This window comes from Paenibacillus pasadenensis, from assembly GCF_002864175.1.
In the GTDB taxonomy this organism is placed as follows: domain Bacteria; phylum Bacillota; class Bacilli; order Paenibacillales; family Paenibacillaceae; genus Paenibacillus_O; species Paenibacillus_O pasadenensis.
The window spans coordinates 1-57671 of sequence record NZ_NFEZ01000005.1 but is presented as its reverse complement, the minus strand read 5'-3'; the positions used below and the strand labels follow the sequence as shown (position 1 = coordinate 57671).

General features: G+C 52.6%; 55 protein-coding genes (1 of these 55 running past the window's edge). 46 read left to right on the top strand and 9 right to left on the bottom strand.

From position 1 onward, the window contains the following. The 6 genes from B8V81_RS24585 to B8V81_RS24560 form a co-directional block, all read left to right on the top strand. On the top strand, positions 1 to 280 hold the final stretch of the coding sequence (locus tag B8V81_RS24585; RefSeq protein WP_101809546.1) for a ParM/StbA family protein. The gene continues 863 nt to the left of window position 1, outside the view; only the last 280 of its 1143 coding nucleotides appear in the window; the start codon falls outside the window, past its left edge; the stop codon is at positions 278 to 280. 7 nt (positions 281 to 287) lie between these two features. Then, positions 288 to 710: a hypothetical protein gene (locus B8V81_RS24580; protein ID WP_101809545.1), complete on the top strand. Its 423-nt coding sequence runs from the start codon at positions 288 to 290 to the stop codon at positions 708 to 710. Positions 711 to 720: 10 nt separating this feature from the next. Then, entirely contained in the window at positions 721 to 1461 is a 741-nt protein-coding gene (locus B8V81_RS24575; RefSeq protein ID WP_101809544.1) for a metal-dependent hydrolase, read from the top strand. 311 nt (positions 1462 to 1772) lie between these two features. Beyond that, a complete protein-coding gene (locus tag B8V81_RS24570; RefSeq protein ID WP_101809543.1) occupies positions 1773 to 2186 on the top strand; it encodes a hypothetical protein in 414 nt (137 codons plus the stop codon). 238 nt (positions 2187 to 2424) lie between these two features. Next, positions 2425 to 3513 carry a phosphoadenosine phosphosulfate reductase domain-containing protein gene (locus tag B8V81_RS24565; RefSeq protein WP_101809542.1) on the top strand — a complete coding sequence of 363 codons (1089 nt, stop codon included), beginning with the start codon at positions 2425 to 2427 and terminating at the stop codon, positions 3511 to 3513. Continuing rightward, positions 3510 to 3773 (top strand): hypothetical protein, encoded by a 264-nt coding sequence (locus B8V81_RS24560; protein WP_101809541.1) that lies wholly within the window; start codon positions 3510 to 3512, stop codon positions 3771 to 3773. The genes B8V81_RS24565 and B8V81_RS24560 overlap by 4 nt, the downstream gene beginning before the upstream one ends. Before the next feature lie 29 nt (positions 3774 to 3802). Here B8V81_RS24560 and B8V81_RS24555 read toward each other — a convergent pair whose 3' ends face one another. Further along, positions 3803 to 4180, bottom strand: a complete 378-nt coding sequence (locus B8V81_RS24555) for a YhjD family protein (RefSeq protein WP_101809540.1) — start codon at positions 4178 to 4180, stop codon at positions 3803 to 3805. Positions 4181 to 4498: 318 nt separating this feature from the next. Here B8V81_RS24555 and B8V81_RS24550 point away from each other — a divergent pair, with 318 nt between their 5' ends. The 5 genes from B8V81_RS24550 to B8V81_RS24530 all read left to right on the top strand — a co-directional run bounded on the left by B8V81_RS24550 (position 4499) and on the right by B8V81_RS24530 (position 7178). Beyond that, positions 4499 to 4741: a hypothetical protein gene (locus B8V81_RS24550; protein WP_101809539.1), complete on the top strand. Its 243-nt coding sequence runs from the start codon at positions 4499 to 4501 to the stop codon at positions 4739 to 4741. Between the two features lie 86 nt (positions 4742 to 4827). After that, on the top strand, positions 4828 to 5304 hold the full coding sequence (locus tag B8V81_RS24545; protein ID WP_101809538.1) for a hypothetical protein: 477 nt from the start codon (positions 4828 to 4830) through the stop codon (positions 5302 to 5304). A 20-nt stretch (positions 5305 to 5324) separates the two neighbouring features. Then, the gene (locus B8V81_RS24540; RefSeq protein ID WP_101809537.1) at positions 5325 to 5801 is read left to right on the top strand and encodes a hypothetical protein; all 477 of its coding nucleotides are present in this window, start codon (positions 5325 to 5327) and stop codon (positions 5799 to 5801) included. Further along, a complete protein-coding gene (locus B8V81_RS24535; protein WP_101809536.1) occupies positions 5798 to 6301 on the top strand; it encodes a hypothetical protein in 504 nt (167 codons plus the stop codon). Before B8V81_RS24540 ends, B8V81_RS24535 begins: the two co-directional genes overlap by 4 nt. A 91-nt stretch (positions 6302 to 6392) precedes the next feature. After that, positions 6393 to 7178, top strand: coding sequence for a hypothetical protein (locus B8V81_RS24530; RefSeq protein ID WP_101809535.1), 786 nt, complete (start codon positions 6393 to 6395; stop codon positions 7176 to 7178). 215 nt (positions 7179 to 7393) lie between these two features. Here the strand turns inward: B8V81_RS24530 and B8V81_RS24525 are convergent, their stop codons facing one another. Further along, a complete protein-coding gene (locus B8V81_RS24525; RefSeq protein ID WP_101809534.1) occupies positions 7394 to 8359 on the bottom strand; it encodes an AcrVA2 family anti-CRISPR protein in 966 nt (321 codons plus the stop codon). A gap of 213 nt (positions 8360 to 8572) precedes the next feature. Between B8V81_RS24525 and B8V81_RS24520 the strand changes: the two genes are divergently transcribed. Continuing rightward, positions 8573 to 9475: an ATP-dependent DNA ligase gene (locus B8V81_RS24520; protein ID WP_101809533.1), complete on the top strand. Its 903-nt coding sequence runs from the start codon at positions 8573 to 8575 to the stop codon at positions 9473 to 9475. A gap of 44 nt (positions 9476 to 9519) precedes the next feature. On the opposite strand, the gene B8V81_RS24515 is transcribed toward B8V81_RS24520, so the two are convergent. Further along, a complete protein-coding gene (locus B8V81_RS24515) occupies positions 9520 to 9738 on the bottom strand; it encodes a hypothetical protein (RefSeq protein WP_101809532.1) in 219 nt (72 codons plus the stop codon). Positions 9739 to 9744: 6 nt separating this feature from the next. Beyond that, positions 9745 to 10428 (bottom strand): AbiTii domain-containing protein, encoded by a 684-nt coding sequence (locus B8V81_RS24510; RefSeq protein ID WP_101809531.1) that lies wholly within the window; start codon positions 10426 to 10428, stop codon positions 9745 to 9747. 686 nt (positions 10429 to 11114) lie between these two features. Here B8V81_RS24510 and B8V81_RS24505 point away from each other — a divergent pair. Further along, the gene (locus B8V81_RS24505) at positions 11115 to 11486 is read left to right on the top strand and encodes a hypothetical protein (protein ID WP_101809530.1); all 372 of its coding nucleotides are present in this window, start codon (positions 11115 to 11117) and stop codon (positions 11484 to 11486) included. Between the two features lie 119 nt (positions 11487 to 11605). Then, entirely contained in the window at positions 11606 to 12652 is a 1047-nt protein-coding gene (locus tag B8V81_RS24500) for a hypothetical protein (RefSeq protein ID WP_146000554.1), read from the top strand. 17 nt (positions 12653 to 12669) lie between these two features. Here B8V81_RS24500 and B8V81_RS24495 read toward each other — a convergent pair whose 3' ends face one another. Next, positions 12670 to 13353 carry a SprT-like domain-containing protein gene (locus tag B8V81_RS24495; protein ID WP_180968540.1) on the bottom strand — a complete coding sequence of 228 codons (684 nt, stop codon included), beginning with the start codon at positions 13351 to 13353 and terminating at the stop codon, positions 12670 to 12672. Positions 13354 to 13812: 459 nt separating this feature from the next. Between B8V81_RS24495 and B8V81_RS24490 the strand changes: the two genes are divergently transcribed. From B8V81_RS24490 to B8V81_RS24480, 3 genes are all read left to right on the top strand, one after another. Next, complete coding sequence (locus B8V81_RS24490) at positions 13813 to 15141, top strand: hypothetical protein (RefSeq protein WP_101809527.1); 1329 nt, start codon at positions 13813 to 13815, stop codon at positions 15139 to 15141. 270 nt (positions 15142 to 15411) lie between these two features. After that, on the top strand, positions 15412 to 15945 hold the full coding sequence (locus tag B8V81_RS24485; protein WP_101809526.1) for a hypothetical protein: 534 nt from the start codon (positions 15412 to 15414) through the stop codon (positions 15943 to 15945). Positions 15946 to 15954: 9 nt separating this feature from the next. Next, positions 15955 to 16212 carry a hypothetical protein gene (locus B8V81_RS24480; protein ID WP_101809525.1) on the top strand — a complete coding sequence of 86 codons (258 nt, stop codon included), beginning with the start codon at positions 15955 to 15957 and terminating at the stop codon, positions 16210 to 16212. Positions 16213 to 16921: 709 nt separating this feature from the next. On the opposite strand, the gene B8V81_RS25045 is transcribed toward B8V81_RS24480, so the two are convergent. Continuing rightward, positions 16922 to 17389 carry a hypothetical protein gene (locus B8V81_RS25045; protein ID WP_146000553.1) on the bottom strand — a complete coding sequence of 156 codons (468 nt, stop codon included), beginning with the start codon at positions 17387 to 17389 and terminating at the stop codon, positions 16922 to 16924. Positions 17390 to 17675: 286 nt separating this feature from the next. Here B8V81_RS25045 and B8V81_RS24475 point away from each other — a divergent pair, with 286 nt between their 5' ends. From B8V81_RS24475 to B8V81_RS24465, 4 genes are all read left to right on the top strand, one after another. Further along, positions 17676 to 17861 (top strand): hypothetical protein, encoded by a 186-nt coding sequence (locus B8V81_RS24475; protein WP_101809524.1) that lies wholly within the window; start codon positions 17676 to 17678, stop codon positions 17859 to 17861. A 352-nt stretch (positions 17862 to 18213) separates the two neighbouring features. Beyond that, positions 18214 to 18357 (top strand): hypothetical protein, encoded by a 144-nt coding sequence (locus tag B8V81_RS25475; protein WP_180968539.1) that lies wholly within the window; start codon positions 18214 to 18216, stop codon positions 18355 to 18357. 916 nt (positions 18358 to 19273) lie between these two features. Further along, positions 19274 to 19714 carry a DUF3846 domain-containing protein gene (locus tag B8V81_RS24470; protein ID WP_101809523.1) on the top strand — a complete coding sequence of 147 codons (441 nt, stop codon included), beginning with the start codon at positions 19274 to 19276 and terminating at the stop codon, positions 19712 to 19714. A gap of 185 nt (positions 19715 to 19899) precedes the next feature. Further along, positions 19900 to 20682 (top strand): hypothetical protein, encoded by a 783-nt coding sequence (locus B8V81_RS24465; RefSeq protein WP_101809522.1) that lies wholly within the window; start codon positions 19900 to 19902, stop codon positions 20680 to 20682. 48 nt (positions 20683 to 20730) lie between these two features. Here B8V81_RS24465 and B8V81_RS24460 read toward each other — a convergent pair whose 3' ends face one another. Continuing rightward, complete coding sequence (locus B8V81_RS24460) at positions 20731 to 21177, bottom strand: hypothetical protein (RefSeq protein WP_146000552.1); 447 nt, start codon at positions 21175 to 21177, stop codon at positions 20731 to 20733. Between the two features lie 686 nt (positions 21178 to 21863). Between B8V81_RS24460 and B8V81_RS24455 the strand changes: the two genes are divergently transcribed. The 8 genes from B8V81_RS24455 to B8V81_RS24420 all read left to right on the top strand — a co-directional run bounded on the left by B8V81_RS24455 (position 21864) and on the right by B8V81_RS24420 (position 32739). After that, positions 21864 to 22739 carry an ArdC family protein gene (locus tag B8V81_RS24455; protein ID WP_101809520.1) on the top strand — a complete coding sequence of 292 codons (876 nt, stop codon included), beginning with the start codon at positions 21864 to 21866 and terminating at the stop codon, positions 22737 to 22739. A gap of 236 nt (positions 22740 to 22975) precedes the next feature. Further along, positions 22976 to 23302 (top strand): hypothetical protein, encoded by a 327-nt coding sequence (locus tag B8V81_RS24450; RefSeq protein ID WP_101809519.1) that lies wholly within the window; start codon positions 22976 to 22978, stop codon positions 23300 to 23302. 891 nt (positions 23303 to 24193) lie between these two features. Further along, a complete protein-coding gene (locus B8V81_RS24445) occupies positions 24194 to 24556 on the top strand; it encodes a ribbon-helix-helix domain-containing protein (RefSeq protein WP_101809518.1) in 363 nt (120 codons plus the stop codon). A 5-nt stretch (positions 24557 to 24561) separates the two neighbouring features. After that, complete coding sequence (gene mobP3, locus B8V81_RS24440; RefSeq protein ID WP_101809517.1) at positions 24562 to 26556, top strand: MobP3 family relaxase; 1995 nt, start codon at positions 24562 to 24564, stop codon at positions 26554 to 26556. 26 nt (positions 26557 to 26582) lie between these two features. Continuing rightward, positions 26583 to 29036 carry a VirD4-like conjugal transfer protein, CD1115 family gene (locus B8V81_RS24435; RefSeq protein WP_101809516.1) on the top strand — a complete coding sequence of 818 codons (2454 nt, stop codon included), beginning with the start codon at positions 26583 to 26585 and terminating at the stop codon, positions 29034 to 29036. Between the two features lie 2 nt (positions 29037 to 29038). Beyond that, complete coding sequence (locus B8V81_RS24430) at positions 29039 to 30121, top strand: toprim domain-containing protein (protein ID WP_101809515.1); 1083 nt, start codon at positions 29039 to 29041, stop codon at positions 30119 to 30121. A gap of 18 nt (positions 30122 to 30139) precedes the next feature. Further along, positions 30140 to 31528 (top strand): hypothetical protein, encoded by a 1389-nt coding sequence (locus B8V81_RS24425; RefSeq protein WP_101809514.1) that lies wholly within the window; start codon positions 30140 to 30142, stop codon positions 31526 to 31528. Further along, positions 31525 to 32739, top strand: a complete 1215-nt coding sequence (locus B8V81_RS24420) for a diguanylate cyclase (protein ID WP_101809513.1) — start codon at positions 31525 to 31527, stop codon at positions 32737 to 32739. The genes B8V81_RS24425 and B8V81_RS24420 overlap by 4 nt, the downstream gene beginning before the upstream one ends. Before the next feature lie 81 nt (positions 32740 to 32820). On the opposite strand, the gene B8V81_RS24415 is transcribed toward B8V81_RS24420, so the two are convergent. After that, positions 32821 to 33102, bottom strand: a complete 282-nt coding sequence (locus B8V81_RS24415) for a hypothetical protein (RefSeq protein ID WP_101809512.1) — start codon at positions 33100 to 33102, stop codon at positions 32821 to 32823. A gap of 183 nt (positions 33103 to 33285) precedes the next feature. Between B8V81_RS24415 and B8V81_RS24410 the strand changes: the two genes are divergently transcribed. From B8V81_RS24410 to B8V81_RS24370, 10 genes are all read left to right on the top strand, one after another. Continuing rightward, complete coding sequence (locus B8V81_RS24410) at positions 33286 to 34065, top strand: SAF domain-containing protein (protein WP_101809511.1); 780 nt, start codon at positions 33286 to 33288, stop codon at positions 34063 to 34065. Positions 34066 to 34068: 3 nt separating this feature from the next. Next, a complete protein-coding gene (locus B8V81_RS24405; RefSeq protein WP_101809510.1) occupies positions 34069 to 35199 on the top strand; it encodes a P-loop NTPase family protein in 1131 nt (376 codons plus the stop codon). Continuing rightward, positions 35196 to 36638 (top strand): P-loop NTPase family protein, encoded by a 1443-nt coding sequence (locus B8V81_RS24400; protein ID WP_101809509.1) that lies wholly within the window; start codon positions 35196 to 35198, stop codon positions 36636 to 36638. Before B8V81_RS24405 ends, B8V81_RS24400 begins: the two co-directional genes overlap by 4 nt. A gap of 8 nt (positions 36639 to 36646) precedes the next feature. Then, the gene (locus B8V81_RS24395; protein WP_101809508.1) at positions 36647 to 37597 is read left to right on the top strand and encodes a hypothetical protein; all 951 of its coding nucleotides are present in this window, start codon (positions 36647 to 36649) and stop codon (positions 37595 to 37597) included. 11 nt (positions 37598 to 37608) lie between these two features. Continuing rightward, a complete protein-coding gene (locus B8V81_RS24390) occupies positions 37609 to 38484 on the top strand; it encodes a hypothetical protein (RefSeq protein WP_101809507.1) in 876 nt (291 codons plus the stop codon). A 60-nt stretch (positions 38485 to 38544) separates the two neighbouring features. Then, positions 38545 to 38712, top strand: coding sequence for a hypothetical protein (locus tag B8V81_RS25470; protein ID WP_180968538.1), 168 nt, complete (start codon positions 38545 to 38547; stop codon positions 38710 to 38712). A 70-nt stretch (positions 38713 to 38782) separates the two neighbouring features. Then, the gene (locus B8V81_RS24385; protein ID WP_101809506.1) at positions 38783 to 39196 is read left to right on the top strand and encodes a hypothetical protein; all 414 of its coding nucleotides are present in this window, start codon (positions 38783 to 38785) and stop codon (positions 39194 to 39196) included. Continuing rightward, a complete protein-coding gene (locus B8V81_RS24380) occupies positions 39193 to 39717 on the top strand; it encodes a hypothetical protein (RefSeq protein WP_101809505.1) in 525 nt (174 codons plus the stop codon). The genes B8V81_RS24385 and B8V81_RS24380 overlap by 4 nt, the downstream gene beginning before the upstream one ends. A gap of 110 nt (positions 39718 to 39827) precedes the next feature. Continuing rightward, complete coding sequence (locus tag B8V81_RS24375) at positions 39828 to 40799, top strand: copper amine oxidase N-terminal domain-containing protein (protein ID WP_180968537.1); 972 nt, start codon at positions 39828 to 39830, stop codon at positions 40797 to 40799. Between the two features lie 611 nt (positions 40800 to 41410). Further along, on the top strand, positions 41411 to 47140 hold the full coding sequence (locus tag B8V81_RS24370; RefSeq protein ID WP_146000551.1) for a PKD domain-containing protein: 5730 nt from the start codon (positions 41411 to 41413) through the stop codon (positions 47138 to 47140). 2946 nt (positions 47141 to 50086) lie between these two features. Here B8V81_RS24370 and B8V81_RS24360 read toward each other — a convergent pair. Further along, complete coding sequence (locus tag B8V81_RS24360; protein ID WP_101809501.1) at positions 50087 to 50686, bottom strand: hypothetical protein; 600 nt, start codon at positions 50684 to 50686, stop codon at positions 50087 to 50089. Positions 50687 to 50978: 292 nt separating this feature from the next. On the opposite strand from B8V81_RS24360, the gene B8V81_RS24355 reads away from it, so the two are divergent. The 7 genes from B8V81_RS24355 to B8V81_RS25455 all read left to right on the top strand — a co-directional run bounded on the left by B8V81_RS24355 (position 50979) and on the right by B8V81_RS25455 (position 54823). Then, entirely contained in the window at positions 50979 to 51923 is a 945-nt protein-coding gene (locus B8V81_RS24355; protein WP_101809500.1) for a coiled-coil domain-containing protein, read from the top strand. Between the two features lie 11 nt (positions 51924 to 51934). Next, positions 51935 to 52273, top strand: coding sequence for a hypothetical protein (locus B8V81_RS25040; RefSeq protein ID WP_146000550.1), 339 nt, complete (start codon positions 51935 to 51937; stop codon positions 52271 to 52273). A 148-nt stretch (positions 52274 to 52421) separates the two neighbouring features. Then, positions 52422 to 53312, top strand: coding sequence for a tyrosine-type recombinase/integrase (locus B8V81_RS24350; RefSeq protein WP_101809499.1), 891 nt, complete (start codon positions 52422 to 52424; stop codon positions 53310 to 53312). A 24-nt stretch (positions 53313 to 53336) separates the two neighbouring features. Then, a complete protein-coding gene (locus tag B8V81_RS24345) occupies positions 53337 to 53741 on the top strand; it encodes a hypothetical protein (protein WP_101809498.1) in 405 nt (134 codons plus the stop codon). A 346-nt stretch (positions 53742 to 54087) separates the two neighbouring features. After that, the gene (locus tag B8V81_RS25465; protein ID WP_180968536.1) at positions 54088 to 54258 is read left to right on the top strand and encodes a hypothetical protein; all 171 of its coding nucleotides are present in this window, start codon (positions 54088 to 54090) and stop codon (positions 54256 to 54258) included. Positions 54259 to 54451: 193 nt separating this feature from the next. Continuing rightward, complete coding sequence (locus tag B8V81_RS25460; RefSeq protein WP_180968535.1) at positions 54452 to 54619, top strand: hypothetical protein; 168 nt, start codon at positions 54452 to 54454, stop codon at positions 54617 to 54619. 45 nt (positions 54620 to 54664) lie between these two features. After that, positions 54665 to 54823, top strand: coding sequence for a hypothetical protein (locus B8V81_RS25455; protein WP_180968534.1), 159 nt, complete (start codon positions 54665 to 54667; stop codon positions 54821 to 54823). Positions 54824 to 57671 lie beyond the last annotated feature (2848 nt).

The following is a 57671-nucleotide window of genomic DNA, read 5'->3' as shown; positions in this document are numbered from 1 at the left end:
CCCGCTGCAGAAGGAGATTGAGGATCAGCTGTTCTCCTTTGCACGAAAGATCATTGACGTGATTGATCGGATGTGGAGCAAGAATTACGAAATCCGCGAGTTCTTCGTTGTGGGTGGCGGCGGCAAGATGCTGAAGCCGTTTCTGGCCCGCATCATGGCGGATCGCGACATCGCACTCACGTTCATCGAGATGAAGAACAGTCGCGACGATCAAAACGATCCTCAGCTGCAGAACGCATACGGCTACTGGAAAATGGCCAAACAAAGATTCGGGGCGTGATTAAATCATGGAGGAGCGTGAGCCTCTCGAGGCAGCACCTAAGCTATACGGCCCGAACGCGGTCGTAACGTTTCGGCTGACGAAAGAGCGAGACGACGTCCGGAGCATCCTGAACGAGAAGAAGGCAGCGGGTGAGGACATCTCCCAGTACCTCGCCCGCGTCATCCGGATCGTGGAAGGACTGGCAACGGACTCGGCAGCTCCTTCTTCCTCTCCAGCCCAGCCGGTTACGGGACTGATGCCGCAGCTGACGGACGATCAGATGAACATCCTGGTGTCTCGGATTACTCAGCAGCTCATGCAGAGCGGGTTTCAGGCACATGCACAGGCTCCAACGCCTGCGATCGTGGAGCCGGACGCTGAAGAGCAGCAGCAGCAACAGAAGAAAGCCGAGCTGAAAAACTTGGCTTCGGACATGATGGAATGGTAGGGATCTTTCGATGATGGGTCGCTCGCACCTTATTATTAGCACCGGCCTAACGCTGTCGGCCGTTCATCTGGCCGGCGAACCTATTACCTGGCCGATGCTCGCCGTGGTGGCCGTCAGCTCGCTGCTTCCGGATCTGGACGAGCCGAATTCATTGCTTGTCTCCCGGTCGCTCACGAGCCCGCTGATGCGAATGATCGAGGTCGCGCTGGTTTTCATCGGCGCGGCTCTTTTTTTACTCGAGACGAGTTATTCGCCGTGGAATTACATTTTGGGCGCATCGTTGGCCTTGGCTTCATTTTTGCCGGTTCGCACGCTTCGTCTCCTGGTGATGTTCGCGGCCGGCGTCGCCCTCTTGGCATTCGGTGAAAGCTTGAAGCCTTGGGGAGCTGTTGCTGGCGCTGTGCTGATGGCTTGCGCGGTTCTGCCGCATCGAGGGATGACGCATTCGCTTTACGGTCTGGCCGCTTGGTCCGCTATCCTTTATGCTGCAGCTGGCACGTCCAGTCCATGGCTATGGCTCGCTGGATCCATGTCGTACTTGCTGCATCTGGTTGCAGATAGCTTGACCAATCGCGGCATTCGTCCGCTGCCTCCATTGCCCTTTCGCTTGTCCCTCAAGCTCATGTCGACGGGATCTCGATGGGGAGGCTTCATCGAAGGCGCGTTTGTTCTTTTGACGGCAGCCATCGTCTACCTTGTTTTTCTGCGCGATGCCATGTTTCTTCAAGCAATTGAACAGCTATACAACTAGGGACAGAAAAGGCTTCGGCCGCGAAACCCCGCCACCCACTAAACCTCCAAGCGACCCGGAAGAACACCGGTTCCATTGGAGGTTTTTTCGTCTGCAGAAAAACCCTGCAGACGAAACCGTGGGTACCCGGCGGCGCGGAAAACCATGAGACGTCGTGCTTCTACCGCAAGCAAGGCGATAGATGACAAGGGTGAGCAAAGCGGCTGGGCTGGGATAAAGAGAAAGGGTACGATCTCGACCATAATAGTATCGTGTCATATAGATACGTGTTATAATAAGATTACAAAGACGAGCTGAGGGAGCGAATGAAAATGGAAAAAAGAGCCTATGTACTGAAGTTGGAAACCGGCACGACGTTGAAACTGGATGACCAAGGACTGAGCGTCGAGGCTGTGGGTGCCGAATCGAAGCGACTGCCTGATAACAAAGCCTTGGAAATGCTGTTCGGTCTGGCTAGTCGTATGCAATTGGAATTGGTCGTTCAAGCCCGCAAGCAAGCGCAGGAGAGCCTGCTGCAGCTCCTTCGTCATCATGACTGGGAAGGGTTGACCGTACTCTTGGAAGAGTATGGCGATGAGATCCAGCAAAGAACGGATCTGGAGCTGGAACGGGCAGCGAGAACGAACGAGCCAGAGGAGGAGCTTTCCGAGGAAGAGAGGCTGGAGCAGATGGAGGGGATGGACCAGGACGACGAAGAGGAGGACGACGTTGATATGGACAACTAGCCATGCTATTGGTGCAAAGCGATCATGCACTCCTGAGGCTGAGCAGGAACTGATTCGCATCGGCCGGCTTGAAGGACTGGAGCCGCTTAACCTGCCACAGTTAATGGCAACGGCGCTCGTTCGCGCCGTTCTGCCCGAGCTTTGTATTGGCTCCGGATCCTCGCTCAGCTACGAGCGATACGCGGAGCAGTTTGGTCAGCTACAGCTCAGCATGTAGGTAGACAGAAAGAGGGAAATCATGCGAAATCACATCATCTTTTTCAGTGGAGGCAAGGCAAGCCTTGCAGCTGCAGACTGGGTGAAGAATCAATATCCAGATGACAACTTCGTCCTATACTTCACGGATGTTCGCTGGGAAAACGAGGACTTGTACCGGTTTGTCTACGAGGCTGCCGACAAGCTGCGGCTCCCTCTTCTGACTCATAGCGCTGGGATCAATCCGATTCAACTCATGTTTGAAAAGAAGCTCCTGTATAACAACATGATTGGAGACTGCAGCAAAATCCTGAAACAACGGGTCTCGGCTGACTTCTTAAAGCGAGGGAAGAAACCAGAACATGAGGAATGGCGAAACCGTGACCGGCTACGCCAGGAGGACTTCGTCACCGGCGCAACGCTGTACTTCGGGATTGGCTTCGACGAAATGCACCGCCAGGGCGCGATCGTGAAGAACTGGGTGCCGTTCCCGGTCGAGATGCCGCTGATTGAGAACAACATCTGGAAGGACGACGTGCTCACGAAATACGGCATCCGGCAGCCTGTCCTCTACGATTACGGCTTCTCGCACAACAACTGCAACGGCCGGTGCGTCAAGGCTGGCCAAGGGCATTATAAGCTGCTGAAGGACCGTATGCCGGACGTGTTTCAAAAGATCATGGAGCAGGAGCATCATCTGAAAATCTGCGTGTCGGCCTATCGCTACATCATGGACGACAAGGTTCCGGAGGGCGAGCGGATCCCGGACGATGTCCGCCAGCTCATGCTGCAGGAGCTGGATGACGCCTACCGCGACTACTTCTATGATCGAGCACCGCACCCCAAGACCTACATCCACCCGGCAGGATCGGCAGCGGCGGCTTATATGAAAATCAAGCAGTATGCTTTTATGAAAAAGACGGGCGACAAGCCTGAAGTCGTGGCGTTTAATACGGAAGATGGGCAGCACGAGAAGCACATCAGATATCCTAGCGTGCCGTACCCGTTGCGGGACTTGCATTACGAGGTCGAAAACGACATGCAGATGGACCTGTTCGATATCGGCGGCTGCGGTTGCTTTTTGGAACCTTACGACTCAGATGATGCTGAAAGGATGGAAACCCAACTATGAAACTGGACATCATGATTACGGTTACGCCGATGCTTCGTTACACGCGCTATAGCGCCGTTTGCTGGTATAGAGGGGAGGAGCATGTTTTTACAAGCACTGAGTCCATGCGCAAGCTGCTCTTCGGTCTCAAATCGACGCTGCAGCGCATTTGGATGCTTGATTTGTACGGCCATCGCATCCTCGGTGATTTTGAGGAAAGCGATCTGACGACAGACGATCGGCTTGCCTGGGAAACGCCGCTGGCGGATCTCCGAGTCTGAAGGGAGGATCTCAGTCAGCTGATGCTTCGTTACGAGGTGGCTTTCATCAGCTGCTTGACTTCATCCATGTAGTGCGCCAGCAGATGACCAAGAGCAGCCCGCGCTTCCGGGCGGGTCAGATTCAACTCCTGGCGGAATCCTCCCGCAACAAAGTCATAGCTGATCGCAGCACCCTTCTGCGGCGTCTTATTCCCGATGAGCTTAATCTTGCGGTTCAGCAGCTCTTTGCGGACTATGGGTTGCCGGTCCATAATACGATTGATGACGGTTTGAGCCGTGATGAGATAGGCTCGGGTTAATGGATCTCTGCGCTGCTCCATTTCATCCATGTTCCGTTCCACAATTCCTATTAGATGCGGTATCAAGACCGCTTCTTTCACCAGCAGCAGTTCATCGGCTTCAATCAAGATGACTCCTCCTTAATGAGAACATATATTCTCATTATAGCCACCGCGCTCAGAAAGACAACATGGATTATGTAGCCATATTTTAGTTGCGTGTCTAGTAGATACGTTGTATAATGAGTGTAAGAACTTCTCAAGGAGGATCATTTCATGAATAATTTACTTTTCCGTCCGAGTTGGGCCATCCGGGAGTGCAGGTGCCAGATCTGCGGGTACGAAGCCGAGTCAGGCTTCTTCGGCAAAGACCTTACGGTCTGCATGGACTGCGAGGACAAAGTATCCGCAGAAGAAGCGAGAGCTGAAGAAGGGAGTGTCCAGTGAATGACTAAAATGAAGCTCCCACAAATAAAAGTGATCTCGCTGCCCCTCAAGCTGTCGAATGATATCGATGATTTCCTGTCGGGCGTAAATTCGCAAGAAGAGCTTCAAGACAAGGTCAATCGGTGGATCCAGCAGCATGCGCATAAGGTGAGCGTCACCGACATCCGTTTCTACGGCGCAGGGGAGTACGCGACGATTCATTACGACTTGGAGTTCAGCATCCAATCATCTGGCTCGGCCTAACAAGTGCAGCTTCAGAGGCAGCGGCCGCTGTTTGGAACGTCCTCAGCGCGCCGCGTTTCTGGCCCTCATCCAGGAGGAGAAGAAAATTGATTATTATCGATCTGAATCAGTTGTACCAGCCGTATTTCGCGGCTTTTGTCACGCATCATGGGTATCAGACGGGCGATGAGGTCCATAGCTGGGTCTACACCGGCTGGATCGGGGGAAAGTGGAAGGAATGGCGCCGACTTCACCACAAAACAGAGACGGAGCCCCTGTCTGCCGCCGAAACAGAGTGCTTTCATAATTGGCTGCTGGAAACGTCATCGCCGGCAATGCCGTTGCGCCGTCCCCATTCCAACGAGGATGAAATCGAGGAAGCCAAGATGCTCGCTCGATTGCAGCGCATGATAAGGACGGCGAATAAGGCAGCGGACCAAAAGCATTACATCCATACGGATGTGGAGTTGGGCGTGATTCGAAGGGTCATGGAAGCCAAGCGACTATCATCCGTACCGGCTGGGGTCGAACGAGTGGTCGGTCATTATTACACCAAAATGACGGGCAGGACCCCTTACTATTAGTTCGAAGGAGCGTGCCTGAATTGGCCAAATACTATGTCACCCACACGTGCGGTCATGGACACGAACATGTCCTGTTCGGCAAGAACACCGATCGCGAGAGAATATTGAAGTCAGAAGAGCGGAGTGAATGTCCGGACTGCGTTCGTGCCAAGCGCATTGCCGACGCGAAAGCGAATGCGGTTCAAGAGGGGCTCCCGGAACTCCAGGGAACCGAGAAGCAAATCGAATGGGCCGAACAGATTCGCATCAGGCAGCTGCCTGTGCTCAAGGCGCTTTTCAAGACAGTACAAGCATTGAAGCCCCTCAACGAAGACGGACAACGGATGCTGGACTGGATGCTTTGTCGCGTTCAGGAGATGATGCACACGCTGGAGGCTGCGTGGTGGATCGAAACGAGAGTTGATGAGATGGCCACCTTCCGGAGACGATTGATGAAAGAGGCCCAGGCATGGGGGATGGAGCAGGGACTGAAGCTTGGGGGAGGAGAGAAGCCATGACGCCAGAGGTATACAAGCATCTAAAGGAATGGGAACTTGCGCGGAAGATCGTTTGTTTCCCGGAACCGCCAGTCGAGGATCCCTATGCAGATCCGGAGGAGCTGCTGTCACCCGAGGAAGAACGGAGACGGAGTTTGCACTTTGCCTTTCTCCGGATGTCCGTTATGGAGCACGAGCTTTACGCGCAAGGCATCGATGCCGAGTATGTCGTCACAACGGCCTATCCGGAATACCGCTGGATGACATGGTTTTTCAATTACCGCGTCATAGAAATCAAGAGAGAGAACGGCCCATACGTGTACCGAATTAGCGAGGGCTTTCCAGACGAGGAGGGCTACCGAAATACCTTCTCTTCCTTCGAGGAAGCCTGCCAGGAGCTGACCGAGCTCTACAGCTATCAACCCTCTTACGAAGACGATATGGACAAGTTCCTGGCGTTTTGGCGTGATGTTCCGCGTCCACCTGCGCCAGAAAATGATACGGACAGGCTATTCGAATAACGCTGCTTCTTCTGATCCTGTCCAGCAGCTGGCAAGCACAAGCAGACGCTGCAGACGCGCTAAGGCGTCGGGCAAGAAAGAGAGTGTTTAGATGAAAAAGAATAAAATCGTGAACGTCAGAAGCGCCATCTATATGACCGCAATGTCGCAAAACCCGGAGTTTTATGCCGTTTCGGTTACCCAGGTCGAGGACCTGGGATATGTCTTGCGAATGGGAGCCAAATTGTCCCGGCTGCCACTACATAGGGAGATCGACCTTCTATTGCTTGACTCGAGGGGGTATAGCGCCTCCAGCTCGGCTGGACACGTTACACTCGACGCAACCAGAGAGGTCCAAACGATTGAGATCGTCGGGATGTGCGGATTCGGGAGCTCCCAGTGCCTCCGACCAGTACATCCTTTCACGGCGTACGCCCTCACCGGTGCTGAGGTCACGGGGGTTGAAACCCACTCTAACAGCAACACCGCATCGACGGATGCGGCTGTGACCTACCTCCGCGATGAAATAGCGTACAGCTACGGAGAGGAAAGAGAGGTTTTAATCCTTTGGGGGCAGTCTGATCGTACCCAGGCCTGCAAGGCCGTATCGGAGGAGCGTGATGGGGTTACGCTTCAAGCTCCCGAGGAACATCAGACCCATATCGTTAACCCAACAACGGTACGGGCAGTTACCGTCCGGGCGGAACTGTACGGTCAGTACTATGTGCACTGGCACCGGTGGGAAGAACAGATCCCTTCGGACAAAAAACACCGCCTGGTCATTCAGGACGCGGAGGCGAAGATCCAAGAAGGGGTTGAGGTGAACGTTCACCGGTTGATTGCTGAAGGCGCTAAAAAGGCGCTCGAAAAGTGGGAGGCCGAGAACGTTGAAAACTAAAAAGAGCCGAGCATAAGCCCGGCTCCCTAGCTGTACAGCCCTTGGCCCAATCCATGCCGCACATCATGCGCATGATGTTTGCGGCAAATAGCGGCCAAGGTTATAGCACTTTTGTAAGACGAGTTTGTTTCAATCCACGCCCGCCAAACGGGCGAAAGCTTGCACCAAAAATATACCATAGGTGTGAGGGGGACGCAATACGTCCAACTCGCACATTACGATCCTGCGACAAGCGGGGAGATCCAACGATAGATGAACGACTGGTCGCCTGTGCGGGGGCCGGTCCAGTACCCGTACCAGTGGCCGCGCCGGACGTGGACGCGCTTGCTCCCGCGTTCGCGGACTTCGGATCCGCCGGCCAGGCGTTGCACGCGTAGCCGCTCGCCGGTCTGCTCGCCCACCTGCCAGGTGCGTACTGCTTCAGCAGCAAAGAGGACTAGGCCTCGTTTTGTTTTGACCGGCTGCGGTCGGCCGCCAGGGGAGTGCCCTGGTTTGCGGGCATCATCAATCTCCGGTTTGTCCGAGCACAAATACAGCAATAGGGAGATTAACTTGCTGGTATAGTCTTTCGCGCCCCTGGCATAGGCCAGGAGCTGGTCAGCGGGCAAGGGGAGGTTAAGGAGACCCGCTTGCTTCTTGGCTTCCTCCAGCGGCTTTTCTAGCGCCTCTGCGACGGTCCAGTTCCCAATATGAAGCGGGACGACAACCAGATCCCCGCCGTGGAGGTTCAGCAGCAGCCGCAATTCTTCCCGTCCGGTGTTGGCATCCCATTCGAGATGGGCGAAAAAGCCCAGCAGCTCATGCTCGAACCAGTTCAGGCCGGGCGTCTCCACGTAGACGCACCACTCCGGAAGTCGGTGAAACACCTCCGACGGCAAATCCCCGAAGATCGTGCTGTTCGTCAGCGCGGCGAGCATGTCCGGCTGAACCCGGTACACGCCTTGCGTATACCGCCAGGTTCCGATCGCGGCCAGCTTGCCGACGTCGGCGATGGCATCTAATCCACGCTCCGCGTTGGATGCTTTACTCGTGACCATGGCATACCATGCGGCCATGGGGAGGAAGCACCATTCAGGCCACTCGGGCAGATCGGATCCTCTTCCGGCGCGGAAGCTAGTCACGTGCTTCCCCGTGTCTGGATAATGACGCATCCACTCATTCAGGTGCTCCTTCGGATCCATTCTGCTCATTCCTTTCGCGCCCTCTATGCGCCGATTATAGCATCCCGGTTTGCTTCCTGCAGCAGCGCGGCCGGAAAAGGAGCGTTCCCGGCTGTCGCCAGGAACGTTGATTGTCTTTCCTTCCTTCCGTGCTCGCTTCGCTCCGCCCGGATCCATTCGGTTTTCCAGTAATCCTCTGTGCCGCTTTCCCCGTCCGGATGGTATGGTCAAGATATGATGAACCAAATTCTTAAACCGATGCTCCTGCAGCCATCGGAAACCGTGATGGAGGGGGACGGCTGGCTATCGAGCCTCAAGTGGGATGGCTTCCGGGTGCTCCTTCACTATGAGGGCGGAAAGACCCGAGCTTTCACTCGCCATGGCACGGAGGTGACGGAGCGCTTTCCAGAGCTCCAGCGGATCCGCTTGGCCGCGCAATCGGCCATCTTGGACGGCGAGTGCATTTGCTTTGACCACTCGAGCCCATCTACGCCGCCGAAAGCCTGGTGGGATGATGCGATGAGTCGGTTTCACACGACGCGTCCAGCCGCGGTTGCCGCAGCAGCCTCGTCCATGCCGGCTCATTTCCCGGTTTGGGACGTGCTGTACTGGGATGGCCATCCTCTCCTGCAGCTGCCCTTTCTCGATCGTCGCCGGCGTCTCGAGGCTATCGTTACGCCGAGCGATGTGCTTTCCGTCTCTCCGCTGACTCCGCATGGCCAGCAGCTCTTCGATCAAGCCAAGGCGCTCGGGTTGGAGGGCATCTGCTCGTACCAAACCCGGCCCGGCCCGGCATCCCGCTATTACCTGGATGCTCGACCAGCAGGCGTATGGGTCAAGACCAAAGCGTACCAGACAGCGGTCTGCCGCATTGCGTCTATTCGCAAGCAATCGTTTGGCTGGGGGCTGCAGCTTGACGGACGCTATGTCGGGGTGTTGGAATTCGTTTCGGATGCAGCTGCTCGCCAGGCGTTTGCTGCCATCGCTCGCCAGCTCGTCCGCTCGGAATCTTCGGAGTGGATTCACCTCGATCCGGCCATTCAATGCGAGGTGAAATTCCAATGCCTGACCAAGGACGGAAAGCTGCGATCGCCGTCCTTCCAGCGGTTTGTCTTTGACTCGCTTTCAACAGCATAAAGCCATCCCATCGCTTGTCGCGTCGGGATGGCTTTTCCTTTTTTCTAGCCGAACAAATTCTCCATCCAATTCACGACCTCTTTCCAGAAGGAAAACAGGAAGATGAAGCCAGTCACCGCGCCTGTCATCAGGCTGAGTAGAACCGGATGCCGTTCCAGCCATGATTTTTTTTGAGAGGATTCCAGGATGTCGCCAGGTTGTTTTATCGTATGGCCTATGGAAGAATTCTTGATTTTATTCTTATCCCCAATCTTGATATCCATGACGTTTTAACTGCCCTCCATTTGGCTGTGCCCGATACTGGATGACTCGATTTTGTTTCTGTCCCCGATCGCAATGGAATGATCAAATACTATATTTTCAATGGTAAAGGATACCGATGCTCTTTTACTTGGGTCCTCCTCCATTTGTTCTCTAATGTCCAGATCGTCCAAGTTAACGAATTGCTTCTCTAATTCCAGAACGACACTTAACAGTTTAGATTTTACGTTTGCAATAATGCCCTCCAATTTTGTAGCAGGCACTACTATATTCATGGAAAATATCTGAAGCTCGGGAATTGAGATCCCATGGCAAAAGGATGCAGGAAGTATCTTAGACATGGAATTTCGCTCTTCTCCATCCAATATATTTTGTACCGATGCAATTCCTTCGCGGAACGTTATTTCCGATATTTTGTCAATATTCTCTTGACTTAATACGGCCAAGAGAGGAACTGGGGCATTGGTCATCTTTAGTTTCAGATTTTGGATATAAGTTCCTATTGGTTGTCCCATGAACACGCGATAATTTGGAATTACGTCTTCGTCTTTGTACCCGGCAAGCTCGCCTTCAATCCACCTTATAATCTCGTTATTATTAAGATCTGACAATATGACTTTTAATCGCAGCAATATAGATTCGAGGCTCCCTTTTCCGGAGGCAATATCTTTGAGCAATTGGCTTCGAGCCATTTTTTCACCCTTTCATTTGATGCTGGGAATCGAACATATGTTTTTTCAATCATACTTAATTTGACTAGGAAATAACAACTAAAACCAATTGATAAAGCATAAGGCTTCGGCCGCGAAACCCCACCACCCACTAAACCTCCAAGCGACCCGGAAGATCACCGGTTCCATTGGAGGTTTTTTCGTCTGCAGAAAGACGCTGCAGACGAAACCGTGGGTACCCGGCGGCGCGGAAGGTCGAGGGCAAGGCCGGCTCTTCGCTCCGCTGCGTGGCCGGCCCCCTTTCCTGGGTGAGAACTCGAAGAAGGAAGGGCGCGTGCGTCTGCGCGGCGATCGGCGCGTGGGCGGCCGGCTCCGCGCATGAGCGGCATCCAAGGGCATTCATCCGAGAGCTGTATCGCATCCGTCATCCTAGCCTGCCTGCCTGGTGGCGCCGGCGCAAGGGCGGCTGTCGCCGGCCCTGACGGGCAGACCCTTGCCCCGGCCCCCCCAGCCCGGCAAAACCGGCTATGACGGCTACGATACACGGATGAATTGCCCTTTGATACCTCCATACGCTTCGCCCGGCTCGCCCCCAAGGCCGATGCAGCTTGACTCCTTTCACGGATCCGCTCATCGCCGCTCGGGCTAGCCGGCAAACGAGGCCGGATGGAGGGGGAGGGCAATCATCCCAACCAAGGAGGAAGACAATGACGAAACGGAAAAGCCTTTTGTGGGAGTGGAGCAGCATGTATCCAGGGCGGGAAACGGGGTTTGAACAGCGCTTTGAACCAAATGAGGTTGAGTGCGAGGAGCTGCTTGATTGGGATTATAGCTACGACGTGGAGGTCGTAGAGCCAGAAGGCATCGTAGAGGCCGAGGGCGTGGTGATTTTAGAGGAACGAGCTATCTTGCTGATGAGCGCGGAGCAATTCCGCCAAGTGAAAGATCCATCCTTCATCGGAACCATCCCCATAGACGAGCTTGGCGGCGAGCGATGGGAGCTTCATTACAGCGCCAAGCTGGGCACGCATCTTGCGTACCGCAGCGTGGAAACGGCAACGAAGCAAGAGGCGTCCTAGAAAAACGGGCGGGAGCAGGAGGAACCGGGCCTGCTTCCGATCTCCTTCAGCCGGCCGGCCCTACGCTTCGCTCCGCAGCCGGCAGAACGCTTTAACCCAAATCCAACACGATGGAGGACATGATGGAACAGCTGCAGCTTTTTACTCTGGAACCTGATTTTCGTGAGCACCGAAAATATCGAGAGGGAGTCTTTCGCACAAAAGACGAACTTGTGCATGAACTGGAGAGCCAAGGCCGCACAACGATTTACTCGGTTCTGTCCTTCGGCGGGGGGACGCAGTCGGGCTATTTGCTCGAACAGCATTTTCGAGGTGAGATCGAGTATGACTTCATCATTTTTTCCGACACGGGAGCCGAACCGGAGTTTATCCATGAGCAGGTCGCATGGTGGCAGGAGCGCCAGCGGAGCTACGGTAACCAGACGCCATTTTTGATTGCTCGTCATGGGAGCATGCCGGCCGGCCTCGAGGAGATGCTGATGCGCTACATCTACACGGACTACCAGCGCCTTCAGCTGCCGCTTTACTGCAGCCAGCTTGAGCAGCAGACGGGCGAGATGAAGCCAGCAGGCATGATGCCGCGTCAATGCACCGTGGATTTCAAGATCGTACCGGTACAGCAGGCAGCACGACAAGCTGTGCTGCGAGAGCTGCAGCTTGGCCCTCGCCAGCGGCTGCCGAAGGACATCGGATTCATCATCGATATCGGATTCAGCTATGATGAGATCCGTCGGATTCAAAGCTTCCAATCCCCACAGTATGCCTATATGTACTTGGCCTATCCGCTCGTCGAACAGCATGTGACGACCGAGGCCAGTATCCAAGAGCTTGAGGCAGGGGGGTGCCCGGTTCGCCGTTCGCGCTGCTACCTGTGTCCGTTCCAGTGCGATGGATCGCGAGACATCGGGATGGACTGGGATGAAATCATCCGAGCAGAGCCCTTATCGTTCCTGAAAGCGTGTTGGTTTGACGAGCATTTACGGATCGCTCAGCGCAGCGGGCATAAGCTGCTACGCTCGCTGCCGTATCTGCATTACACTCGGCAGCCGCTGGCTCAAGTCTATCGAGAAGCGTACCGAGGCTTGTTGGTCCTGCATGGCAAAGACCTGGAGGCTTGGCGCTCCGGCTGGGAGAAGCGAATGCAGCTTCGTTCCCTGGCCGGATAGGCTCACCCGCATGGCCTTTAATCCTCTTCCTCCTCGGGATCGATTTCAACATAGACGAATTTTTGCATGCATTTGCCGCATATCACATCCAGCGCTTTCCCTCGTTTGGCCTTGATGACGGAAGTGTGGTTCTCGCATCCTTCCGTTGGGCAACGCCAGACCTTCTGGACGCCTTTCTTCCGTTTGCCATCGCCTTCTTCGCCGTCCTCATCGTCACCCCAGGTTTTCCGCCGGATCTTGAACGCATCCGGGTTAAGCCCTAAGCCGAGAATCAGTTCTTCCGTTTCGGGCTTCAATGCCGTATACGCCCAGCCGATTGACTTATCAAATGTGACCGTGAGCCCGACTCGCTCTGCCTCTGCTTTGAACCGCTTGTTATGGTAGCCTCCTTTGCGAGATGTATCTTTGATGTCGTTAACGTTGCAGTAGAGATGGACCATCTCGTGGAGCAGCGTCTCCATAATCTCAGGCAGAGGCCGATTCAAAAATTCAGCGGTGATATTGATTTCGTAGCGCTGAATCGTTTTGGCGTCGTCTACCCAGATTTTATCGACGGTGCACCAGCCCAGGATATTTCGAGTGCGGTTTCCCTGATTTTGCACCAGGATGGCGGGTAGAGGGAGCTGGCCGCCGAATATCCGATTGTTTAAGGCTTTGAATCCTTTATGAAGCTCATCTATGGCGAGATCGATCGTCGACACCTTTGCTCGCTCCTTTAAGTGGATTGTCCTTATCGTATCATTAATTGATTTTTGATTCTCATTTTTTTGAAATGAGGAAGAGGAGAGCACATCGTGTGTAATCACATTCAGATATTGTATGACGTTGTCATACGGATTTAATCACGTATTACGAATGTATGACATATGTAATACTAAGAATTGATATTCGGCATACAACGACATACAGTTGTATGACAAAACCGCTTCTTTTCTTTATTGCCTCCCCCCTTCAGAAAGGATTCCTTTTGTAGGTGCGTCAATACCGTTGGAACTCCGGCACACCGTTCCTAGGATTATGCGCAGCAGCTCCGGAGTCAAGGGTCCTGGAAAGAGGGGGCCGGTCACGGTAAACGATGGAGGAAGGGCCTTGAAACGATTGAACACGAATGGCCGTAGATTTGATATATTTGGAAGTATCATCTAACTGGGGGTCTAGTCATGCACCACGCTGATTACTTGGGGGAAACGGTCTATATTGAGTCGCAGCTTGATTCGAGGTTACCACGAGCTGAAGCCGTCAAAAGGCTGAAGAAAGCTGCCGAGAAGGGAGCATACTCGTGTAGAGGCTGTAAACGGCTTCTCCTGGTGCGTGACGGGCAGCGAGGCTTATATTTCGCCCACAACAAAAATGAGGCATGTGAGCTGCAGCAGAGCCGTACAACCTATGATCGCCAGACGGCCCGCGAGAGCAAGAATCACTCGGTGATCCGAGAGTTTGTCCATGACGTCCTCAAGGGGCAAGAGAAGCTTCGTCCGGGCTTGCAGGTAGAAATGGGGTACATCGCTAAGGCGGGAGAGCGCTGGGCACATCTGCCGGATCTGGTCGTCCGTTTTCTCGACCGGGAGATGGCCATCTCCATCCTGACAAACGTCGATCGAAGTGGCGATCGTCGACTGGCTCGTAAGCTGAAGAACCGTCAGCAGTTCTTTCAGGAAAAGGGGCTTGAGACCCTATGGTTTATTGATGAGGGCGAACAGGTCGTGGACTTAGAGAAGCGTGTCATGTATCTTTGGGAATCCGAATTGGATCTGTCCTCAAAGACGATTCAGGACCAGCAGTGGGACGAGCTTCTGCAGGATCTTTCCGGAGAGGTTAGTACGGAGACCGTCTTTAAGATATTTGGGTACCGGCATGCCGCTGCGCTTCCCCCGCTGCTTGAAACACGAAGCCTATATTACGTCCATTCCACCAGTGAGGGTATCTTCTTCTCCGTTCATCGCTTCCTTCCGGATCAGAGACAGGTCCCATTCAAGGCATTTGCTCTGATGGAACCGTATCGGATGGGAATTGACACCGCTCTTTCCTTTGATACAAACTTGGCGCTGCATCATCCAGCCCGCGAGGCTGCTGAAATGGAACGGTTCAAGATGCAGTTTCTTGAATGTGCTGAAGCGTGGACGGCATGGACAAAGGCCAATCTGACTCAGCCGGCGATGGCGCCGGCGGATCCACCTCAGAGTCCGAACTCCACTGAAGCTAGATTCGCTCGGCCCAAGCTTTCTTCTGTGTCACCCATTCCGAACTCAGTCATCGAAGCCCGTATGCTGGCAGCCTCTGCTGGAGCACGCGCGGCCATGTCATACGAAGAGTTGCAAACCGGTCTTCGAGATCGCTTCGGAATGACTCAGCCGCAGCAGATGCGGTTATGGAGCCATTTTGTTTTGCGCCGTGGCCTGAAGCGCTACGAGCGCCTCTGGCACTTAGCTGAGACGGTAGAGACGTTTGCTGATTTTGAAGCCCTTCTGCAACAAGAGCCGAGGCATTAGCGCCCCGGCTCCTTTTTTATTTCCAGCAACGTCCGTAACAGTCAACGATTGACCGGACTCTTCTTCGGCTTTTTCTTCTTCAAAGGCAGTCCAGCCTGTTTTCGGTACTCGATGGCTCCGCGGCCGAGTGCTTCGAGCTCACGCAGGGACAGTTTGTGCATGGATCATCTCTCCTTCTCTGGTTTGGACTATCTGCAGAGACTTGGCCATAAACATAATCTAGGCACTCTGGCACGCAGTTCCTGATTTATTGAATGGAGGTGTAGGTTCATGGAGAAGAAACGGAAGACTCGATCGGACAAGAAGAGGGCCATTGCTCCTTACATTCCAGATGAACTCCGTGTGTGGATTCACCGGATCGCACGCAGAACACAACTGCCTGAAGGCGATGTCGGACTTTTACTTATACAAGCCGCGCTGCAGAGCGAACCCTGCATTGTCTTTTTTGCTCCTTACCTGAAGCGTGACTATCGCTTCGGTCCGGCGATTTATTGTGGCCATCATGATCATCAGTCTATCTATGATTACATTGGCCCTTCTCAGCAACTTGACGACCGAGGAAGGTTCAAGATCAAAGCGTCTCAGAGCCTCTATGAGCAGCTCAATGAGTTTCAGATTGGACTAGGTATCCCTTTCATTGCTCATGCCGCATTCGCCCTCCTGAGATACGCTCTGCACGATTTAGCGATCGTTCAGTCCATTGCCCCAGGTATGACGAGACAAGATTTCATGAGAGCTCCCGCTTCGTCTGCTCGTGCTTTGCTGGACAAGCCAGACTCGTCGGTCTGGAGCATTCTCAAGTAGGAGGAGACTATGGGACTCATTCGGGATCTGTGGAACGAGACCGTGCGCTTTCGCACGGTGACGGCGACGCTACCTCGCAGCGAGTATTATAAGCTGCAGCTCATTTGTGATTCGATCAACGACCACACTGACGTCGAGTACGAAGTCACTCCAGATATGATTGCTGAACGTGTTCTGCAAACCTTTATCTCTGAGGCTTATGAGGATGGGACGTCTCGTCTTATCCGACGCTTGCTCCCGGAGGTGAGCCGGCAGCGTAAGCGGTGATAGCTCTAGTATGACCACGACATAACAGAGATAAACCTAGTTTCTAAAATTTTAATGGAAAAGATGCATCCTTCAATGAAGGGTGCTTCTTTTTATCGATAAGGCGTGTTATGAATTTTTTGTTCACAAAATGGACACGAAATCAAAACATTACCAAACTAACTACTAAAACAACTACTAAAACAACTACTAAAACAACTACTAAAACAACTACTAAAACATCGACCTGAACACTTCAACTACGGACATTTTTTTCGTTTGAACGCAATAGCATTCTGGGGTCAGTCATAATGGAGGGTAATACCAGTCCGTCTGCTTGTCTAGCATAATAATTCATTGTATCATCTATCCATGGGACCGGCGCCCACGGGCATCTCTTTGGAGGTGAGCACTGTGGAGCACGAGCCGGCATGGAAAAGCTATGTGGACGCTGTATGCCAGATCAGTACGGTTATCATTGCCATCGTTCAGCTTTTTCTCAGATAGTCTAGGTTAGGGCATAGCAAAAAGGCAAGATCGTGTGTACTCGGGAAAAGTCCACGATCCTGCCCCAGGTCGATTACGTTGATGCTCGTGCCGTCTGTGTCCCAGATAGAGCCCAGTCCCGCCATGGATTGGGCTTTTTTCATTGGACGTAGCACGTGTATCAGCGAAATCTGTCTTACAGAATATAAGATAATTGAAATATAAAAAAGACCAAAAGTCAACATTAGCGAATTCGCACTGGACGCTCGTACTTCTTAGGGATGTCCCAGCCAAGGCGCAAGAAAATCATCATCATGATGGCCAGCTGGAGCTTTTCGCTTCCGCTTGCTCTCTCATATGCTTCGAGCTCACCACTTGTTAGAAGCTCGTACGGAACCAGATAACTCACAGATGCCGGCACTTCCTGCAGTCCTAGATCATAGGCCAGTACCGCTCGATGGTTTCCTCCGCTACAGACCTGGTACAGACCGGAGGCTGGATCACGCACGATATGAAGCGACTGAGGAGAAGGATCCTTCCAGCCGTAAGCCTCAACACTTCGTCTCAGGTTAGACGAGACGTTTTCGGTACGGATTCTTTCGTATGGTTTAGATAAGCAGAATATTTGGCGCGGATTAATGCACCGGAGGCCGAGATCAACAAGTATGCAATTCTCTCCTATAGGTTCTCTGGAATAGTCCCACGTCTTCATCGTCACACCGCCTTTGTTGTAGTTCATTATCAGAAGGGTTTTCTGTTGCGTCAAGAGGCTTTGTCGGCTTTGGCGTGTCGAATATTGTCGTTAATATGTGGGATGGGGTAGGGGAGAAAGAAGGCTACTTTCAAACAATGTTGTATGACGAGGTGTCATACAATCGCGATTCGATGTCATATATGCGTAATACATCTGTATTACATTCCACTTTTCTAGTTGCGTGTTATATAGATGCGTGATAAAATGTAATTAATCGAACACCCGTTAAAAAGGGGGACTCACTATGGATCCTAGAGAGATGCTTCTGATACTTCAAAATAATGGAGTCGAAGCAGAGGGGTTTATTCGCGAAGCTCATGGCATTTTCGTCTTTAATGACCGGGATTACAATCCCATTATGGTAGAACTCTTGGGAAACAAGCTGGATGTTTTTTATAAAGGATACTCAAGAACCATTCCCTTTAATTAAGTACCGTGTCGAATAGACATGTTAGAGGTGAGGGTATTGGTTTTAGCTGTGGGCTCTTCTACACATTGAAGGATCCGGAGACGCCGCGCTTCCTGCAGCTGCCGACCGATGGTCGGAAACGATCCAGAGCAGCTGCGCCTGGCCACCTGCCGGCAACGCCGCGAGCGAAAAGTTGCATCACATAATTCGAGCTGGCCAAGCAAGGAGGGTCTGGACCAAGATTCAGCGGCGGATATCTCACGTTCGCCGGCTTATTGCCCAAAACAGCAGAGCTGCTGTCGATCTGCACCAGGCCGTGCTGGCCGTATGATGTACTCGATACGTTCCAAGATTGACCTTAGGAGGGCTACCCATGCCATTGAGTGCAAGAGCTGAAATTGCCCGGCATATCGCAAGGCTCCGGGAAATGAAACGTTCCGGACTGCTTTCTGACGCTGGTCTGACCTGGATTAATGGGGAGATCGCAGGCGCAGAGGCCGAGCTGCAAAGCCACTAGGAACGCATCACGAGCGCCAGCGCCGCGTAAATCCGGACGGTCAACGGTTTCCAACAATCAGAAGTGTCGCTCGTTCGCACTGGCCGGCAGATGGCGCTGAAGGATCCGAGAGGCGACGGCTCCTGCAGCGTCCAGTCGGGGGCACCACCGCAACACGATCGGAAACGTCACTCGTTCACCACTGTCTTCAGCTGGTGCTCAAGGATCCGGAGCGCCGCTCTTCCTGCAGCGGCCAGTCGACGGCTCCGCTGCAACACGAACGGAAGCGTCGCTCGTTCCGCACTGGCCGGCAGATGGCGCTCAGGATCCGGAGCGCCGCTCTTTCTGCAACGGCCAGTCGACGGCGCCGCTGTGACACGAACGGAAGCGTCACTCGTTCCGCACTGGCCGGCAGATGGCGCTGAAGGATCGGGAGCAACCGCGCTTCCTGCAGCTTGCCGCCCGATGGTCGTAACGGAACCAGAGCAGCAGCGCATCGTACACCTGGCCACCTGCCGGAGGCGCTGCGACCGAAAAGTGCAGCACGCAATTCGAACTGGCCGGCTGGATGTACGAATCGATGCAACCCAAACTTGACCTTAGGAGGGCTAACCATGCCATTAAATGTAAGAGCTGAGATTGCTCGGCACATCGCAAGGCTCCGGGAAATGAAACGTTCCGGGCTGCTGTCCGACGCTGGACTGACCTGGATTAATGGGGAGATTGCAGGCGCGGAGGCCGAGCTACAAGCCACTAGGAACGCAGCATGAGCGCCATCGCCGCGTAAATCCGGCTACCACCCACCGCTGGACAATCACGGTATCCAGCAGTTACCGACCCGGCGCCGCATCTGCGCAGGGGCTCCTGTAGAGGATTCACCGCCAGAGTGGTCCGTATTACATAGTCATACATCTGTCATACGTTAGGAGAGATTCATATGAAGAAAGCTGTATATGCGAGAAACCGACACCTGCACTTGGTTACCCAGTCTTTTCGTCTCTATGTTGTGACCAAGCAACCGCTCGAGGATGCGAGGATCGTAGAATGGCCACGCATCAGCTTGGATTCCCAGCAGAAGTTCATCGGGGGACTTATCGAAATCCATCGCGTGGGCATCAACGACGAATTCTCTTTCGTCTTCCATAAGGAGGGGAAGTTCCTCCCTGACCTCAAGCCCAATATTAAGCTTGTCAGCGGTGGAAGACTGGTGGATATTATCGTGGGTCCCATCCTTGTTCTCAAGGTCGATCACCACGGCCAAAGCATCCGCCTGACAGCACCAGAAGCTGCACATATGGCAGCGTTATTAAATCGTCGTGCCATCAGTGAAAAAGAGATGTCCAAGTTCGATCAATACTTAGAGGATTTTCGGCGTTAAATTTTGAGATTCAATTCTCAATTTATAGCGGTGTGTCAGAGTCAATCCTCCGCCGACCATCTTCACGTCTCATCGGCGCGATTCTCTAAATGCGGCCATCTTTTCTTTTTCCCGGCCCCGCTGAAGTCGCTCTTCTTCAATCGCTTTTAGTGATCGCTAATTCAATCCCTCGAGGAGGAACTGTCATGAATCCAGAAAGATGGGTCATTGCCCTTGTTCGTTATGAAAGCTCTAGACTGGCCTACTCGATCGGCCAAGCTGAGCTCCAAGAAGTGGTTAAAGTTGTCATGGATCACTCCTATGCCCGAGAGCAGGATGCGGATCGGGTCCTGACGCTCTGGAAGGATGCTGGTAGGCTTTCAAGTGGCTTTGCGCGCCTTCCCATCGAACCGAAGCCAAAACGGCTTGTGACTGGACGTATCGAGTTTTATATGTGGACCATTATCCCGATCGTGGCCAACGTCCCTGGTCTTCAGGCGCCGGATGGGCGCGTTTACCAAAGGCTCGATCGCCCGTATGTGAATGTGGCTTCTCATCCATCTCGAATGGACGTACAAGGCACCCCCTGGCCCGCTGGTAGCGTTTCCTGGTTTGACCGTGATGCGTGGCTGCGGGAGCAGCAGGGGCCTTCGTCTCTGGCTTCAGGGGAGCGCCCAAAGGAGCTGGAGTACTATGGAGACGTGGTCTACCTTGTGGATCAGGCTCGACTGGCCCAGGCGATGTCCGATAGCATACAGCCTGGCTGTCTCTTGGAGTACTTTCACTTGGAGACGCGTCAACTGCGCCTCGGCGAAGTGACGCAGGTCATTACAAGCCCCGCAGCCAATAAAGGCCGTTCGTTCATCCAGTGGGACGTCATCCGTCTTCACTCTGATGGTCTTCCGCAAATCGAACCAGACTCGGAGGATCCTATCCATGATACCGTTTGGCCGACAACATTAAGGCGTCTGATCTGCCGTACCGCTTAAGCAGCCATTGCAAAAGCCCCTCTGCAGAGAGGGGCTTTTTGTGTCGCTTCAGCTTTCCACAGGTTCGTCCGGACCGGAGCTGCTTCCTGACAGACTCAACGCGATTCGCACCAGGCCGGTTTCGTGTCTTAGGTATGCAGCGACTCGCTCTAGTCGATCTGCCAGGTTCTGCGTGTCCATCTCATCGTGATTCAGGGCATATGTAAACCCATAGACAGGTTGAGCCGCGGGACGGGTTTGCTGGACAGGGCTCTTTCCTGAAGTCGGTTCACTTGGCAATGAGGAGGCTGGAGACAGTATCTGACGAAACAGCTGCTGCTTGAAGATGACTTGTTCGTAGATTTTAACCTGCCGAAGCAGCTGGTAAAGCGATGCCGCATTATTAAACTCCCAAGCCTCAACAATGTCTCGTATTTTATGGCTTTTTCGTAGTTCGATATAGGTCTCAATTTTTTGCTCATGACTTAAAGCGAGAAAGTCATCCTTAGCTATCATGATTTTATCTCCTAACATGAAAGTTTCTTCCTTACAAATTATACAAAAGTATGATTTTTCCTCTTACACAAGACAAAATCAATAAACAGGCATTTGGCCGCGAAACCCCGCCACCCACTAACCCCCCAAGCGACCCGGAAATTCACCGGTTCCATTGGGGGGTTTTTCAGCTGCAGAAACCCGCTGCAGCTGAAACCGTGGGTACCCGGCGGCGCGGAAGATCAAAGGCCGAAGTTCAAGAGCCGACGATCACAAGCTCAAAACAAGGGCTGAACCAAAACAAAGCAAGACGACAGGATGAACTCACTTTTACAGATGAGGGGCAACGTGATAGAAATTTCAGCTTGCGTTCTATTCTACGCTTGTAGATTAGCCCAATAGGTGCCCTATTAACTGGAGGTGAGGAAATGAGAAAAGCATGGAAACGCTGGGCTAGATTCGCTGGGAAAGTGCTAGCCAATGCCGCCGCACGAGAGCTTCTTGAATGGATTATTAGTGGCTAGATCAAGAAGGGGCAGAATCTGTTCTGCTCCTTGATATCATTTTTAAGGGTCAGATCCGTCTGGCTGGGCTGGGAAAAAGTGAAACAGACAATCCTTCCATAATCAGACTTAAATAGTTACGTATCTAATAGATACGTGTTATAATAGGACTATACGGAAGACAACCACAAAGGAGCGAACAACATGAAGAAGAGCGTGTACGAACTGGTTACGGAAGCAATCATTGCCAAGCTGGAGGCCGGGGTAGTTCCTTGGGTTCGCCCCTGGAAGAACGGCAAGCAGGCCGGCGGCGCTCGTAACTGGAACACAGGCAAATTGTACCGCGGCGTAAATCAGCTGCTTCTCGACTGGTCTGGCGAGTGGGCAACGTACAATCAAGTCGAAGCAGCTGGAGGAAATGTAAAGCTAGGGGCTAAATCTTCAATCGTCATTTTTTTCAATAAAGTTGAAAAGGAGAATGAAGATGGCGATATCGAAAAAATCCCGGTTTACAAGCAATTTAGGGTCTTCAACATTGAGACCCAATGCGAAGGGCTGACAAGCAAGATCCAGCCTATCGAGGAAGAAGAGGAAGAAGGGGAGGAACTGGATCCGATTCAAGCCGCCGAAGCGATTGCCGCGGGATTTGTCGGGGGACCGGAACTGAGATTCGCAAGCGGTCGAGCTTACTACGAGCCCTTCTTTGATCGAGTCTCGGTTCCGCCATTATCCGATTACAGGTGCGCGGAGGAATACTACTGCACGTTGTTTCATGAGCTGGTCCACAGCACAGGACATGAGAGCCGGTTAAAGCGCGAAAAGGGAAAGGTCTTTGGGGACAAGGCCTATAGCAAAGAGGAGCTGATAGCCGAAGTGGGCGCGGCCATGCTTTGCGGTGTTGCCGGAATCGAGCATGTGACGCTCGACAACAGCGCGGCCTATCTGAAAAGTTGGATCTCGGCGCTACGCGGTGATAGCCGACTAATCGTGACAGCATCAAGCGCGGCACAAAAAGCCGCTGATCTCATCCTAGGCACCCAGGTCGAGTATACCCAGGGAAATGAGGTGAAGGCCAGCTAGTGGAAAAGGAAGGCCCCCCTAACAAGGGGACCTTCCGCAATCTTGTTATGTCGATATTTTTCGAAATCGGCAGCCGTGCGGGGAGAAGAGCACTCCCCGCACGGCTGCGGCCGGAAAATCGCCGGCCGATGTTACCTGGAGGGAGGAGCGTCCACGGTGCAGTCATGGCTCGAAGGAGAAGGAGATGAGTCGTAATATGACGAACAGTATTTTCCAATACGCTGGAGGTGAATGGAGTGGCACGAATTTTTGTTCAAGATGATGACGGCCAGGACTACGCTTATGAAGCTGCTGGCTTCATCGCAGGCTATACGTTTGGATCTACATCTGGACCCAGAGAGGTAGAAGCAATTGCCCATGGACAAATCAGCCTTAGCGAAAGACTGAGCATCCTCAATGCCATGCTGCAGTCTCTATCGCTTGAGTTTCTATTGAGCGGATACGCCATGGATGAGATCAGCAAAACCTTCCATGACTTAATCGTTGAGGTCAAGATCCAAACCGCAGATCAGCCCCAGCTGCTCGAACGGATCCGGAAGCAAAAGGAGGGAGGACTTTCATGAGGGGGCGCTGCGACTACTGCCATCGGGATGAGATGGAGGTCGAGAAGGAAGATGAAATAGACGGAGAGCCGGTGTTTTTATGCGTAGATGCCGGCAGCTGTAGCCTAGCGACGGAAAGGAAACGGCTGGGTATTAAAGCGAAGGAATGATTCAAAGAAGAAGCCTACTCACATGAGGGGCTTCTTTTATTTCCATGTTAATATAGAGCTGCTGTATGACATTGTCATACGATATGTAAGACAATAGTATTACAATCGTATGACAAAGGACTACACAAGCGAAAGTCCTTATTTATCAATGTATTACATAAGTCATACAAATGTATGACAGATGAATTGATTTTTACTTCTCAAAATGGCATCAGATTATCAATTCAAGGTAGGATCTATGTGGATTTCTAATTGCTTTTGATTTTTGTAACTCAATAATTGGGAGGACTCTAGACGGGGATCTAGAAAGGCAGCTGTCTCCATCTGGTTTGCGCAAGCCGCGCATACGTTGCGGAGATCCTTGAGCCTCCCCCTTCTCGCCAGCCATGCCCGGCCATTGGCCGGAGGCAGGCGGATGCGATCCGGGGGTCGGTCCCCTTTCTCGCCAGCCATGCCCGGCCAAAGGCCGGAGGCCGGCGAATGCGGCGAAGCCGTGGGCGCAGGCACCGACGAATGAGGTACGAATGAGGAAGGCAGGATAAGGGGGTGTGTACTAACGTACACACCCGATGTCACATATACGCGGCAAAGCCGCGTAAATAATGATTTTTAAGCGTGTGTACTAACGTACACACTTCTATCGGTATGTGTGTCTATTCGTGTGTACGTTTTTTTGATAAACTTATAATATCCATATTTAACCGTGTGTCCAGTGATGTGTACTGGATAGAGAGGGGATCACATGAGCTTTAAGCGTGTTCAACTGAAGATGAAGCCTGATTTGGTAGCTCGGCTCGATGCACAAGCCAAGCTCGAGAACAGAAGCCGTACAGAGCTAATTGAATTGGCTTGCGAAATGATGCTATCTCAGCAGGGGGCCGTGGAAGGAACCGATGCGACAATGAAGATGCTTCGAAAACTCATTCAGGATGAAGTCACGCCTCAATTCAACCGCATGGCGAAAATGATTTCCAAGACTACCAAAGCTTCTGCCACGGCGATGTACATGCAGGTTGTCGAACTTAATCACGCTGGCCAAGATGCCGTATCCATCTTTCGTGATTCGGAAGCACGAGCAGCCAATTACCTCACCAGCAAGGAATGACTCCAATGCGATACCGGGCTCCATTTGTTTTCAAGCTTTCGTTTTACTTGCCAGACCGACCGGGGAGCGCAGGCAAGAACAGCGCCCATGTACGTTACATTGCGACAAGACCAGGGGTCGATCTCGGCCATGATCTAGACAAGCCAAAACAGGTTCCGGATTTAGGCGGTTCGGAGCGTCCAGTACCCGGGACGGCAGCGCATCATGTTGGGTATGCTCACGAAAGGCCAAATAGCCACGGACTGTTTTCCTCTGGAGAGGATGAGGTCGAACTGGATGAAATCCAGAAAGAGCTCTTGGAGCACAAAGGCATTGCATGGAGGCTTATCCTAAGTCTTCATGAGGATGATGCAACAAGGCTTGAAATGCTAAACCGGCAGGCCTGGGAAGAGACGATTAAGCAGAATATGCCGGAAATGACTGAACTTATGGGAATTCAGCCTAGCAATTTAAGATGGGTGGCTGCCTACCATCCGGAAGCGGGTCATCCTCATGCGCATGTAATTTTTTGGGAGAAGCATCCAAAGCGGAGGAAGGGGGTTGTAACGAAAGAGCTCCAGCGCAAGATGAAGCGTGTTTTCGTCAACAAGATTTACGCTGCGGATCGCGATCTCCTAACGAAGGAAAAAACGGTCAAGCGTGACGCAATGCGGCAGCTTGGAATTTCTAGCTTGCGGGAAGCGGTCGATTTTTCCCGAACATGGAACAGACAATGGAAGGAAGCGAAGCAGCTTCATGATCTCTCTGATCGGACCGAAGAGATGCTCTCCCCGCGCCTTGAGAACGATCAGCGTGATTACTTGGTCCAGAAGCTGAAGTCCATCCAGGCGGAACTTCCGGGCAAAGGCCGGCTAATGCTGAAATTCATGCCTGACTCAGTCAAACGACAGGTAAGCGAAGTCGCAGCATGGATGTACCAGCAACCACAGTTTAATCCTCTGCGCCATGCGTACGAGGAGGCGTCTGGAGCACTTGCAGAACCCTATAGCTCACAAGCAGAGCAACGAGACGAAGCGGTGTCGAAGGCAAAGGCAGATATGCTGGAGCGATTCAGCCAGACCATTCTAAAAGCGGCTTATGAAATTGGTCAGCATGGCCACGTTGAGATTGATCTTAATCGAGCGGAGCGGGCGGTATGGACTATACAAGGCGCTACCGGTCGTGTCGATAGCTTGAATGAGAGGCTGGCCCTAAAGGTGCTGCATGATTGTCATGAGCTTGGTTTGACAAAGGAGGATTGTGCCGATGTGATCGCTCGATTGAAGCTTCCGCCGATTCCGAACTGGCGAATTGAAAAAGAGTATGAGACGGAATGCGATCATGCGCTGACATACACAGGTGCTCATATGTTGCGATTGGCTTACGGAGATGACGGGATCAAGGACGTCATGAATCGGCTCAACTACACTACAGCTGATTTGGAACAATACGGCCGGGAGCAGGTAACAGCCAAGCCGGAAGAACTCGCCCGCTTCTATGGAGAACGTGACGTGCTTGCTGGCACGGTCGGCCAGATGGCTACGTTGCTGCTATCAACCAGAAGTCCTGAAGAGGCGGAGCAGATTATTCAGGACTGGAGTTTACGTACAGGATCGGATATCGATCCGGACAAGATCAAGCAAATCGTTCAACGGAAACATGAGGAATTTCAGGAGACGGCAGCATGGGGCAGAACCCCGTTGCTTTCTGTGAAGGACTACCGTCAATTATGCAAACGGCTCAATATAGATGATTCTTCTTATCCTTGGAAGACGCGAGATGGAAGAGAAGCGGACCCGTCTAAGCAGTCCCGGCGTGAACGAGCAAGCAGGCGAGGCATAGAGAGTTCCATTGCCCAAGGCGTCATGAAGTCGGCCCTCAAGCAAATCAGCGCAGGCATTCGGCGTAATGAGGCTGAGATTGATCGACAACATCAGAAGCTTCTCGATCGCATTTCTCGAAACGTGGAACGTGATGAGCAAGAACGCGATCGCAAGTCTAAGGAGAGTCGAGGTAGGTAACCAAGAAAGGGGGCATTGGCCCATTCATGAACAAGTATGTCAAGCATGGACTCCGAGCTGGAGGATACATATTCCTTCATCTTTGGATCATCGGAACATTAGTCGGCGTTATCCTCGCATTTGCCCAAATGCCGTTCTCCTTTGAACCAGAGGGGGAGCTAGCTCAATATCTCACCCATACAAGATCTGCAATTTACCATTTTGATTCTGTTCTCATCTCGGTTTGGCCATTTGGTCCATTCGAACGCGAGCAAGCTAAATGGACGTGGACCTTGGCATTCCTTCCGGCCTTCCTCTTTTTACGCCCATTCATTAAAGAGTGGACTCAGGGGAAATTCAAGGAAGCGTCCAACTACGGATCTCATGGTTCAGCTCGTTGGGCGCGCCGGCGTGAAGTTTTTCGCAAAGGAGAGATCAGCGGCAGCCCGGTCAATGAGCTGAACGGTTCAGGCGTCATTCTGGGCATCGAGCAAAAAGCATTCGGTAACGGCGGTTATATTACGCTTCCACCGGACTCCGAGCTTAACCAGAATGTCCTGATCTACGGTAACTCCGGTATCGGTAAGGGTCAAACCTACGTTATGCCTCAAATCTTTCATGCGATGGATCCGGTGGATCTTCGTACGAAGAAGCGTATCCAGACGGCCAAGAACCGGAACTTACCGGTAGAGAGCTCCCTGGTTGTGATTGATCCCAAGGGAGAGCACTATACCTACACCGCACACTCGCTCGAGCAGGCTGGCTACGATGTGTACTGCTTCAACCTTGTGACGATGAAGGCCAGTCATCGCTGGAATGCGATGGATTACGTCGATAAGGACCTTGACGCAGAAAAGCTATCTAATTTGCTCGTCCCTACGGATGGACACCAGGGAGATCCATTCTGGCCCAAAGCGGAAAAAGCCCTCATGTCTGCCATCATTTTATTCGTGAAGCATGAGCTGCCGGCCGAACAATGCAACCTGGCGAACGTGCTGCACATCGGGCTTACTTATGGGCGCGACGAAGAGACGTTGAATACTCTGTTCGATGCGTTGCCCTACAACCATCCCGCTGTTGCCCGGTACAATATTTTCCGTGTCGCGCCGGCGGAAACCCGGGCCGGTATCCTCATCGGATTCGGAACACAGCTTTCGCTGTTCGGCTACAATGACATCCAACAGCTAACCAGTCAAAGTGACTTCCGTTTTGACCATCTCGGGAAAAAGAAATCGGCTTTGTTCCTTATCATTCCTACGGCGGATACGACATTCGCTTCTCTTACCAGCTTGTTCTTCGATCAGCTCTTCCAGCAGCTCTGGCGAGTGGCAGATGATAACGGCGGCACATGTCCCGTCGGAGTCAAAATCATTGGAGATGAGTTCGTCAACATCGGCAAGATTCCAATGCTTTCCGAGCGGACCGGGGTTATGCGTGGACTTGGCATCTCGCTGCAGATCCTTGTCCAAGCAAAGTCCCAGCTCTATAAGCTGTACAAGGATGACACGGACGCTATCCTGCAGAACTTTGATACGGTCGTGTTTTTGGGAACAAACGACAAGAAGACGGCCGAAGAAATGTCAACGGACATCGGCGATGGGACTATCAAGATTGTATCGACGTCGCAGCAGCAGCATTCGCCGCTCATTACTGGTAACGGCGGGAGCGAATCCCAACAATACCATGGACGCAGGCTCATCACTCCGGATGAGCTCCGCAAGAAATCCCGTCGAACCAACATCATCCTTCAAAATGGAGGCAACCCGTTCAAGACGACTAAAACTCGTTTCACAGAACACCCCAACGCAAAGGGGTACCAAAAGCTTGATCCGAAGGCTATGGTGCCTCCTCCTCAACGAGGGTTTCAACTCTTCAGCCAGTCGGATTACAACCGGGTTTGCGGATTAATTCTCCAGGAGTCTGAAGTGGATCCAGTCGCTGCCACGACGAATTTCAAGGAGAGCATGGACGCTGTCTCGTCTTCTTCGCCAGCTGAGCGCATCCTGGATGCCCTCTATGCTTCGGAAACTGAATCCTCGGACGACGAACCAATCCAAGCAGGATCAATTGAATGGATGATTCCACCCGTTCTACACGAATCGAGTGAGGCATTCGCTGAGTTACCTGAAGAAGAACCTATTCTCCAAAACCAAGATGAGAATCTGGTCCCTGCAGAAGTACCCGTTGTGATTCAGACAGTTGAGGTAGTGCCAGAAGCATTCCCTGCGGACCTGGCTAATGAATCGCTTAGCAAGGACATAAAAGAGCTTTCCGAGCCCGATGATGACATGCTTGCCTTGCCTGCCGCCGAGCACAACGCTGAAGATAATCTAGCGACGTCGGGCCAGATGGATGAAGGTTTGAACGAATCGCAGCCAGGTGCTTCACCCTCGTCGACGCTATCGGATCTGTTTGACCAGCTGGAGGGGGCTGGATCTCAGAAAGCAGCTGCACCTGCATCAGCTGCAGCTGCGCTTGATATGATTTCCAAGGAGGGGTAACGATGGCCAAGCTTTCAAATGATGATGTGCGCAAGGCCAGGCAGACGAGCCTGGTAGATTATCTGCAGAAGGAAAACGAGCATGCCCGTGCTGAAGGACGGATAGAGCCCTGGCGCCTCGAGCCGGATGGAAATCAGCTTCGAGTTCGGGGGTTCGGCGGACTCATGGTTCGCGATAACATGTGGAACCAACGATCGACGGGGCAAGGAGGGAATACCCTCGACTTCCTGGTCGAGTTTGAGAAAATTCCGTTTAAGGATGCTGCTGCCAAATTACTCGATCGCAAGCTGGAGCTAAGTCAACGGGAAACCTTTAAGTCGTCAGAGGAACCGAAAGAGCCTTTCAAGCTTCCGGAACGAAACGACAGCTTCCGCCGGGTCATTGCTTACTTGACCAAAACGAGAGGGCTCGACACGGACATCGTGCTCAATGAAATTAAGAAGGGGAACCTGTACGAGGACAAAGAGCATCACAATGCTGTTTTTGTTGGTAAGGAACCGAAATCAGAAGAGCCGCGGTGGGCGCAAAAGCGCACGACGCTGTCCGATTATAAGATCATCTTTGAGCAGCCGGCGAGCGATGCCAAGTATCCCTATTTCTACGGAAACCGTTCGAGTACGAACGTGATTCTCGTTGAATCTCCGATTGAGGCCTTGTCTTATGCCAGCTTACTAAAGTACCACGGCAAGGATCCTTCCCAGGTGGCCATTCTGGCTTTAGGAGGGGTACATGACACAGCCCTGAAGCAATACCTGCGCGATCAGCCTCACGTGAAGAATATCGTTACCGCGCTCAATAACGACCAAGCGACGAAGCCCAATGAAATTAAGGGTCGAGAAGCCAGTGACCTAATTGAGGAAAGGTACAGCCGCGACGGAGGCGAGCGCTCCATCTATGTAAAGAAAATCTTTCCGAAAGGCAAAGACTGGAACGATGATCTTCGGGCCATTCGGGCGGATGAACGAGCGAAAAACCCCCTTCCGGAGAAAGAAAGGACGGTGGAAGACGAGATTAAAGCGTACAGCAAAATGAAAGCAGAACAACGTCAGAAAGAGCGTGGTCCGGTAAGAACCAGGGCACGTTAATGAAAGGAGTTACAACGCATGAGAATGCTCGTCGCGGTCAAGCTGGATCCCGTCTTCAAGAAGATCCAAGGCATGTACGGATCTCGGTTTGAAATTCTTCCGAACGTCCCACTCTTTCGGGAGCTGCAGGAAATCATTCTAGGGGACGACATTGACCTGGTTGTCCTCGATCGTTCTCTTCACTGGAGAGAGCGAGCAGAACAAGTTCTCCACGAAGCCGGCATTCCACATGTAGTCTTTACCGGTAACTTTGAAGAGCTGCAGCAGAGTCTGTCTCAGGCTGTAGGTGGGGGGGCGGCGCAGAGTAGCGCCGCGGCTTCTTCGAAGCCTACCCCTCCCACCGTTAAGCAGAAACCGGATATCGTCACTTCTAAACCCGCTTTACCTCTTGAAGACCAGGCGGCCTTACATTCTCCTGAAATCAAGCATCAGGCACACGATTCCAAGATCGTCTACGTCGATCGAGAGGTGCCCAAATATATCGATCGAGAAGTGATTCGTACCGTCGAAAAAATCGTGGAAAAGCCCGTGGAGATTCGAGTTGAAGTTCCTGTTCCGGTTGAAGTAGAACGGCAGGTTGCTGTTCCCGTCCTCAAAACCATGCCTCGACAGCTAATCGTAATCGGGAGCTTGTACGGGGGAGCAGGCTCCTCTTTCGCTGCGATCGCTTTGGCCAAGGTACTCGATGCAATCAGGGTTGACACGTGCGTGCTCGAACATCCCTCCTGTGACCCTTACCTCTATATGGCTCTGGATGGATCCAGACAGGTGCCTCGTAATTACTCGTTTCTCTATCCTCAAGTCATGGCCAACCAGGTCAAGCGGGACGCAGAATGGCAGGAAGGCTTCATCACCTGGATGCCGGCAGATCCGGCAAGCGGTTCGCTTTCCGAATGGACAGGGGAGCACATGGCGCGTAGTCTTTATGCCATCAAGCATGCAGTGACAATACTTGACCTGTCTACCGGCTGGAGGCTTCCTGGCATGCTCGACGTGCTGAAGCAAGCCGATCATGTACTTCTGGTTGCCGGCCCAGATCCAGCGCGTCTTGTAAGCCAAGAGGCTCGTCAAAATCGAGCGTTCCTAAGCACCAATTTGGGCGGTAAAGTGAAAATGATTGCCAACATGGTTCCTGCAGCCAAGGCAGCTCGGCTCAAAGAGTGGATTCATTCACTTCCCTACCCAGTAGAGACCATGCTGCCCTTACTGTCGCAGGATGACATGGTGCAGGCATCATGGGAGGGCAAAACCATTTTTGACGGTAACGTGGATCTCGTGGCCAAGTACACGGATGCTTACTTTTCGTTATTAAGAGAAATCATCCCCAAAGGGTTCGTTCTTGAACGGCCATCGTCGAAAGGTCTCGGCAACTGGTGGCAACGTAAAACAGGGGGGAAGGGAAGATGACGAATATCCTTTTCTTCTCTTCTCCAGGCCAGCCGTCCCTGGGCGTTCTCGAATCCTTAGATCCTTTGTATTACAATGTATTTCATTGTCATACAGTTGAAGATGCCAGGCGACACACGGAACTGAATCGTATAGATGTACTTTTGTTCGCAGGATCTGTGGATGCCTTTGAGCTGGCTCGAAGCGATGCGGCAATTACTGATCTGCCGTGCATTGCCTTTGGATCCAATGCCACGGATCGTACGGCTTTTATCCAAGCTGGCGCTGATTTTTATCTTCCAGCTGCCTCTACGCAAGACGATTTTGAAGCTTGTTTCTCTCGCGTAGAAACCAGTTTGAGGAAAGTGGAGCAGCTTGCCTATCGTGATCCATTGACCGGTGCTTTTAATCGGCGCTACTTTGATGCGATGGCCCCCGTTCTCATTAAAAGGGCACAGCATTATCAAACCCCTCTAGTCATCGCCTTATTGGATATTGACCGGTTTAAGCAGATCAATGATACCTATGGTCATGCCTTCGGGGATTCTGTTCTTATCGGACTAGCCTGTCTCCTGGAGCAGCATAAGCGGCCAGCCGATTTTGTAATCCGTCTGGGTGGAGAAGAATTCGTCATCCTGTTTCCTGAAACGGACGCGGAAGCAGCGAAACGGGAAATGAATCGCTTGCTCCAGTTGGTACGGGAAACGTCTCTCGTGGAGGGGAGTCCGTACTACTGCACCTTCTCGGCGGGGGTAGCCAAGTGGCATGAGGGGCTTTCTCCAGGAGGGTGGTTAAAGGAAAGCGATCTGCTGCTATATGAGGCCAAGCGGGCTGGCAGAAATCGTATCATGGGAGGCGGGAAAGACGCCGAGCGGGGCCTCAAGTCGGCTGCGGTGTTAATTAGCTGCCAGACGAGCGAGCGTCAGCACGAGCTACAGGGATTGCTTAAAGGGAAGGCAGGTCGTGTTTATGTGGCCAGTACCTTCAATGAAACGCAGCGCGTCCTGCACCAGGAGTTGTATGATCTGGTTGTAATGGAGCTTGAAATAAATGATCTGGACCGAGTAGCGGATATTCGATCTCAATATGCCGGCGCACTCATGATTGTCACGCGTGATAAAGATCCGGATCTGCTATCGGTTATCAACGTTGGCGTGGACGATTGTCTGGTGGCACCTTTTACAAACGAGGAGCTGCTGCTTCGCATCGAACGCCTCGCACAAAAAAAATGAGGGAACGCTTAACGCGACCCCTCATTTTTTATTTGGCATATTCCGACAAATAGATTAGTCATCTAGACCTACTCGTGTGCATTAAGAACCATTTTTCATTCTTTCCTCAAGGATAAACTCCATATAGGCCGTCAGTGGGAGCTCTTTTTCAGCAGCTTCCTTCCGGATTTCTTCCAAATGGGGAAAGAGCGTGATGTACATGTGCAGGGCTTCGTTGACCAATTCCATGAGTCCATGTTCACCCATGAGATGGGTCATTTTGTATTTTTTATAGATTTCATTTGTCGTGTATATCGTCCATTGTTTGTTCTCTTTGAGGGCGGGATCGGAGTACACTTTTCTCTTCACATCCTTTCGGTTCAATGTGCTTTCCTCCCGGTTGATTAATGAGCGCAGCGAATACGCCCATTTTAACAAGAACCCGGAAAGAGGAGTTCAGCAAAGTATAAACGAATACATTAATAAGGTATTACACTAATAACTTATGTGTGCTATGATGGTAACATCACTAAGATATGGAATCAACTACTTGAAGGAGGAGCTCGATTGATTCGCACGATTATGCAGCGCGGTTTGCCGTTGCTCGGCTTGGTTTTGCTGGCCGGACTTATTGTTTTTCAGCTTTGGTTTGAGACGAAGGGGCGCGAGATGTTCTTTTCCGAACAAGTGGTCATGCTCACGGGTGAAGCTGCTCGAGGCGATCAAATATCGGACGGGGACTGGTATTATGCCAAAGTTCCTAAAGATACGGTAATTGACACGGTCATTACGGATCCATCGCTCATCGTCGGCAAAGTCGCCAAGCAGTACATCCCTTTCAAGGCACAGCTGAGCCCCACCTTTTTTGAGGACGCTGAGCTCGTGACGACAAGCGACCAATTCATGATGAAGATCCCCAATGAATGGGTTTATGCTCTTCCGAACACGCTTCGAGCCCGCGATAAAATCGTTCTGAAGGAAATCCCTCGTTCCGTGCTCGAGCGCGAGAAGCAAGCAGACGCTGCTGCAAATGACCCGTCCGTGGTTCCGTCGCCGTCACCTGAGCCAGCGGAAGGTGACGCAAGCGAGCTACCCGAGACGTACGACCCGAAAGCCGCAGGAGCAGTTGCCGGCAAAGCTGGCGAAATTGTCCTAAAAGCAACGGTTGCCTACGTGAAGGACAGTTCCAACCGGGAGGTGCAGAGCATTAGCTCCATGGACCGGAAAGATGGAACATCTGTCATTCGAGACATCGAAGTCGTCGTCTCTGTGGATGACGTGAACAAGCTCGAACAATACATTGAGGCAGGCAGCAAATTCCTCATCATGTACCAGGAAGGTGAGTAAAGCATGAATGTTCAACTCTGGTCCCGCAATGTGCCCCTTTACGAAACGCTGGCTGGCTCTGGTCGGTTCAACGTTTCAAAATTCGATGGAGAATCTGTAACAGGAGATACGGATGTCCTCGTGGTCGATGGCAAGGACGTATCTTATCTGGACCTGAAACTGGTGCTTCAAAAACGAGCTGAGCCCATCCACTGTTTCTATATTCTGACGGAAGCCATGCTGCAGCAACGCGAAGAAATTGAAGCATCTTTAAATTTAAGGCTGCTGCCTCCATTCATGACGGAAAGTCAGATTACGGATGCGATCGTTCTGGAAACCCACCACGATGCTACGGCTCCAGACAGCAAGGTGCATGTGTTCTTCGGTGCTGACAGCAAGGTCGGCACCACCATGACCGTGGATTCGGTTGGCGAGTACATCGCACGGCATTCCCAAGCCAGGGTACTAGTTGTCCATTTAGAAAGCCCGGTCCAATACATGGATGATCTTCTGGATGGAAAAGGAGCCGGAATGGATCACTTGAAATTCCGCCTGTTCAACGACATTTTGGACTCTGAAGAGTTCAAAAAGGCTGCCTATAAAGGGAAGTACGACAACCTTTTCTTTGTCCAAGGTCCATCCATCATCAGCGATCTTAGGTATTACCAGCCGCGGCATGTTGAGACGATCGTCAGGCTGGCAGCTGCAGACTACGACATCATCCTTATCGACGCCGGCAGCAACGTGGAGCGCGGACTCTGTATTGGTGCTCTGCGATCGTCGCCGTATCGATATGCGGTGACGACCCAGCAGGCTCATGTGAAGGACCGTTTTCTCCGACTTGCTGACCAGATCTTCCTCCCGATGCAAATTGATCGCGACACGATGCAGCTGATCGTAAACAAGCATGTCCCGAGCAATATAAGGGACAAGCAGATTGAAGAAGTATACGGGGCAAAAATCCTTGCCGAAATCCCTCATCTGGATTTCAAAGGGTGGCAGGCAGAGGTTGAGACCAAGACTCTCTTGGGGCAAGAACCTCGTTATGACGCGGCCGTCGCGGCAATTGCCAAGACGATCACGGAAAGACAGGAAATTCCACTTGAAGCAGAGTCCATGGGCATTCGAGCGAAGCTGGGGAGATGGATGCGATGATCGCGCAACGGCATCCAGAATTTCATTTGGATGAGTATCTGGCCGGCCAGATAGCATCCTCGCCTACAAAGAAAAAAGCACGCTTTCCCGGAACCTCTCAAATGGATGCCTTTGCGGCCCTGTGCGAGCAGGTAAAAAAAAGCTTTGACCAGGAATGGGACGAAAAGGGCTCTGATTCCGATGAGCTGCTGCAAATGCAAAAGAAAGCCATCATCGGATACGAAGCTGAGGTGAGCCTGTACAAAGACCGCATCCGACAAATCTTGAAGCAACAAGACTTGAGCGGGGAATGGTTTCCGAGTTGGTACAAGGATCTTGTCTCCGCATTATTTGCGGAAGTCTGGGGCTTTGCCGGAGTCGACGAATGGCTTCAGGATCTCGAAAGCTCCTCATGCAAGCAGGTCGGGGAACGGATCTACTTCTTGCGAGAAGGCAAGATGGAGCTGCAGCCACAGCGGATGAAGCGCGATCGGATGCGGCAGCTTATCACGGCTTTGATGCTTAACGAACCTGACAAGCGGATGCGAAATGGCTACACCGAAGTGTACATGCTGAATGGTAACCGGATCACGATCTATGATTCAGAGATCGCCAAGGAACCGGTCATCATCTACCGGAAATACGTCATACAGCAGTACAGCTTCGAGGAGTTTGCACGCAAAGGCACGATTCCGGTAGAAAGCATTGATCTTTGGAAATCCATGGTCAAGGTCGGATTCAATGTCTCCAAAGTGGGCGCGGTTCGTACGGCCAAGACATCCTGGCTCATTACGTGGCAATCTCACGAGGATCCGACGCTAGAGGGCATTCAAGTGGAAACGGATCCGGAGATCCCGCTGCATGTCATTATGCCGAATGCCCCCGTGATTCAACTGGTCGCAGATGGGGATGAGCTGAAGCAGATCGTAAAGAGCCTTATGCGATCGGACGGCGACTACATCAACATGGCCGAGGCACGGGACGGCGTTGCGCTTCGCATCGCCGTCCAGGCTGCGAATAAAGGGACGCGCAGGGTCAAGAACACGTTCCACAGCTCGCAGCCAGAAGACTTCTGTTACGACGTCGCCAATGAGATCGTGCAGTCCTATGGAGGCGATGTGTATGCCAATACCATCAAGGTGGCAAAGGCATTCCATTACGTCTTCCATTTCATTCAGCTCAAGGACAAGAGTCAAAAGCGTCTGAAGGGCGTGTACGAAATTCGGTACAACCCAAAGACGCTGCAAATCAGCATGCACCGCATTATGAAGTATCACTTCGATACCGATTCCTGGACGTTTGCCCATGACGTTGGGGAGGACAAGAAAGAAATCGGGATGGAGGAAGATCCTGAAGCCTTCCGCTCTTTCAATGAGCAGCTGCAGCATCTCGCGAAGCAGTTTCCGATGCAAGAGGACAACACGATCTTGCTGCCTTATCTCGAGCTCATGAGGAGGTAGGGGAGCCCATGGCATACGAAACACTGTTGCGTTACCTCATCTACTTCTTAACGGTCGGCTGCGCTTGGCTGGCGGTCTCTCCGCTGGTCGTCCCATCCTTTTTCCGGAGAAGGCAACGGAATCGCTTCCGCGGCGCGGACGAGGAGAAATGGAGGCCCAAAGGTCGATTCTACACGAAGATGGAGCTCTTCCTTTCATCCACGATTGGTGCGGGTTCTCCCTTCGTCGTTTACAGCTATGTGGTCTTTTCTGTCGCCCTTGCGGCGATGACTCTACTCTTTTTAAGTGGATCCAGTACCGGGCTCATAAATGCCCTTGTCATCTCGCTACTTGTGGGGGGTATGCCGACACTCATCCTGCTCGTTTGGAGACAACGTATCCGTATCGGGAGCAGCTATGAAGGCGATGCCGTCATCAGCGAGCTGATTGCACAGTACAAGCTCAATCATCTCAACATGCTGGAGGCTATCGACAAGACCATTCCTCGAGTTCGGACCTCCAAATATTCGAGGAGGGCTCTTTCCCGCCTTAGCATGGGCGTGAAAGAGAACGGGAGCAGCTTAGAAATCGAACGACTTACGAAGACCTTTTCCTACACGTTTGGGACCAACTGGGCGGAACTGCTGGCCAACAACATCTACTTGGCGATCGTATACCGAGACAACGTTAAGGAAGCCCTCGATGACATTCTTGATGAGCTCACCAACGCCAAGGCCGTCAACGAGAAGGGGAATCAGGAGAATTCGGAGTCCTTCATGATTATCAAGTTTGTGGCACCAGTGAGCTATATTGCCTCTGTTTTTGCCATCGTCCATTACTTTGATTTCTCATGGTCCAAGTTCATCAGCTACCAATTCGGCTCCAAGTACGGCATTCAATCCTTTCTTCTAGTGCTGCTCTTCATGTTTATTAATTTGCTCATTTTCGTCTTCTTGAGGAGACCTAAAAACGACATCTAGGGGGGACAAGCATGAATGCTCAGGCGATGTATTACCTCGTCTGTGCTGTCGGGTATGCGGCTGTGGGAATGATTTTCTTCCTTACGATGGAACAAGCCAAAAAGGTCGTCGTGAGGAAAAGGCCCATGGAAATCGTGCAGGACATCATGGTTCGGAATCTGGATGTGCATGAGCTTAATTCCCTCATCGGCAAGGCGGGGATTACGATCAACCTCATCCAGTACCAGATCTTCCGGCACGTCGGTTTTTTTGGCCTACTGCTGCTGACGATCGGCTCATCCATTGCCGGCGGCCAGAGGATCTCGTACACCACACCGGTTATTATCGTGATTCTTTTCTTTGTGACAGCACCTTCCGAAAAGGTTATGGGCATGACATCTCCTTTCCGAATTGCCGTAGATCGACTGGGGCAGTTCCGGCAGTCTCAGAAGAACAACGAGCTTTACCGAGCCATCTGTCAGCTCAAGAACCTGGCTATAACGAAAGCGGATCGCCCACCTGGTTCAGCCTTCATTCTGGAGCAGCTCAAAAAGTTTACGGATAAGATTCGGCCTACGCTGAACCAGATGCAGCAGCTCTGGCTGATGGGACAAAAAGACCAGGCCTGCGAGTATTTCGGCCGATCGATCGGAACACCGGAAGCCCAGTCTTTTGCTTCGATCATCCGAAAGCTTGACGAGCTGAATCCGATTGAAATGAAGCAGCAGATGGTACTCTTCCAGGAAGTCATGAGGCGTCAACGAGAAACGGAACGCATGAAGAACAACATGCGAAAGAGTAATTTAATTTACAGCATATGCATGCTTTCCCTCACCGTAATTCTTCTTAACTTCATGGTTGTCGGCGTCATTATTGATATGATTCAAGGATTAAGCTCAATTGAATAGCGTTCATGTGTAACAACACTTGAATATAAATCAAATTACATTAAAAGGAGCAATTATCTCATGAAAGAATTTCTTGCTACCGCTGTTATGGTCATTTTGATTGTCGTTCTTCTGAACACCTACGTCTCGGGATCCGGAAACGACACGATAAAAGCTGAAGGCAAGCGCATCGGCGGCTCTCAAGTTACAACACTCAAAACGCTTGAGCAAGCCCCAACTACGCCTTAACGAGCGCAGCTGAATCAGATCCTTCCGGCTCGCGGGCCGGGAGGATTCTTTCCAAAGAGAGGTGTTTTTCATGAAGGAGTTCCTGGCCGCGGCAGTTATGTTCGTCATTCTTCTCTATTTCCCCGTTCAATGGTCGCTCCAGACCTACAATCATACCCTTCGCCTCAACGTCGATACCGTCGTCAACAAATATGCCCAGGAGGCTCGTGTCACCGGCAGATTCACGCCGGATAGTATCTTGGCCATGAAAAAGGACATTGCGGCCAAGACAAATCTTTCCGTCACCGAAATCGCTGTTCAAGCAACGATGACGCCCAAATACCGGCGTGACGATTTCAATGACCAGGAATTTATCGACTACGAGGTCAAGATTCCAATTCGGAGCATTATAGCCTTATCTTCCTACTGGGGCATCTCGCCTAGTGACAACCAGACGACGTATACGAGGCGTGGGCAAGTTGCAAGCGAGGTCCTGATGCCATGAAGTGGTTCATCATGGGGGCAGTCATGGTTGTTCTCTGCATGACCTTTACGGTCTTTCAGGCCGATTTCGACATGCACGAGCTGCAGACCGAGCAAGTGAAATTCACGGCTCAAGAAGCAGCTGCAGCTGCAGCTCAATACATGGATCCGGAAGCGTACGCGGACGGCCGATTCGTTTTTAATCGTGAGGAAGGCATTCAGGCAGCGGAAGCGCTGATCCGCCAGAACCTCAAGCTTGATCCGGATTTCATGCCGCTGCGCAATTCCTACGCATCGGAACAGGTCACTTATACGATAGAGTTCTTTGATGATGACTCGGTTAATCAAGCTCCTTGCTTGTCCGGATATCCGTGCTTGTATGTGCAGCACATCAGTCAATATACCTTGGCCATCACGCATCCTACGGTCATCGTTTCCATTGATGCTGGAGAAGCGCAATATTCTCTGCGACTCCCAGGCATGGATACGACGGTCTACCGAACAGGCGCGCACGAGTGGAAGGGATACAACTTCATCACGTGATTCAAGCGGCGGAGCTGCGGAAAAATTTGGTGGGTTTATTCCTAGAAATGGTAGCGTGTCATTAGGATACGTACTATAATAGAAGTAAGAACAGTCCAGGAGGGATTTTTGTGAATTGGAAAAACGTGACTCGGAAAGCCGTACTGAAAGCTGTATCGGGCGTAACTGCGCTTGCTGTCGTGGTCGGGGGCAGCTTTGTTTCTGCGGACTCCGCACATGCCAGCTCTAGCCCAGGAGTGAACAAAGCCAAGCTTCAAGTGGAAGTTCTGTTTAATGCCAGAAAGGTGAAGACGCCAGGGGGCAAAGCGCAACTCAAGGACGGCTCTGTTTTCGTTCCCATCCGGGCTGTATCAGAGACGTTGGGCGCCAAAGTTGCCTACTCGGGAAAAGAAGTCACGATCACCAAGGAGAGCAAGAAGATTCAACTCACGATCGGAACGAAACGGGTTGTCGTGAACGGTAAAGCCCTGACCGGGATCGGGGCATCGTTTATCTCTGCAGGATCAACGATGGTGCCGATTCGGGTGATTTCGGAGAGCTTCGGCGAGGCAGTGGAGTGGGATAGCATCAACCAGTTTGTATGGATCGGAAGCAAGGACGTTCCGAAGGCAGAAGACGTCTTGAAGCCTGTGCCTATCAAAAATAGGTTTGATTCTTATTATAAGGGACGCGAACATTTGCTTGTGTCGTTTGATAATTATGAAAAAGTTACTCTAACCGAGGCTTTAGTAATTAAGAATGAAAATTTACCTTTACAAATTGGGAATATTACGATGTATAGAATTAATAACACCACCAATAGTAAAGGAGAAGAATATATACAAACTATTTCTAATGATAGATCTTCACTTGGTTTAACGCTAATGCTATTATCTTCGGATTATAAAGCAAGGCTTCGTGGTAGTGTGGATCCATTTTCAAGATTGGTGGGTCAATACAAAATGCAATATTATCAGATTTCCGTTCGGACAGATAGTATTACTTTGAATGATAAAACCTGGGACAAACTTAAACTAGAAGATATTAATTTTCTAGAATTGAGGATTGATTTCAAATATATGATTATCTACGATAAAAAATGAAATGAGTGATTATTGTGATCTCATTTAGAAAATTTTTAAGTTGTACATTAATTTTTTCAATTATTCTTCAAATTTGTACCGCGTTCCTTGTCTCTCCTCAAACTGCATCGGCTAAACCTTTAGGAAACGCATCAATACAGCCTACCAAAGATATGAATAATCCTAATAGTGTGATGAGGTATGCTGTTGGTTTTATGTATTTTGATATTTGGAGCAATTCAGCTGGAGAATGGACTACCTATGCTCCCAACGCTAAAAATGCGAAATTGGTAGCACCGTACTCATTTTCTTTCCCAGGTAGGACGGTGAAGAGTGTCTCTGTTGTAAATTTTAATAGTAACTCAAGTGAAGATACTTATTATTTTAACAACTCCAGGCCAAATGATAACTATAGAAGTTATGAACTTTACATTGGAAAAAACCCGAGTACTCCAATAGTAAAAAATATATCCGGGGTGGATACAAGCAGTATTTCATTCGATGTAGAAATAACTGGAACGCTCACGTCAGACGGTATTTATGACATTAGAAACGAGGAACAAGCTTGTGGAGGTTGCTCTCCAAATGTCCAAGGCTACCGCTATTACTTCCCGATCTTGTACAAGTTTGAATTGAACGGAAACCTGGACGTCCATCACTTTACTACGGATGGAACCAATATTGATGAAAGCTTCGCAGATCAATCCAAGGGCATGAAGAAGGGGGAGTCCGTTTCATTAACGCCTGCCGCTAACCCTAATTATGAATACGTGGGCTACAAACAAAGTCAAACCTCCGTTCCTAGCGGCGGCTCAATCGTTGAGGGCAACCCAGGTTCGTTCGTTTATGATGGATCCTACGATACGAAGTTCTTCAACCTGTATTATCAGAAGAAGGCTGATGGATCTGCTCGTATCCGGCATGTCACTCGAGACGGCCAAAGTCTATCCGGAGTCTTTCCGGACAAAGACGTCGAGCTGACGAAGGGAAAATCCTTTGCGCCTGTGCATCCGGATGCAGCCGGTTATAGCTACGCCGGCTACGTAAAGACAACGACGGGAACGCCTCCAACCGCTTTCTCTAACCCAACTGGAGGCGAATACGCGCTTTCTCCGTACGATGGATCCTTCAAAACCCTTTATCTATACTACGTCTACGATATTACCGGCGCGCAGCTTAAAGTGCGCCATATGGTTCGAAAAGGAGCGACAGGTTCCTACGAGCTACGGGACGAGCAGGCCACAGCGGTAACTCCTATCCCGACCACCAAAACCGTTCAAGCGGATGGGAAGTGGGGGAAGGTAATCGGGAATAGCTTGTCCTACTCGAGCTATTCCAACACCGTGGCATCTGGCAGTAGTGTCACGGCCAACTTTACAGCTTCGCAGAAAAATGCCTTTGTGAGCTTTTTCTATGAAGAAGAGCAAAAAAGCTTTACGGGCGACTTCGACGTCATTAAACCCGTCATCGCCTACCGGGACACCTTCTCCTTGAAGCCCAAGGATTTTGTCCTCAACAAATGTACATACGTCTCACATACGTGGCAGATTAAACAGGGCCCCTACACCTATACGAGCCCAGCGTACTACAACTACTCCACGGAGACGTCGTATCCGTTCGAGAAATGGCCTTCCCTTCTAGGCGTCGGCACCTTCCAAGTCTACATGATTCTCAAGACGAGCTGCGGCGAATTAGAGGTCGGCCCCAAGACGCTGACCATTACCGGGCCGGCCAAGAATAGCCCGCCGGTCATTAAAATCGGATGGATCGATCCGTCCGGCGATCCGACGAAACCGGTCTCCTCAACGCCTCAAAATGATCGTCTGACCCTGAACGTGCTCAGCATTTCGGATCCTGATCCGGGAGACAGCGTGACATTTGAAGGCTATGATTTTGCCGGCAGCTCGAGCCAATGGATTCGGGACTTACCGAATCGCTTCGGCGGAGAGACGATGATGTGGGAGTACCCGAACGTCACGATGGATCAGAACGGATTCTATTCCATCTGTGCCACCGTCCGTGACCAGTGGGGGGCTACCGGCAGCGGATGCACCAGCATCAATGTCGTGCCACCCAACCCGATTCCGATTATCAATGGTCCATCTCAAATCCGAGAAGACCGGCCCTACTCCCCTAAATTTGACGGGAACAGCAGCTACAGTCCAATCAAAGGGCGGACCATCGATCATGCTCGCGACGAGTGGTCTGGCGTCAGAGAAATCTACGACACGCCGGGCGAGTACAAGATCAAGCTGGATGTCTATGACAGCTTAGGCTTGAAGTCGCTTCAGCCGGCCGAAAAGATGCTTACTGTCCTCGAAGATATGCCGCCGGTTCCCAAGCTGGAGTTTCCGAGTCCAGCGCTGAGGAATGCAAGCGTGGCGTTCAAAAACACCAGCTATTCTCCGGACGGAGACACCATCGTGGTGAACCAAGTCTCGTACCGCTACGATGCGAATAACGACGGGAACTATTCTGAACCCGAAGTCGCCATCACCATGCGAGCAGACAAGACGTTCGACTTCAAAGGGGCTAAAGTCGGCCGGTACCGGTTCAAAGTGTATGTAAAAGAGGACTACGGCAAGGAGGCTACAGGCTACTTTGACTTTGAGGTCATCAACGACGCCCCGCAGGTATCGTTCGATGTCACGTCCGAAAGCTTGGAGCCGGAGCCGCTCGTGACGGTGCCGATCAGCACGAAAACGATGGCAGAGGATCGAGCCAAGTGGGGGAACAGCAACTTTGGAGCCGATACGAAACTCTCTTCCTGGGCCTACAATCCAGCGAATGGAGCCTTGGCTGCTCCATGGGCGACGTTCAACCGGGCGGAGCTCTTCATGGTGGGAAGCGACGGCTATCCTCGGACCGTACGCAGCAATCCGGTCGATGATCGATCCTTTACCGGTTTCATGCAGTCAGCCCTTTTATCTGGCGGCGTCACGGCCGTCTCCAATTACGATAAAACTACGTATGCCTACACGTACGATTTTTATCGGGATGGGATAAAAATCGGCAGCCGAACGGGACTGGAAGGCATCGTCGCGGTTGATCTGTACACGGGAATCGTGCACACCCGGAAAAATGGCGATGCGAGCAAAATCAGAAGCTACTACGCCGATTCCTTTATCAATCCTGCCGGAGCCCCGTTTGCCATACGGGGAGAAGTGTATGCTAACGGAAAATGGTTCAAAGTCGACTACCCTACGGTACTGGGGACGACGCCGAACTTGAATGCAGGCAGCTTGCCGACAGCCTTCTCCGACCATCTCTACTACTATGCGGAGTACCAGAACAGCGCCAACGGAACGCCACTGAAGACATCGTACACCTGGGACGGAGCGAAGACGGAGAAGCAGTGGTACAACAACACCGAGTATGAGCACAACTATATTGTCGGAGCAGAGTCCATTGTCGCCGGCAGCGTCGATAAAGACATGAACTATGTCGCCTCGTCGTATCGTACCTTCTCCAGTTCGTCGAAAGTCTATTATAGCCGGAACCTCGAGGAGGATACGGATCGCTTCCAGGCCAATATTTCGGGAGTTATGGACGATCGTGTTTTTGTCACTTTCGATGGGAAATGGGTCGTCACGAACTACGGCATCTATGACCGGAATCATCCGTATTCGTACTCGGATCCAATAACCAAGTTTGACTACGGAACCCGCATCATGCACGTGACCGATACGAATTACGCCTTGCTGGACAACTCCGAGCGGGGAGCAAAGCTGATCCGCATCCAGGATAACGGTGCGATGACGACCATCCGGGATTACCCTCAGCTGCAAACCATTTATCGCAATATCCGGATCGATAATCAGAACAACTTTATCTTCCAAAGCCGGGAGGCGCTGTACAAGATCAGCACGTCTGACTTCTCGCTCACGCAGCTGGCTACGGTAGGGGAATACGCCATGCCGATCAACAGCGGAGCCTTTACGGTTGCGACCAGTGATCGCCGAACGGAAGTGTATGCGCCTCGAGAGAGCCGGCCGGAGGGAGCCTATATCTCCTCCCACAACCAGCTGCTCGGACAAGCGAAGATGAAGAATGTCTCGTACAGCTTCAAGATGGAGCTCAACATGTCGGCTCCGTCGTATCTCTATTCGGGCTATTCGTTCCACGCGCAGGACAACCGGAACATGTACCGCGTCGAGGTCAATCACGACTCCGTCAGTCTGGTGCGGGTCGCCGGGGGAACGAGGAAGGTGCTCCAGAGCTCATCCTATCCGATTAATCTGGCTCAGAAATACGCGTTCAAGATTCAAATTCTCGACGGGAAGATCAAGGTCTACGTGGACGGCACGCCGGTCATCGACATCAATGAGACCACGTACACCGAAGGGAGATTCGGGCCGTTCGCCGAGATTCCCAAAACGGAATTTTACCAGGTGAGCTATACCGACCTCACGCCGATCAGCACGGCGACGATCCTGAACGGCGTCGGCCTGGTGGGGAGACCCCTCATCTACACGATCCGGAACACGGACACGGAGAACGACCCGTTGATCAAGGATCTGACGTCCTGGAAGTACGTCCAGCTGGCCCAGAAATTCCTGGATGCCCAGGACGGCAAGTCCGGCGCGTCTGCCCTGAGCGGCAAATGGTTTACCTCTCCGGCTGCCGTCATCGACAAGGTAGGCCTGTATCGGATCAGCTACAAGTCTAAGGATGACCCGCATCCCGACTATCTGTATGCCAAGATGGACTTCGACGAATACCGCAAGGAGAGCAATGAGTCGGTACGCGACGTCATCATCCACCGGCCGCCGATCTCGGACTTCGATATCTCGCTTGCCTCGAACGGAACGGTGCTTTGGACCGACCGCAGCCGTGACCCGGATCGCTACCTGTCCAGCAGCCATTACTCCACCGAAGCGACGGGGATCGACTACTACCGGACCAAGGGCGTGCTCGAGAAGAAATTCTACTCCATCTCCCCGTCCGGCAAGTTTGTGCGTGCCAAGCTCGTAACGCCGGATGAGATCGGAGAGTACACCGTGGGGCTCGCGGTTAAGGACGAGTACGAGGCATGGAGCGACTACACGGAGAAAACCGTCTATGTGGGCACCCTCCCGCAGCCGGACGAGCCTCCGCATGCTGGCTTCAACCTGAGCCGCGCAACGACGTATCGAGGCGTCGAGATCAGCATCGACTCGACCGCATGGGACAAAGAGGATGGAGCACGCCAAAACCTGCCTCACGACTACTTTATCCGGAACCTGGATGGCGGAACCGAAACGATGGCCAGCCAGGTCCGGACGACGTGGACCAAGACGTTCAGCACGATGGGAACCTTCCGGATCCGCCAAGTGGTGGAGGACAAGCTTGGCCAGACCGACACCGTTTCAAAAACGGTCCAGGTCGTCAACCGGATTCCGATCGCAAACATCTTTGTTCCTTCTTCGACCGATCAGACGAAGCCGGAAAAGCTGACGGAATTCCGTCCGAAGTTCAAATGGACCTATGGCGATGCCGACAGCGATCCGCAAGCCAAGTACCAGGTGAAGATCTACCGTTATGGGGGCGTCATCGTCCATGATTCGGGCATCAAGAACGGAAACGATGGCATGTATCAGCCTACCGTCGATCTGCCGGAATACACAAACCTCTATATCGTGGTTCGAGTCTACGATGGATACGACTGGGGAGAAAGCGATCCTAAGTTCTTCTACATCGAGACGAACCGCCCGCCGGTAGCGGACTTCGATTGGAAGGTGAAGCCGATCTGGGAAGGAGACACGATTTACTTAATCAATCGGTCTACAGATCCAGATGGCGACCCGCTCACCTACGAATGGTCGTTCAAGCATCTGAACAGTTCATGGAGCAACAGTTCGGCAGCGATTGAACCGACAATTGCGTTTGCTCAGCCAGATGGCTATCGTGTTCATTTGAAGGCGTGCGATCCGAAAGGCGCTTGTAGCGATGTGACCAAGACGATCGACGTGACCCCTATACAAATTACAGGGACCGTATTCCACACAGACCAGTGGGAAGCCAATCGACTAAAGTACAACAAAGCTGCAGAAGCTGCAGGGAAAGAAATACGTGCTTCTTGGTACTTCTTCCCTGGGGAACGGTTTATGCTGAGAGCTAATACGGTTGGCCCGAATATCGTTAAAGTAGACGCTCAGATGTTCAATAAGGACATGGTTGCAACAACCTTTCAGACGAATATGCCAGGCGCGCCTGACATCTGGAACGGCAGCATATGGGACAAAGAGATGATCAAATGGAATGATCAGTACTTGTATTTTGTCTTTACCTTGACGACGAACACCGGCTACACGAAACAGAGCCAGCCAGTCAGGATTTATCTGAAGGATGATGCGTATTGGAGGCAACACAACATTAAATAAAGAAAAAGCCGCAACCTAATGGTTGCGGCTTTTTCTTTCGGCAGCTTTCTGCTAGCTCTCCTGACCTACATCGATGAGCGAAGAGAACCTCCCACAGGTTGACCGCCTGACGGGACACTATCAGCTCTTCGGTCGGAGAAGTGTTCGGGACAGCGCTGGCGGGCGCATATTGAGCCCTTCACACTCCTAGTATATATCAAAACTGGAGACAAGATAACCTGAATTTGAAAAGTTGCACATCGCCCTTTCATCAGCTGGCCACCGGCTGCGGGCGCGCAGCGATCGACAGAGAAGAGCGGTAACTGGCCACTGGCGCGGCCTCGATGCGACGGGAAATGCGAGCTCCAGAAGCTGGCCGCCGTCGGGGACGGAGCGCAGAGCACCTGGTAGCCGTCCGCCGGCATGGCTGCGGACCGATTGGCAGCACAAGCTCCTGCAGCCGTTCAGCCGATAATGCTCGGCGCAATGGCAGCGCGCAAGTTTCTGCAGCTGGCCGCCGTCGGGACGCGACAGCATCCGGAGCGCGAGCTCCTACAGCTGGCCGCCGGCGGGGCCGCGGCGCGATTGCTGCGCAGAGCTTCTGGCAGCTGGCCGCCGCGCCGGCGCATCCGGAGCGGATCGATGCAGCTGGCCACCGTCGGGGCCGCGGCCGGGAGCGCGAGCTCCTGCCGTGCCGCGGCGCGATCCCTGTGCGGAGCACCTGCAGCTGGCCAACGGCGCATCCGGAGCGAATCCATGCAGCTGGCCAACGTCGGGGCCGCTGCGCGTTGCTGCGCGGAGCTCCTGGAAGCTGGCCGCCGCGCCGCCACATCCGGAGAGGATCCATGCAGCTGGCCGCCCGTCGGGGCCGCAGCGCGATCGCTGCGCGGAGCTCCTGGAAGCTGGCCGCCGCGACTGCGCATCCGGAGCGAATCCATGCAGCTAGCCACCGGTAGGGCGGCGGAGCGATTGGGAGCGCGAGCTCCTGCAGCTGGCCGCCGTCGGGGCCGTGGCGCGAACGGCAGCGTGAAGCACCTGCAGCTGGCCGCCGTCGGGGCCGCGCGCGGTCGGAAGCGCGAGCTCCAGCAGTTGGCCGCTGGCGGGGGGCCGCGCCGCGAACGGCAGCGCGAGCACCTGCAACTAGCCACAGGCGGGGCCGCGAAGCGATTGGGAGTGCGAGCACATGCAGCTGGCCGCCGGCGTGGCCACGGAGCGATTGGCAGCGCGAGCTTCTGCAGCTGGCCACCGGCGTAGCCGCGGCGCGAACGGCAGCGCAAGCACCTGCAGCTGGCCGCCGGCGCATCCGGAGCGGATCCATGCAGCTGGCCGCCCGTCGTGGCCGCGGCGCGATCGCTGCGCCGAGCTCATGGCAGCTGGCCGCCGCGCCGGCGCATCCGGAGCGGATCCATGCAGCTGTCCGCCGTCGGGGCCGCGGCGCGATCGCTGTGCCGAGCTCCTGGCAGTTGGCCGCCGCGCCTGCGCATCCGGAGCGAATCTATGCAACTAGCCACCGGTGGGGCGGCGGAGCGATCGGGAGCGCGAGCACCTGCAGCTATCCGCCGTCGGGGCCGCGGCGCGATCCCTGCGCGGAGCACCTCCAGCTGGCCGCCTGCGCATCCGGAGCGGATGCAGCTAGCCACCGGTGGGGCCTCGGCGCGAACAGAAGCGCGAGCACCTGCAGCTAGCCACCGGTGGGGCCGTGGCGCAGTCTGAAGCGCGAGCCCCAGCAGCTGGCCGCCCGTCGTGGCCGCGGCGCGATCGCTGCGCGGAGCACCTGGCAGCTGGCCGCCGCGCCTGCGCATCCGGAGCGGATCCATACAGCTGGCCAGCGGCGCGAACGGGAGTGCAGCTCCTGCAGCTGGGCGGGCGCATCCGGAACGGATCCATGCAGCTGGCCACCAGTGGGGTTGCGGCGCGATGATTCGTAAGCGCGAAGCACTTGGTAGCTGGCTGCCGGCGTGACCGCGGCGCGAACGGCAGCGCAAGCACCTGCAACTGACCGCCAGCGGGTCCTCGGAGGATTCGGAGCGCGGAGCACCTGGTAGCTGTCCGCAGGCGGAGCCACGGTGCAATGGGCAGCGCGAGCTCCTGTAGCTGGCCACCGGCAGGGCCACCGCACCATCCTCTGGCCACCGGTGTGGCCTCGGAGCGAACGGCAGCGCGAAATCTGCAGCTGACCGCCGGCGTGGCCGGCAGGATCCGGATCGCGGAGCAATGGCAGCTGGCCATCGGCAAAATCCCGCAACGATTGATGCGCGGAGTATCTTGGTAGCTGGACCGATGAAGTGACTCAGAACATTGAAATGATGCTGGGCTGGGAAAGAGAGAGAGGGCTATTATTCTGCCAGAACACCCATATTCAGTGTTGAAAATGGTATAATTAAGGTGTGGTTAGGGGGTGATAACCATGAACCACGAAGACCTTCTTAGGCTGGTCACTTCCATCCTCAACTTAGTTGCTTCCTTAAACTCTCTCGCATCTGTCCTCATCCAGAAGAAAAAGAAGCCAACTAAGAAGAGTCGAAGTGGACACAAAAAGAAAAAGACCACCAAGCGTTTACGGCGCTAGCTGGTCTGGTCAGAAACCGAGGATTCCCGAAAGGGGTCCTCTCCCTAACCACAATACAAAAAAAGACCATCAAGCGTTTACGGCGCTAATGGTCTGGTCAGAAACCGAGGATCCGAAAATGGAACCTCTCCCTACGACAATTATACTAAAGGAGTGGATCGTTTACAATGACCCTGACCGTATTGACTTTGATTATCTCAGTCGTTGCTCTTGTCGTCTCAACGATCGCTCTAGTTAATGCAGTCCGGAATAGGTAGTAATTTCTCTAGCGAACCCAACGGCTACGCTACTAAGTGTCACCTGAGAATCATGTCCAGAATAGCCACTAGACAAATTATTATATGGCCACAGTGATAAAAGCCCGACGACTTCCAGGTCAGAGGGCTTTTTGTTCGTGCTTACCGTATCTGATCAAAGTAAAGCGGCCCCTTTGATTGCCGGGCCTGTGAAGCCTCTTTCCGAGCCCGGTCGTATGCTGGCCATTGAAGCGCTTGGGGAACCAGCGCAAGCAACATCTTATAAGCGCTGCCGTACCGTTTTCCTGTAGCGGGACAAATGTATTGATGGAGCACAGCTAGCTGAGCATGCTCAGAGCCTTTGGGGAAAAGCATATTAAGGATACGTTGCTCGGCTTCAGCCACGTCCTCGTCTGAAACAGGCGTACCGGCGCGTTTGGCCTCGTTCGCTGCAGAGCGAAGAGTAAATGCAATCTCGCGTCGATCAAGAGCGACCGGAACTCGAGCAGCTCGATCTGCGGGTGGATTGTGGTCGGGAAATACAAAGTTGGTGTGTGCAGTCGAAGGGTGGGGTACTGTAGGAGCTGTTTCTGACGTAGCTAGCTGCTGTTTGATATAAGTTGAGAGCGTCGAGAAGCCGAGTGCTTCAATCTGAGCCCATTCATCCTCTGTAAGCGTCAGTGACACCTTGCGCGTAATGCCTTGCGGTTTGCGGCCGGCCCCTGGCGCGCGTTTGCGCTTTATCTTCTCCATCTCCGCCATGCTTGCCCCTCCTTTATTTAAGTTACCTAAATTAGATGTTTTCATTCTAATTAAAGTTACCTAAATAGTCAATTCCTATTTAAGTAACCTTAATAAGTCGCGGTCCTTTCTAAACACAAGTTCTTACCACGCTAAAATCACCCATGAGAGTTGGTGGAATCCCCGCAACCTTGGTTGACAACGGTTAGTAAACAATTTTTTGTTTATAAATACCTGGTTAACAATGTTTACTTTGTTAACAATGTGATATAATAAAGAATATAGAAGCCCCAAATGATAAGGAGACGATGAAATGGAAGAGCAACGGAAAGAGGCAACTGCTTCAACAACAAAGGGTTTTCGGACTACGGAAGGAACCAAGGCAAGAGCTGAAGCTGCGCTGGAAGCAGCGGGTTTGCCAAAAGGAACGGACATGCTAGAGTACATGGCCAGTCTCGTAGAGCTTCAAAATATGAAGACAGGAGCGCTAGGATATGACAAGCAGCTCGAGGAGCTTGAGTACCATACCAAGCGCACCGGCGAGCTATTCTTATCCATGATTCAGACAGAAGGAGCACTCAGGCACCAGCTCACTGAAGATCACGCAGAGAAGCAAGCAAAGGCATCCGAGCAATTGCATACAGCTGAGGTTGAAATTCAAGAGCTGAGATCGCGTGTTAAGGCTGTCGATCTGGAGCTGCAGGAGATGGCACAAACGGCTGAAGAAAGGGCAAAGACGATTAAAAGCTTGGAATCCGTTAACGAGAAGAACGATGAGCTCGTAGCCACATATCGAAAGGAAATTAGTGAGCTGCAGGGTACCGTTGCCCGACAGATCGAAGCGACCGAAAATGCCGGCAAGCTGGATCTAGCCCTGCAGGAGACAAAAAGAAAGACCGCTGAGTTAGAGAAGCAACTGCAGGAAGAGCAAAAAATGCGCCATGAGGCAGAGCTGCGCAATCAGGAGGATGCTGCTCGTAACGAAGTCGTCTTCCAGGAGCGCTTGGATCGGGCTCAAGAGAAGGCAGAGCTTCAGCGTCAGACTGAGCTGGTTCAGTTACGGGCTCAACTGCAGAGTTCGGCCAGCGAATCTGCTGAGAAGCGCCTGGGTGAGATTCGAGACTTGTACGTGCAGCTCGCGGCAGTTAAGGACGAGCTGTCAGCTATAAAGGAAGAGCGAACAGCATTGCAGCGTGAGCTGGCAAGTCAAAAAACAACCCCACCAGCTGGGCGAAAGGCGAAAGAAAATCAGGAGTGAGGTGAAGGTCTATGCCCAAGAAAAAAATGCAGGTTAGCAAGGATCAGGGAGATACATGGAAATATCGTTGGGTCGATCCAGCCGAAATCAAGCCTGAACATACAATACTAGAACTAGGGGACTGGGTTCGAGCAAATCCGGAAAGCCAAGTTTTTGTAATTGGTATAAGAAAAGGGATGCTGTATTCCTTCCGGCTTGAGCATGCTCCGTGCGTCTACACCTATACATTGGATATCGGGCAATCGTTTTCCTTTCAAACTCTAACAAAGGAAGAGGCGGATATTCTCTTTATAGCTGCTCTTAAAGAATCTGGCATTCTTAGAATTGATGAAAAAATGTTAGTTAACTGAGAATTTTTTAACCTTATTCACTCGTCGCATAATAGACATTATACGACGAGCCATATTGATTGTAGGTTTCTACTCGTCGTATAATGAATATAATTCGTCGCATAATATGACGGTTCTATTCGTCGTATAATATTGGAGGCCTTTTACGATGACTAACGCACAGGTTCTTGATCGTTACATTCAGCACATGCTGGGTCAAGGCAAGAGTGAGACGACCGTCAGCAACTACGCGACAGACATCTGCCTCTTCTTTGACTACCTCGAGAATGAGAGGGGGGCCACACCGGGTGGCGGGGGCCTGCAAGCCTCCAGGCAAGACCTCGGGGAATATACGCAATATTTGAAAATAGCGGAGCGGGCGCCAACCTCGATTAATCGGTACATGGCCGCGCTCCGTTCCTTCTACGCCTTCACGTTCTCAGCCGGACTCATGCGTCTGAACGTGGCCGATAAACTCAAAAGCTTTAGCGTCCAAAAGCAAAACCTCGCGAAGTGGGGCACCGGCAACGAGATCGGGCGCCTCATTGACGCCATCGATACGCAGCAGCTTTCTCCGACGAAAAAGATCCTCCACAAGGCGATTATCTCCGTCTTCCTGAACTCCGGCCTTCGTGTCTCCGAGCTGGTCGCCTTAACGCTTCCTGACGTAGACTTCGCGGGTCAACGAATCATAGTGCGGGAAGGCAAGAACGACAAGTACCGCATCGTGCCGATGACCAAGCCCGAAATCGCCCGGCTCAAGGAATGGATTTCTCTTCGCAAGCGCGGCGGCCTCTACGTCTTTCAATCCGAACGATCCGACCAGCTTTCCGTCCGCGCTGTGCAGCACATCCTAGCCAAGCTGCGGGAAATCTCCGGAGTAGATCTTTCCGTCCATCAGCTCCGGCACACGTTTGCAAAGCGCTACGCTGACGCAAACGGCATCGGCGCCGCCGCCGAAGTCCTGGGCCATTCAAACATTAACACGACGCGGGTATACACGGCGCCGAGCATGGCGCAGCACATCGCCAATGCTAACCGGATAGCCACGGAAGTTTGAACCAAGAGGGGGACAGGAAACCAAATGAAGACTGAAAACGTGGTTGCACTGATCGATTTGTTTCTAGAAGAGGCGCAGGACTTCTTTGTTCCTGCGGATGTCACTCTCGGGCACATTGCTGAAGTCCTGGAGGACGCAGAGCTTTCCGATGCGGAATGTCTTCACCAGATTCGAGCCCTTTACGCTGCGTCCAAGCTGGCCGAAATGCAGCTTGAGGATCAAGCCGTAGCCGAGGATTTTCGAATTGTTGCCGAGCTGCCTGACAAGCTAAGAGCGTTCGGATTCCTGGATACCGGCGTGGACGGCATACTTGTCAATCCGAGTCACATTGCCGACTTCCAAGGCAGTAAGCTATATTACTCAGATGGTCGCACGCAGGACGTTGCACCTGAGTACGCTGGCATCTTTAGGAAATTTGCCAAGTCATAGCGATTTGAAAGGAAGATTGCATGATGAGTAAAGCCGTTTACCTACCAGTTTGCGCGTCTCCGTGCTGTACTGAAGTGATTATAGAGAATGGACCAGGCGGTACTCCGAAGCTTTATTGCTCTGACCGCTGTCGTTGGCGAGAATCCGCTCGACGGCGTCGATTCAAACGGAAAATAGACGGAAAATGCTCTCAATGCGGGAAAGAGCACGACGCGCCTCTATCCTTTTGGTCTACCCGTGAAACCATCTCTTACTGCACTCAATGCCGGCGCTATTTTAATTATCACCGGAAAAATAAAGTGAAGGGAAATGGAAGTTAAGAAGATAAAAAAGGGATGTGGGACGTGTGAAAGTGTATATCGTTTGCAATTATGACGGGAATGTAGGCGTATTTTTTGAAGAATCTGCAGCATTAAAAAAATATAAAGAAATTGAATTTCAGGATAACGGGGCGGCAATACAAGTTTGGCTGAATAATCAACTGCTCATGCAAGATTCTATTTATGACAAGATATAAAGGTTGACGCAAAGTGCGGCGGCTGCCACGAACGGCAGCACGATGCAAGCGGTACGGTTAGCCGAGCGGTGGGGGAATTTAAGCGTTCGGGCTGGAAGCTGACCCACGAACACGGCTGGCTCTGTCCAATTTGCGCCGGCTCGGGCCGAGGAACGAGAGGGAGGCCGGAGGGCGTCCCAAGGAGGATGTACGGATGAAAATTGAGGTTTATGAAACTGGAAGCAAGATGAAGCTGATCGCTTATCTTGTGGACGCCAACGGCGAGAAAACGGAGCTGCTGCGAACCGAGAATGGCCGGGACGACCTTCTGAACCAAATTGACGACAAGAACTTATCTCACCTCAATGTGAGGTTCAATTAGAGGAGGCCGCCCATGAGTGATGATCCTGATCGAGGAGGATGCTCCGTGAACATGATCGACAAAACAAAGCTGCTGGAGTGGTTGAAGCGCGAGCTGCAATACTCCCAGCGTGAAAATAGACGGGATGAAGCCAAAGTGCTCGACATGGCAATTGGCAAGATCAATTCCGGCGCATTTGACCCACCAGAAGAGAATAGGCATTAAAGATAATTATTTCAATAATTACATAAAAAAAGGTCGCTCCTGGCGACCTTTTTTAGCGCACAAACCACCACAGGTTCCTCCGCTAAAGGTACTATAACATATTAGTCTAGTGAGGCAATAGACTAATAAATATTGATATTTAATCTCATTTTCAAAGGGACGTGGATTTCTACATTATCCATGGCTTCTGCATAGCTTCCTGCAGCTGGCCGCGTGGCCGCGGCGCGATCGGGAGTGCGAGCTCCTGACAGCTGGCCGCCGGCGGGGCCGCATCGCGATCGCTGCGGGGAGCAACCTGGCAGCTGGCCAGCCAGCGGGCCGCTGAGCGGAGCACCTGCAGCTGACCGCCGGCGCATCCGGAGCGGATCCTACAGCTGGCCACCGCGTGGCCGCTGCGCGATCGCTGAGCGGAGCACCTGGCAGCCGGCGGGGCCGCTGAGCGGAGCACCTGCAGCTGGCCACCAGCGCATCCGGAGCGGATCCCTGCAGCTGGGCGCTAGCGCATCCGGAGCGGATCCTGCAGTTGGCCACCGCGTGGCCGCTGCGCGATCGCTGAGCGGAGCACCTGGCACCTGGCAGCCGGCCGCCGGCGAGGCCGCTGAGCGGATCCCTGCAGCTGGCCGCCAGCGCATCCGGAGCGGATCTTGCAGCTGGGCGCCAGCGCATCCGGAGCGGATCCCTGCAGCTGGCCGTCGGTGCATCCGAAGCGGATCCCTGCAGCTGGCCGTCGGTGCATCCGAAGCGGATCCCTGCAGCTGGCCGCCAGCGGGGCCGCGGCACGATAGGGAGCGCGAGCTCCTGCAGCCGGGAGCAGGGGCAGGTGAGCCCGCGGATGAATCCGAGCGCAGGGCAACCTGGTAGCTGGCTGCTAACGGGAAGAAGGGCGATCCGGAGCAGCTGACCGAGTAGTGACTTCGGAATAGCCTAGCCTTGTTCAGCTGGCCGGCGGTGATATGGCTGACGGGGGAGAAGAGAGATAATATTGATTTCCAGTTAGAATACTAGCTTTAATAATCTTTTTTTCTACAATTTTTTTTATTTTAATGTAATACATTTTTAATGCAGTATGTCATCTGTATTACACTCATAATACCGTGAGACGGTTGAAAATCATGGACCTTGTAATACAAGTTGTATGACGCTGTGAGAATAAGGTGGTACGTTATCCACAAGTGGATGAGGCATAGGACCTCTTTCCTTATTTAGGAGGGTGTGCTATAAACATAGATAGAGATTGAAACAAAAAGAAAGCCCAGGGTTGGCCCCCTGGACTGAATTGAAAATAAAATACCATTGTTCAAGCAGTAGAGGGTTTGGCGACCCTATGCTGTTAAACCGAAAAGCACTCGGTAGAACAGGAACCGCAATCACAATGGCGTTTTGTATGCCTATTGTAGCATTATCTTTTTGGCCTTTCAAGCCACTAAGATGATATTTACATATCCATTGTGCGAGATTTTTCTAATCGCGGAAGTCCTGTGTCTCCTTGTGGAGACACAGGACTTTTTTTGTTTCGGTAAGTCCAGCAGCTCGACTGCTGTCCTACATATAGCAGTGCAATTGAATAGCATGTACATGCCTCGTACGCCATTTTTGAAAAAATGGGGGACGGAGGCCTGGTTTCCTATTGTCTTCTTTAGGAAACGAAAGCGGGCTCAGGAGACCGCTCTAAAAACCTGCCCCGTCGCGGCGTGAGACTTATGGCCATGCGATGGGTGACGTCGAGGGTTGCCACGTAGAGTCGTGGCCATTGGCTGCCTAACTAGCAGCCCGTGAAGCCTTATTGGTCCCCTTCTACCCAAAACAGGCACGGCGGGGGACAAGCATAAGCGAAACGAAGTACGGCCCGATGCGTTGTGACTCCAACGGGGGCCGTGACCGATCCGAAAAGTACGCGATATAAAGCTCGATCGAACCTTGCTGGAAACCGTTCAAGGGAGAGTGGATCGCGGTTAGAGAAGCAATTCCGATAGCTGTAGTGGCGGCGAGGTCTATAGGATCCGTAACCTAGCCGGAGACATTCTCCAGAAGGAATTGGCAGCCTGATAGGGCTGCGCGTTGGTCGCTCCTCGAGCGGCTGGAAACAAGGCCGGGAAGCCGTTCTCCCATGCGTGACGGCGAAACCAAACCCTTATCGCCTTATCCCTTTGCGCTTTTTTAAGCGCTCTCGGGATAAGGCGATCTGTGTCCACCTAGCAGAAACCATGATCCTTCGCCTTCGGCGAGTGCGTCAAGTAAAATTTTCTCGTTTTGAAAAAGATTCTGGTGGTCATAGATCGCCGCCTAATGCAGGGGCGGGAGTGGGGAGGATGAATTATTCTTTGGCTTTGCATAGCAAAGCATCCTTTGACTTGGCTTTCATTTTCATTCTAGTTTTTCCAAAAAAAAGATAGTGAGTTGGATGATGGCGCGTCAGCGCCCCAGGGGGGAGAACAGCCGGTCAGCGAACCGAGATCCTGTGGGCAAGCCTGCTTTTGGCTTGTCCATAGGTCGAGTGTGAGCTGAACCGGAACCGAAAGGAATGCTCATGAGCGTAGGACGTTTACATAATTAATTATTAGAAACCAAATAGTGAGGTTAGACGGCGGGGCTGCGGGGCAATTGGCATCCGAGCGTGAAGCACCTTGGTAGCTGGAACCGATAGGGCACCTTCGCATCCGGAACGGATCCCTGCAGCTGACCACCGGCGGGACTGCGGATCGATCGCTGCGCGGAGCTCCTGCAGCTGGCCGCCGGTGGGGCCGCGCAGCGATTACGCCCGAAGCTCCTGGCAGCTGGCCGCCGGCGGGGCCGCGGCGCGATCGCGCCCGAAGCTCCTGGCAGCTGGCCGCCGGCGGGGCCGCGGCGC

What these genes read in the sequence shown, in the direction of transcription:
- B8V81_RS24580 (WP_101809545.1), top strand. Translation starts at nt 288, where the DNA reads ATGGAGGAGCGTGAGCCTCTCGAGGCAGCACCTAAGCTATACGGCCCG.
- B8V81_RS24575 (WP_101809544.1), top strand. Translation starts at nt 721, where the DNA reads ATGATGGGTCGCTCGCACCTTATTATTAGCACCGGCCTAACGCTGTCG.
- B8V81_RS24570 (WP_101809543.1), top strand. Translation starts at nt 1,773, where the DNA reads ATGGAAAAAAGAGCCTATGTACTGAAGTTGGAAACCGGCACGACGTTG.
- B8V81_RS24565 (WP_101809542.1), top strand. Translation starts at nt 2,425, where the DNA reads ATGCGAAATCACATCATCTTTTTCAGTGGAGGCAAGGCAAGCCTTGCA.
- B8V81_RS24560 (WP_101809541.1), top strand. Translation starts at nt 3,510, where the DNA reads ATGAAACTGGACATCATGATTACGGTTACGCCGATGCTTCGTTACACG.
- B8V81_RS24550 (WP_101809539.1), top strand. Translation starts at nt 4,499, where the DNA reads ATGACTAAAATGAAGCTCCCACAAATAAAAGTGATCTCGCTGCCCCTC.
- B8V81_RS24535 (WP_101809536.1), top strand. Translation starts at nt 5,798, where the DNA reads ATGACGCCAGAGGTATACAAGCATCTAAAGGAATGGGAACTTGCGCGG.
- B8V81_RS24530 (WP_101809535.1), top strand. Translation starts at nt 6,393, where the DNA reads ATGAAAAAGAATAAAATCGTGAACGTCAGAAGCGCCATCTATATGACC.
- B8V81_RS24525 (WP_101809534.1), bottom strand. Translation starts at nt 8,359, where the DNA reads ATGGATCCGAAGGAGCACCTGAATGAGTGGATGCGTCATTATCCAGAC.
- B8V81_RS24520 (WP_101809533.1), top strand. Translation starts at nt 8,573, where the DNA reads ATGATGAACCAAATTCTTAAACCGATGCTCCTGCAGCCATCGGAAACC.
- B8V81_RS24515 (WP_101809532.1), bottom strand. Translation starts at nt 9,738, where the DNA reads ATGGATATCAAGATTGGGGATAAGAATAAAATCAAGAATTCTTCCATA.
- B8V81_RS24510 (WP_101809531.1), bottom strand. Translation starts at nt 10,428, where the DNA reads ATGGCTCGAAGCCAATTGCTCAAAGATATTGCCTCCGGAAAAGGGAGC.
- B8V81_RS24505 (WP_101809530.1), top strand. Translation starts at nt 11,115, where the DNA reads ATGACGAAACGGAAAAGCCTTTTGTGGGAGTGGAGCAGCATGTATCCA.
- B8V81_RS24500 (WP_146000554.1), top strand. Translation starts at nt 11,606, where the DNA reads ATGATGGAACAGCTGCAGCTTTTTACTCTGGAACCTGATTTTCGTGAG.
- B8V81_RS24490 (WP_101809527.1), top strand. Translation starts at nt 13,813, where the DNA reads ATGCACCACGCTGATTACTTGGGGGAAACGGTCTATATTGAGTCGCAG.
- B8V81_RS24485 (WP_101809526.1), top strand. Translation starts at nt 15,412, where the DNA reads ATGGAGAAGAAACGGAAGACTCGATCGGACAAGAAGAGGGCCATTGCT.
- B8V81_RS24480 (WP_101809525.1), top strand. Translation starts at nt 15,955, where the DNA reads ATGGGACTCATTCGGGATCTGTGGAACGAGACCGTGCGCTTTCGCACG.
- B8V81_RS25045 (WP_146000553.1), bottom strand. Translation starts at nt 17,389, where the DNA reads ATGAAGACGTGGGACTATTCCAGAGAACCTATAGGAGAGAATTGCATA.
- B8V81_RS24475 (WP_101809524.1), top strand. Translation starts at nt 17,676, where the DNA reads ATGGATCCTAGAGAGATGCTTCTGATACTTCAAAATAATGGAGTCGAA.
- B8V81_RS25475 (WP_180968539.1), top strand. Translation starts at nt 18,214, where the DNA reads ATGCCATTGAGTGCAAGAGCTGAAATTGCCCGGCATATCGCAAGGCTC.
- B8V81_RS24470 (WP_101809523.1), top strand. Translation starts at nt 19,274, where the DNA reads ATGAAGAAAGCTGTATATGCGAGAAACCGACACCTGCACTTGGTTACC.
- B8V81_RS24465 (WP_101809522.1), top strand. Translation starts at nt 19,900, where the DNA reads ATGAATCCAGAAAGATGGGTCATTGCCCTTGTTCGTTATGAAAGCTCT.
- B8V81_RS24460 (WP_146000552.1), bottom strand. Translation starts at nt 21,177, where the DNA reads ATGATAGCTAAGGATGACTTTCTCGCTTTAAGTCATGAGCAAAAAATT.
- B8V81_RS24455 (WP_101809520.1), top strand. Translation starts at nt 21,864, where the DNA reads ATGAAGAAGAGCGTGTACGAACTGGTTACGGAAGCAATCATTGCCAAG.
- B8V81_RS24445 (WP_101809518.1), top strand. Translation starts at nt 24,194, where the DNA reads ATGAGCTTTAAGCGTGTTCAACTGAAGATGAAGCCTGATTTGGTAGCT.
- mobP3 (WP_101809517.1), top strand. Translation starts at nt 24,562, where the DNA reads ATGCGATACCGGGCTCCATTTGTTTTCAAGCTTTCGTTTTACTTGCCA.
- B8V81_RS24435 (WP_101809516.1), top strand. Translation starts at nt 26,583, where the DNA reads ATGAACAAGTATGTCAAGCATGGACTCCGAGCTGGAGGATACATATTC.
- B8V81_RS24430 (WP_101809515.1), top strand. Translation starts at nt 29,039, where the DNA reads ATGGCCAAGCTTTCAAATGATGATGTGCGCAAGGCCAGGCAGACGAGC.
- B8V81_RS24425 (WP_101809514.1), top strand. Translation starts at nt 30,140, where the DNA reads ATGAGAATGCTCGTCGCGGTCAAGCTGGATCCCGTCTTCAAGAAGATC.
- B8V81_RS24420 (WP_101809513.1), top strand. Translation starts at nt 31,525, where the DNA reads ATGACGAATATCCTTTTCTTCTCTTCTCCAGGCCAGCCGTCCCTGGGC.
- B8V81_RS24405 (WP_101809510.1), top strand. Translation starts at nt 34,069, where the DNA reads ATGAATGTTCAACTCTGGTCCCGCAATGTGCCCCTTTACGAAACGCTG.
- B8V81_RS24400 (WP_101809509.1), top strand. Translation starts at nt 35,196, where the DNA reads ATGATCGCGCAACGGCATCCAGAATTTCATTTGGATGAGTATCTGGCC.
- B8V81_RS24395 (WP_101809508.1), top strand. Translation starts at nt 36,647, where the DNA reads ATGGCATACGAAACACTGTTGCGTTACCTCATCTACTTCTTAACGGTC.
- B8V81_RS24390 (WP_101809507.1), top strand. Translation starts at nt 37,609, where the DNA reads ATGAATGCTCAGGCGATGTATTACCTCGTCTGTGCTGTCGGGTATGCG.
- B8V81_RS25470 (WP_180968538.1), top strand. Translation starts at nt 38,545, where the DNA reads ATGAAAGAATTTCTTGCTACCGCTGTTATGGTCATTTTGATTGTCGTT.
- B8V81_RS24385 (WP_101809506.1), top strand. Translation starts at nt 38,783, where the DNA reads ATGAAGGAGTTCCTGGCCGCGGCAGTTATGTTCGTCATTCTTCTCTAT.
- B8V81_RS24380 (WP_101809505.1), top strand. Translation starts at nt 39,193, where the DNA reads ATGAAGTGGTTCATCATGGGGGCAGTCATGGTTGTTCTCTGCATGACC.
- B8V81_RS24360 (WP_101809501.1), bottom strand. Translation starts at nt 50,686, where the DNA reads ATGGCGGAGATGGAGAAGATAAAGCGCAAACGCGCGCCAGGGGCCGGC.
- B8V81_RS24355 (WP_101809500.1), top strand. Translation starts at nt 50,979, where the DNA reads ATGGAAGAGCAACGGAAAGAGGCAACTGCTTCAACAACAAAGGGTTTT.
- B8V81_RS25040 (WP_146000550.1), top strand. Translation starts at nt 51,935, where the DNA reads ATGCCCAAGAAAAAAATGCAGGTTAGCAAGGATCAGGGAGATACATGG.
- B8V81_RS24350 (WP_101809499.1), top strand. Translation starts at nt 52,422, where the DNA reads ATGACTAACGCACAGGTTCTTGATCGTTACATTCAGCACATGCTGGGT.
- B8V81_RS24345 (WP_101809498.1), top strand. Translation starts at nt 53,337, where the DNA reads ATGAAGACTGAAAACGTGGTTGCACTGATCGATTTGTTTCTAGAAGAG.
- B8V81_RS25460 (WP_180968535.1), top strand. Translation starts at nt 54,452, where the DNA reads ATGAAAATTGAGGTTTATGAAACTGGAAGCAAGATGAAGCTGATCGCT.